Below are 55378 nucleotides of genomic sequence, written 5' to 3'. Positions count from 1 at the left end.
CCGCCGAGATCGGCCTCGGCGAAGCCGTTCACCTTGGGTGAGTACAGATTGAGCGCACCCGCCGTGTGGGAGCGGGCGGCGACCGGCAGCGAGAACGACGACCGGGTCCCGGCGGCGACCGCGAAGGCCGGGTAGCCGTTCCAGCGGCTCTCCACCGCCATGTCACCGACACTGACCTCGTGCCCCTCCCGCAGGGCCTCCAGACACGGGCCGTCGTCCTGCCCGTACTGCGCCTCGTCCAGCGCCGGCGCGCTCACCCCGGCGCTGACCACGGTCAGCGGCCGGTTCTCCCGCTCCAGGGTGATTCCGCAGCCGTCGGCGGTCGGCGCCTTGAGGAGGGCACTTTCGGCGAGGACCTGGAGGAAGTCGTCCAGCGTGTCGCTGTCGAGGAGGAGAGAGATCAGGTCGGGTGCCTTGGGGGTGAGGCCGTCGGTCATCGTCGCTCCCTTCCGGGCCGGAGCCCTCGCAGTCAGCATGGCACGTTACTGCGGCCGGCGTCGCAGCCCTCTTTCGTGCTGGTCCCCCCGTCCGGTCCGCCGAGGAGAACCGCGGCGCACGTGGTGTGGAAGGCGCGAGGGAGGGAACACGCGCAGCGAGGTCAGGAAGCGGCCTTCTCTTCAGCCTGCTTCCAGGGAGTACGTGATGGTCCTGCTCAGCTACCACCTCGACGACGCCCATCTCGTCGTCGAGCTGTCCGACGCCGTCGACCTCGACAACGAGGCGGCGATCGAGCGGGAGCTGCTGAGGCTGATGCCGTGCTGCGGACCCAGCACCCTCATCGTCGACGTCGCCACCCCCCTGCTCACCGCCCGAGCCCTGGGAGTCCTGCTGCGGGTGCGCGCCGACGCCGAGCAGCGCGGTGTGTCGATGGCGGTGGTGGCCAGATTCGCGACGGCGCGGGAGGTCCTCAGCGCTGCCGCGCTCAACCGGATCCTGCGCGTCGCCCACACCCTCGCGGGCGCCGAACTCCGCAGCAGGGGTTGCCTGCCGGGCGCGGAGGCGACCGACGAGGTTTCCCGGACGAGCGGTCCGCGGCGGCGGTTGTGGCGTGGCACCCGGACGGTGGATGGACTCGCGGTCCCCGCGGCCCGGGCGGTCGGACCGTACGCCGCCACGTCCCTGCCCCGCCTCCCCGGGCGCCGCCGCCCCCGGGAGCGCTGACGGCACGGGCGGATCGGCGGCACGGCGACGAGGGGCGTTTTCCGGCCGTCTCGCGGCGCTGTCTTCCGCCCACCGGGCGGACCGGCCCGAGCGAGAGGGCATAATGGCGGGCTGAAGGTCAGGAAGCGGCCCATGAGATTCCTTCCTGCCCCCGTGGAGTTCCCGTGAACCGCTCTCCCCGCCGCCGTCCTGTCGCCGCGGCCCCCGCCGCCGTCGCCCCTCGTGCCGTGTGTACGAGCGCCCCGACGGCCCCCGCCCGAGGCCGCCCGCCCGCGACCGGGCGCCGCAGAACCCGCAGCAGTCCCCTGGGCACGGCCGACGGGACGCCCGCTCCCGTACGGCGTCCGCGCATTCACCTCTGACCTCCCCGCCGCCCGCACCGGAGCCCGTCCCAGGCGCCCGTGCGTCGGTGGAACTTGCCCTGTCCCAGCGGCCCCGGACTGCGCCGCGCCAGCTCTGCCCCGCCCTTTCGGGAGGCGGGTCACCGCCCAGAACGAGATGAACATGACTGACAGGCCCGTGGCCGAGGCGCCGGACACGACCGCTCTGCTCCTGGAGACGGAGTCCCTGGACGACTTCCTCCAGGCGCTCGCCCGCAGCGCCCTGGCCCTGGTGGCGGAGGCCGACGGGTGCGGCATCACGGTGCAGAGGCAGGGCCGCCCCGTCACCGTGTCCAGCGCGGGCGCCATCGCCACGAAGCTGGACGAGGCACAGTACGGCCAGGACGACGGTCCGTGTCTCCAGGCGATGCGCACCGGCCTGGAGGTCAGCGTGCCCGACACGCTCCGGGAGAGCCGCTGGGCCGACTACCCGGCCTACGCGGCGGTCTGCGGCGCCCGGTCCTCGCTCTCGCTGCCCATCGCCCCGCACAGTCACACCGCCGGCGCCCTCAACCTGTACGCCCCGGTCCCCGGCGCGTTCGAGAACGCCGATCTGACGGCCCTTCGGCTGCTCACCGCCCAGGCCACCGGAGCCATCGCCCTGGCCCAGCGCATCGCCGACACCGAGGAGTTCGCCGCCGACCTGGAGGCCGCCCTGCGGTCCCGTACGGTCATCGACCAGGCGATCGGCGTGGTCATCGGCCAGCAGCGCTGCACCCCGGAGAAGGCCTTCGAGGTGTTGCGCACGGCTTCCCAGCACCGCAACGTGAAACTCAGGGATCTCTGCGCCGAACTGATCGCCAGCATCACGGGAGAGGCACCCCCCGAGGCGCGGTTCCAGCCCCGGAGCTGACACCGTGTCGGGTGGGCGTGCAGCCGGGCCGGCGCTGCAGCAGGTCAGGAAGAAGAGTACGGAGCGTCGGTGAGCAGCCGGGCCAGATGGACGGCGTTGGCGGCGAGCGCCCGGGTAGTCGAGGCGACGGCCTCGGGCGTCTCGTCCAGATCCTGGTAGTCGGTGCCCTGCATGGCCTCGCCCACCCAGTACGTGACCGCCTGGGGGGCCAGCGAGAAGCCGACATCGTTCAGCCCCTGGAAGACGTCGGCGCTCACCTTGTGCGCTCCGTCCTCGTTGCCGACGACGGCCACGGCGCCGACCTTGCCGTAGATCAGCGGGCGCCCCTCGTCGTCGGTCTCGGACGACTCGGCGTTCAGCCGCTCCAGGACCCGCTGGCAGACGCTGGAGGGGTGGCCGAGCCAGATGGGCGTGGCGATCAGCAGGATGTCGGCCGCCAGGACCTTCTCCCGGATCGAGGGCCAGGCGTCACCGTTCCCCAGATCCACGCCGATCCCCGACCGGACGTCGTGGTCGGCCACCCGCACGATCTCGCCCCGCACCCCGTGGCCCCCGAACTCGGTCATGACCTGCTGGGCGAGGTGGTGGCTGCTGGAGGGGGCGGGCGAGGCGTTCAACGTACAGACGAGGGCGAGTGCGCGCATGACGGGGTGTCTCCTCGGTGGTGACGTGGGTGGGGGAAGAGGGTGCCGGTCGGGGGCACGGCTGCACTGGTGCCCCGTCGGCTTCCCTCGTACGCACCGGCACCACGGAATTCCCCGAAAGGAAGTGGTCCGGCATTCACGGTGGCCTACGGGGATTCCTCATGAAACCCGGCCCCGGGCACACGGGCCCAGATCCTCTTGTGCCGCTTCGGGAGGAATACCCATGCCCGAAGATTCATCGACGCGATCGTCGGCTAAGGGCACTTCCCGGTCAGCGGTTTCGGGCCGACGGCGTTCATGCCCGCCGCGCCGCCCGACCGCAGACAGGCGCGCAGCGGATCGGTGATGCGCTCGCCGGGCAGCACGGCCGGGTGGGGAGAACCTCAGCTCGCCCCGGTCCTGGTAGGCGGCGAGGGGATCGGGAGCGGGTGCTCCATGGCGATTCATGGGCATTCCCGACGTGCTCCCGACAGTGTCCTCGGCCAATCAGGGTCACGGCAGCGGTGTGCCGCCCGTGGCGTTCATGATCTCGCCCGTGATGAACGAGGCGTTGGCGGAGGCGAGGAAGACATAGGCGGGGGCCATCTCGGCCGGCTGCGCCGGGCGCCCCAGCGGGCTCTGCTTCCCGAACTCCGTGGTGTCCGGCAGGGTCGCGGGGATGAGCGGCGTCCAGACGGGCCCCGGGGCCACCGCGTTGACGCGGATCCCGTCGGAGGCCAGCATCTGGGCGAGCCCCTGGGTGAACGTGACGATCGCGCCCTTGGTCATGGCGTAGTCCAGCAGGTGGGGACTGGGCTTGTACGCCTGCACCGACGTGGTGTTGGTGATCGAGCCGCCCGACGGGATGTGCGGCAGGGCGAACTTGCTCAGCCAGAACATCCCGTACAGATTGGTCCGCACCACCCGGTCGAACTGCTCGGTCGAGATGGCGGAGATCCCGTCCGGCTGGGACATCTGGTACGCCGCGTTGTTGACCAGGACGTCGATTCGGCCGAAGTCGGAGACGGCCCGCTCCACGAGGGCGCGGCACTGCTTCTCGTCCCGGATGTCACAGGGGACGATCACGGCGCTCCGGCCCGCCTCCTCCACCAGACGCGCGGTCTCCCGCGCCTCCTGCTCCTCCTCGGGGAGATGGGTCAGCAGGACGTCCGCGCCCTCCCGGGCGAAGGCCAGCGCCACGGCCCGGCCGATGCCGGAGTCGCCCCCCGTGATCACGGCTTTCCGGTCGGTGAGGAGCCCCGAGCCCCGGTAGGACTCCTCACCGTGGTCGGGCGGCGGGTCCATGGGGCCGGTCCGGCCGGGGGGCTCCTGGTCCTGCTGGGGGAAGTCGGGGCGGGGGTGGAGCCGGTTCGGGTCGTCGGGCTGCTCGCTCCGCGTCATGGCGGCCTCTCTCCTCGGTGGTGACGTGACGTGGCATGGCGTCCGGACCGGGTGGGGCGGAGGGGGTGCCCGCTCACCCGGCCCAGTCGGTCCGGCCGGCCGGGACGGCCCCGGCCGCCGGGCCGTTACGGGGGGTCACGCCGGACGAGTCCCCTTGTGGACGGGGCCGAAACACTCCATTTCGCCGGTGCCGTGGTCCCGTCTCCTCAGGCGGCCCAGTGCCCCGGCCGCCGCAGACCGGCCGGGATCCGGGTCGCCGCGTCGCCCCGGGCCGCGTTCAGCTGGGGCTGGGTGAGGAAGAGGGCGCCGGTCAGATCGGCGCCGCACAGGTCGGTGTCGCGCAGGTCCGCGCCGATCAGGTCGGCCTGGCGCAGATCGGCGCCCGAGAGGTCGGCGGCTATGAGGCAGGCGCCGCGCAGGATGGCCCCGCGCAGCTTCGCGCCGCGCAGCCGGGCACCCAGGAGGTCGGCGCCCCGGTGGTTCTTCTTGCGGCCCGGCACCGCGGCGCGGGCCAGCTCCCCGGCGCGCAGCAGATGGACGTTGACCTCCGCCCGCAGGGCCGGTACGTCGAGGGCGAGCAGGGTGGCGGCGCTCTCCTGGGTCAGGGCGTCGATCCGGGCGTAGGCCTCGCGCAGCTCGCGGTGGACCGCCTTCGCCGCCGGCAGGTCCAGGGCCTCGGCGGCGTACCGCAGCAGTTCGTGCAGCTGCCGCACCACGGGGAAGACCTCGTACATCGTGCGGGCCGAGCCCGGCTCCGTACGCCAGCCGCGGCCCCCGAAGGTGACCTGGGAGACCTTCTGGCCCGCCCCGAAGCAGTCGAACACCGTGCAGCCCGCATAGCCGTGTTCGCGCAGCCGGTCGTGGATCCCGCAGCCGAAGTCCTCCCGCAGGTTGCCGCACGGGGTCCCCGCCGCCTTGTCCGCGGCGAAGTCCGCCGAGCGGGCGAAGGGCAGCGCCACGCAGCACAGGCCGAAGCAGCTCCCGCAGTCGGCCTGGAGGTCGGGGCGGGCCGCGTGCGGGGTCCGCTGGGGCGAGGGCGACACGGTGGTGGTGCTCCTGACGGGCGAGCGGGCGGACGAGCGAGTGCGCCGGTGGGCGGGCCGGCCAGTACGCGGGGGCGGTCACCCGGCGGGTGTGCGCCGTTCATTGTCGCCTGCGGGGTGGCGCACCTTGATCACGGGGTCGGAGCCCCGGGACCCGGGTGAGCCGTGTCTCACCGGGCCTCCCCGACTTGTCTATGCAACGAGTTGCATAGAAGGATCGGAGGCATGGCGCTCGAACACGCGATCCTCGTCTCCCTGCTGGAGCAGCCCGGCTCCGGCTATGAGCTGGCCCGGCGGTTCGAGCGGTCCATCGGCTACTTCTGGACCGCCAGCCACCAGCAGATCTACCGCGTCCTCGCCCGGATGGAGGCCGACGGCCGGCTCGTCGTCCGCGAGGTCGAGCAGCAGGGCCGGCCGGACAAGAAGGAGTACTCCGTCGCCGGGCCCGGCCGCGCCGCCCTCGCCGAGTGGCTGCACAGGCCGATCGAGCCCGAGAGCCTGCGCCACGACCTCGCCGTCAAGATCCGGGGCGCTGCCTTCGACGACCCGGCCGCCCTGGTCCGCGAGGTCGAACGCCACCGCCAGGCCCACCGCGAGCGCCTCGCCCACTATCTGGCGGGGGAGGCGCGCGACTTCACCGGGCCCGAGGCGCCCGCGCCCCTCGACCCGGGACAGGAACTCCAGCACGCGGTGCTGCGCGGCGGCATCGCGTTCGAGCGCATGACGATCGCCTGGCTCGACGACGTGCTCGACACCCTGCACCGACTGGCCGGTCCACCACCGGGTCCCGCCGCCTGACGGCACCGGCCGCCCCCTCCACGTACCTCTCCAGCCCCTCCCCACCACCGAAGAACCCACCGATCCACCGATCCACCACCCTCAACCTCCCTCCTCGGAAGGCGATCTCCATGGCCGAGTCCGCGTCCCTCCTCTTCAACCCGCGCACCTACGACCCCCAGCACTTCGACCCGGAGACCCGCAGGCTGCTGCGCGCCACCGTCGACTGGTTCGAGGAGCGGGGCAAGCGCCGGCTGATCGAGGACTACCGCTCCCGCGCCTGGCTCGGTGACTTCCTCGCCTTCGCCGCGAAGGAGGGCCTGTTCGCCACCTTCCTCACCCCGGCCGCCGCCGCGAAGGAGCAGGACCAGCGCTGGGACACCGCCCGGATCGCCGCCCTCAACGAGATCTTCGGCTTCTACGGCCTCGACTACTGGTACGCCTGGCAGGTGACCATCCTCGGCCTCGGCCCGGTCTGGCAGAGCGACAACGCCGACGCCCGCGCGCGGGCCGCCGAACTCCTCGCCCAGGGTGAGGTGTTCGCCTTCGGCCTCTCCGAGAGGACGCACGGCGCCGACATCTACTCCACCGACATGCTGCTGACCCCCGACGGCGACGGCGGCTTCCTGGCCTCCGGCTCCAAGTACTACATCGGCAACGGCAACGCCGCCGGTCTGGTCTCCGTCTTCGGCCGCCGCACCGACGTCGAGGGCCCCGACGGCTACGTGTTCTTCGCCGCCGACAGCCGCCACGACGCCTACCACCTGGTGAAGAACGTCGTCGACTCCTCCAAGTACGTCAGCGAGTTCCGCCTCGCCGACTACCCGGTCGCGCCCGCCGACATCCTGCACACCGGCCGCGCCGCCTTCGACGCCGCGCTGAACACCGTGAACGTCGGCAAGTTCAACCTCTGCACCGCCTCGATCGGCATCTGCGAGCACGCGATGTACGAGGCCGTCACCCACGCGAGCAACCGCATCCTCTACGGCCGCCCGGTCACCGCCTTCCCGCACGTGCGCCGCGAGCTGACCGACGCCTACGTCCGGCTCGTCGGGATGAAGCTCTTCAGCGACCGCGCCGTGGACTACTTCCGCTCCGCCGGCCCCGACGACCGCCGCTACCTCCTCTTCAACCCGATGACGAAGATGAAGGTGACCACGGAGGGCGAGAAGGTCATCGACCTGATGTGGGACGTCATCGCCGCCAAGGGATTCGAGAAGGACAACTACTTCGCCCAGGCCGCCATCGAGATCCGGGGCCTGCCGAAGCTTGAGGGCACGGTCCACGTCAACCTCGCGCTGATCCTCAAGTTCATGCGCAACCACCTGCTGAACCCCGTCGACCACCCGCCCGTCCCCTCCCGCCTGGACGCGGCCGACGACGACTTCCTGTTCCGGCAGGGACCGGCCCGGGGGCTGGGCTCCGTACGCTTCCACGACTGGCGCCCCGCCTTCGACGCGTACGCGGAGGTCCCCAACGTCGCCCGGTTCCGCGAGCAGGCCGACGCCCTGTGCGCCTTCGTCGAGACCGCCGCCCCCGACGAGGAGCAGAGCCGCGACCTGGACCTCCTCCTCGCCGTGGGCCAGCTCTTCGCCCTCGTCGTCCACGGCCAGCTCATCCTGGAGCAGGCCCGGCTCACCGGCCTGGACGAGGACCTGCTGGACGAGCTGTTCGCCGTCCTCGTCCGCGACTTCTCCGCGCACGCCGTCGAACTCCACGGCAAGGACTCCGCCACCGGGGCGCAGCAGGAATGGGCGCTCGCCGCCGTACGGCGGCCCGTCGTCGACGCCGGGCGTTCGGCCCGGATCTGGGAGCGTGTGGAGGCGCTGTCGGGGGCGTACGAGATGGCCGAATAGGCCCCCGGACGAGCCCCGGCTCACTCCGGGATCGTCAGCCGGCGGGTGACGCGCAGCGCCGAGGACAGGAGCTGGTCCCTGACCTCGCTGGTCCGGTACATCCGGTCCGAGCGGAAGGAGATGCCGAGCGAGCCGACCTGGTCGCCGCGGTACACGCGTACGGCGACACAGGTCGTGCCGCGGCGGTACTCCTCCCGGTCCCGGGCCAGCGGGGCCATCGGCGGGGAGTCCAGCTCCCGGATCAGCTCCTCGCGGCGGGTGATGGTGTGGGACGTGAGATCGGCCAGGGGGTGGCGGGAGAGGTAGCCGGCGCGTGCCTCCTCGTCCAGGCCGCCCAGCACGCTCTTGCCCAGGGCCGTGGCGTGCCCGGCGTCCTCGAAGCGGACCCAGAGGTCGACCCGGGGCGCCCGGGGGCTGTCCACGATCTGGAGGACCCGGATCTCCCCCTCGTCGTACAGCGTCAGATACGCGGCGGCGGAGAGGCGGTCGCGCAGGGAGGACAGCAGGGGGCGCAGCCGCTCGGCCCAGGTGGAGTCGCCGGGCGGGGTGAGCGGGGGCGGGCCCTGGTCGGGGAGGGCGTACGCCCCGTCGTCCAGCTCCCGCAGATAGCCGTCCTCGACGAGCGCCCGCAGGTGCTCCTCGGCCACGGGCCGCGACAGCTCGGCCTCCCGGGCCAGCCGCTCCGCCGGCGCGCCCGTGGGGTGCGCCCCCGCGGACTCCAGCAACCGGAGGTCCCGCCGGACGGACACGGAAGGCTCGGGGCCGGCCTGGTCGCCCATGCCACCAGCATGGACCCGGCACCGGGGTGCGGCATCTCGGATACGGAATCCCGTGGTGGGCGGGCGCCCCGGTGGCCCGGGGCGCCCGCCCGTCGCCTCACCCGGTCACGGGGCCGCGCCGCCGGGACCGTGCCTCACCCGGTCACGGGCCCCGTTCCCGGGACGGCTCCTCATCCGGTCACGGTGAACGCGGGGGACGTGCCCGTGAACGGGGTGATCTTCCCCAGCAGGTTCTTCGTGTCCCCGTGGTGCACGATCCGGTAGGTGCCGGGCGCGGTGTCCGCCCCGATCCTCCAGGTGACCGTGGCCTTCGACGTGCCCGTCAGCCCGTTGAGCCGGGTCCAGCGGTACGTGGTCTCCCAGTCGCCGTCGTCCAGCACCCGGGTCCACCGTCCGTCGGCCTCCTGACGCTGGACCTCCAGGAACGTGCCGCCCCGGCGCAGGTTGTTCTTCGGGTGGCCGGTGGCGAACTCGACGGTGGCTGTGGAACCGCGGGCGTACGAGGAGGCCGGGCCGGTCAGCACCGAGCCGAACGACTTGCCCAGCGGCGCGCTGTCGTAGACCACGCCCGTCTGGAACGTGAACTGCCGGGCCGACTCGTCCGGCGGCAGCGTGCCCCGCTCCACCGGGGTGCCCTGGCGCAGGGCGGCCGCGACCCGCGCGTACTCCTGCTGGTAGGCGGGGAGCGTGTGGCGGCCGTAGAGGGTGGAGCCGCCCTCGTAGTTCTGGGTCTCGTACTCCTCCGGCGTCGTCACGTACTGGCTGTAGGCGTTGGCGTACCCCTGGAGCAGCACCCGCTCCAGCGGGACCCCCAGCTCCTGCGCCACGGTCCGGCGGACCCGCAGCCCGGCGGTGATGGTGAACTCACCCGGCCCCGCGACCAGGTACAGCTCCCCGATCCGCATGATCTGGAGCGGCAGGATCTTCGGGGTCACCGGGTGGACGTTGCTCAGCAGCCCCGTCGGTATCAGGCTCGCCTTGGGGTACTGGCAGGTGGCCAGCCAGGACGGGGTGTCGATGCGCAGGGCGTCGATGATGCCGGCGACCGGGGTGCGCGTGCCCTCCTCGAAGCCGGGGATCGCCGGGCCGTCCTCCACACTGCCCGCGAGCGTGGAGGCGCCCACGACGGCGGGACACGTGCGGGCCTCCTTGCCGTCGCTCGTGTACTGCCCGCGTACGGTGACGTTCTCCATGTCCACGTAGGTGAGGCGGGCGTCCACCCCGCCCGAGACCGGCTTCGCGTCCCGGTAGACCTCGCGGGCCTTGTCGAGCTGGCGCTCACCGATGATGCGGGCGTTCTCGAACTCGTCCTCCGTGGGCCCCGATCCGGGCTTGAGGTTGAGGTTGGGGGACATGTCACCGGCGTTGGTGTTGGGGAACGCGGCGACGAATCCCGGGGTGTTGTCGAGATAGCGCACGCCTTCGTGGTCGTGCTCCCAGGCATAGGAGGCGTAGCCCTTGTTGTCCGGGCTGATCAGCGTGTTCTTGTTGGTGATGGAGGTGTTGTGGGTGGCGAACCAGCTGATCGCGCCCGCGTCCGTGGAGCCCTGCCGGAACCGCAGCACGGTCATCGCCGGGTCGATCCCGCCGGGGAAGGCCGCCCGGTCGGCCGCCGGGTTGCGGTCGAAGGCCTCCCGGGAGCGGTTGACGCTGGCGTTGGTGAGGGTGCCGGTGCCCAGGCTGATGGAGCCGGGCTTCAGGTCGTCGTGGGCCTTGGCCACGGACTCCGCTATGCCATCGACGATCGCCCGGTAGGTGCCGTTCTGGAAGCCGAGCACAGAGAGGTTGTACGCCACGTGGTGGGAGTAGCCGCCGGGGCCCGAGTGGGTGTGGGTGGCGGAGAGGAGGACGTTCTCCTCCCCGTACAGGCTGCCGTACCGCTCCTGGAGGCGGGCGAGGACGCCCTGCCGTACCGACTGGAAGATCATCGCCAGGTCGGCGTTGACATAGACCACGCGCTTGCCGCTCGCCCGGTCCACCACCACGTACGCGCGCGACCGCTGTCGCTGGTGGATGCCGGACGTCTTCTGGTCGAAGCTGGAGTACCCCATCATCCCGGTCTCGGCGGCCTCCCCGGTGACATCGGCGATGCCGCGTCCGACGAGGTACTCGGCTTCCGCGGCAGCGGCCTGCGAGTCCGGGGTGCTCCGCGAGGCGGCCGCGGGGGAGGGGGCGCCGAGCGTGACGGCTCCCAGGGCCGCGGCGAGCGCGAGGGCGGCGAGCCTGCGACGCGAGCGCGGGGAGGGGGTGGGGGACGGTGGCATCTGACCTCCTGGGGCGGGAGAGGTGCGGGCCGCCGGGGCCCGGTCGGTGGCTCACCGACAGGGGCGGGACCCGGAGCGCTGCCCCGACGGTAGAGGGGCACGACCTGCGCCGCATAGGTCTCTACCGACGGGTAAATGAACAAACCTCAGGAAAATCTGCTCCCGTGAACCCGGTCGGACCGGCGTGACGCCGTTGATCCGCAGGAGGAATGACGAGCTGTCAGTACTTTTCCGGGTTCCGCTCCGCCCGACAGGTGGCGCCGGAACCGGCCCGCTCCAGCTCCACCAGGTAGGCGTCGACCTTCGCGGTGACGCAGGCGTCGCCACGGCCGTACGCGGTGTGGCCCAGCCCTTCGTAGGTGAGCAGCATCCCGGCCGGGAACTGCCCCGCGCGGCTCACCGCCTCCGCGTACGGCGTGGACGGGTCGCCCGTCGTTCCCACGACCAGGACCGGTGGCACACCCTCCGCCGCCACCCGGTGCGGCCGCCGCACGCCGGAGGGCCAGTCGCGGCAGGTGAGTTCGGCGGTCACGCCGGCGGTGCCGTAGACCCCGGCGCCTGGCGGTGTCGTCCTCCACCAGCAGCACTCTCACCGCGCCACCCCGGGTGACCTGCGGCGCACCGGCGTTCAGCGGCCGAGCTCCCCGCCCGGCACCCTCCCGTCGGGAAGGAACAGCACCGAGTTGATGTAGCGGGTGCGCCGCGGCACCAACGCCCGGCGCAGCAGACCCTGATGGACCAGGTGCTCCGTCCTCGCCTGGTGGGCGGGCAGGTCGAAGCCGGTCAGCGGGGTCCAGCGGCGGCCCGTCAGGACCCACCCCGCGTACCCGAGGCCGGTGAGCAGGGCGACCGCCGGGCCGATCGGTCCGAGCCGGCTCTCCAGCTCGACGAGCAGCGCCGGACGGTCCCTGCGCAGCAGCTCCGCCGCGCCCCGCAGCGCCGCCACCTCCGCCCCGTCGACGTCCATCTTCACGAAGCCGACCCCGCGCAGGCCGAGGCCGTCGACGGTGAGGGACTCCACCTCGACGCTGTGCGCGTGGATGTCGCGCCGCTCCAGCGAGGAGACCCCGCGGTCGCCCTCGTCCCCTTCCGGGAACCAGAGCCGGACCCGGTCGCCCGCCCGGTCCGTCGCCGCGCCCTGCACCACCCGGGCGTTGGGCGGCAGCGTACGGCGCAGATGGTCGGCCAGATGCGGTACGGGTTCGACGGTGACGACCTCCGCGCAGCGCCGGGCGAGCCGCCGCGACCAGGGCCCGTACCAGCCGCCGATGTCCACGGCGGTGGACCCGGCCGGGCAGAAGTCGGCCAGCCGGCGCAGCTCCGGCTCGAAGCGCGGGTAGAGGGCGACGGCGGCGGAGGCGACCAGGCCGGTGGGCAGCCGGGACGCCACCGCCGCCGCGAACGTGGTCACGTGGCCGGGGCCTTCCGGAGTGCCAGGAACCTCTCGTGCTCATCGGCACCGGTCTTCCGGCCCGAGGAGGGCAGCAGCTGCGGTATGCCCTCCAGGATGGGGTAACTCAGGCGCAGCCGGGGGTTGTAGAGCGCCTCCTCGTCGGTGAGCAGGGTGAGCGGACCCTTGTCGAGCGGGCAGGCCAGGATCGTGAGCAGCGGATCGTCGGGGTTCATCGGGGCTCCCTCGGGGACGGGGTCGGTCGGAGTGCGGTGGTCTCGGTGCGGTCAGGACGGGGCCGCCGCCGGGGGCGGGTCGTGGCGGGGCATGGCCAGCAGGACGGTCAGGGCGAGCAGGGTGCCGGCCACCCGCAGGGCCAGCAGCAGCGGATCGTCGGGGAGGGACTCGCCGAAGGCGAGCGTCCCGAGGACGGCGGTGAACAGGCAGGTCACCGTGGTGCAGACGGGCACGATCAGGGAGGCCCGGCAGCGTTGCAGGGCCGTCTGGGACATGACGAGACCGGCCACGGCGGTGAAGAGCAGCAGATAGGGATAGGGCGAGCCGAACAGCGAACGGGCCGCCTCCCCGAGGTCGGTGGTGGTCAGCCGGCTGGAGGTGCCCTTGACGGCCAGCGAGCTGACGCCGTACAGCAGCCCCACCGCCACCCCGTAACCGATACCGCTGGTCGGCACCCGGTGGCGGTTGTGCGCCCGGCTCTCCACCCGTACGTAGAGCCAGACGCCCGCCGCCAGCGCCGGTACGCAGACCAGGAGCACCAGCATCCAGGGGGCGCCGCTGCCCACGGTGTCCTCGCCCTCGCGCACCGAGGCGACGACCATGAGCAGGGCCACCAGGACCCCGCCCAGCGCGTACCGTTCGCGCCCGGTCGACTCCTCGCCGAGGACGGTGGAGGAGAGCAGGAGCAGCAGCACCAGGCCGGAGACGAAGATGCCCTGGGCCGCCGCGATCGGCAGCGCCCGGTAGACCACCAGCTGGGCCGCGAATCCGGCCGCGAGCGCCAGCGCGCCCACGATCCACAGCGGGCTGGTGAGCAGCACGAGGATGACGCGCAGCGGCCGGCCCGCGGAGAGCGCGGGCAGCTTGCCGAGCGCCCGCTTCTCCACCACGAACCCCACGCTGTACAGCAGGTTGGCCACCAGCGCGGCCCCCACACCCCACCACATCGCGCTATCGCCGCCGAGCGTGGGCCAGCAGGATGGACGCCGCTCCGGGCACCGCGCACGCCGCCCGGTCCACCAGCCGCAGCGGGCGCGGCACCCCGTGGAAGGGGGCGCCGGTGATCTTCACGTCCTCGAAGCCGGAGGCGGTGAGGAAGGAGCGGAGCGCGCGGGCGGTGTAGAGCCGGAGATGGCCCACCACCTCCGAGCCGGGGCGGCCGTGGATGCCGCGCAGACTCACCTCGGAGAAGACCGGCTGCACCCCGGCGAGCAGCAGCGCCCGGTTGTACCAGGCGGCCAGGTTCGGGGTGGACAGCATCAGATGGCCGCCCGGCTTCAGGATCCGCCGCAGCTCGTCCAGCGCCTGGTCCGGGTCGACCAGGTGCTCCAGGATCTCGCTGAACAGCACCGCGTCCGCGCACCCGTCGGCGAGCGGGAGCCCCCCGTGCTCCAGCTCGCCCCGGACCACCGCGCCCATCCGGGGGCGGGCCCGGCGCAGCGCGTCCTGCGACCAGTCGACGCCGATCAGGCGGTGCCCGGCCAGCAGCGGGGCGGCGGTGGCGGCGGCCGTCCCGTCGCCGCAGCCGACGTCCACCACGGTCCCGCCGGGCCGCCCGGCGAGGGCGGCGGCCAGCAGCCGGGCCTGGCGCAGGCTGCGCCCGTCGCCGGAGGCCACGGGGACGGCCGGGTTCTCGTAGAAGTCCCGCAGGCCGGGCGGAGGGGCGGCGGGGGTGCCGGTCCCCTGCGAGGCGGCAGCCGGTGCGACGGCCGGGGCCTCCGCCCCGGGCGAGGCGGTGGCGGCCATGGCGGGCGGGGTCTCCGTCCCCTGCGCGGCGGCGGGTTCGGCGGCGGCCCGCGGGAGCGGTGCGGTGTCGGTCATACGGTCTCCGGGGAAGTCGCCGCCAGATGGCGGGTAAACAGGCCGAGCAGCTCCCGGCCGTCCTCGTCGCCCAGCAGGGCCCGCGACCAGCGCAGGGCCAGATGGAGCCGGCCGCCGGTGGACGCGGTGGTGAACGTGAGCCCTCTCGGCAGCCGGGCCGGGGCGGAGATCCACAGGGCACCGGACCTCCCCGCGTCACCGAAGTCCAGCGCGTACGGGATCCGGCCGATGTTGCTGAGCAGCGTCGTGGAGGTCCACGGCCCCGCCAGCACCCGCAGTCCCCGGGTGTACGCCGCACGCGCGGCCACGGGGAGCAGCGGGGTGGTCAACAGCGATACGGAACGCCCCAGTTGGGGGCGGTGCAGCGCCTTGAGGGCCCGGGTGCGCTCGGCGGTCAGCCGCAGGAGTACGGGGATGTCCGCGCCGGGCGCCACCTCGGCGGGGCCGAAGCCGACCTCGACCAGCCGGGTGCCGTTGCCGATGGGCATCCCGGGCCCCCGGTCGCGGTCGTCGACGGGCATGGTGATGCGCAGCGGCCGCTCGGGCGCTCCCTGCCGCCGGTTCCAGTCGGCCACCGTCAGCGCGGTGGCGACCATCAGCTGGTCGTTCACCGTGTACGGGGCGCCCGACTCCCGTCGCGGCACCGGCAGTTCGACCAGCAGCTGGGAGTTGCCCGGCACCCTGCCCGGGGTGCCCGCCGCCACCCGGGCGGGCCGGGAGAGGGCCGGGGCCCCGGAGCGCGGGGGCGCCGGGGCCGTGGCCGGACGGGCCGGGGCGGCCGGCGCCGGCGCCGTCCGCCCGCTGTAGATCTCGGCGGCGGTGGCCGCCAGCCGCAGACAGGCGGGCCCGTCCATGGCGGTGTGGTGCACGGTGAGCACCAGCACGCACCCCTCCCTCCCCGGCTCCTCCACCACGGTGACCCGCAGCGGAGGGGAGAGGGTGAGCGGCGGCGCGGCGGCGAGCGAGTCCGCCCGCGCCCGGTCCAGCGCCCCGGGCGCGGCGGGCGGGAAGCCGACCGGGTCCCGGTCCGGGGCGTCGGTCAGCTCCCACTCGTACCGCCGGGCGAACGGGCCGCGCGGCCGCTCCCGCATCAGCGCCCGCGGATGGCGGGCCAGCGACGCGGCGAACGCGGCCCGCAGCCGGTCCTCCTCCAGCCGCCCGGGCAGATGGACCTCGATGTGGATGGTGCTCGGCTCCGCGTCCTGCGCGCAGTGCCGGTCCACCTCGTCCACGACGGGGAACGGAACCCGGGGCAGCCGCCCGGCCGCGAGCGGCCGGGCGGGGTGCGTGGCGGTCATCCGTTGGGTCCTCCGCCGTCGGACGGGGAGGCCGGGGATCCCGGACCGCGCGTGGGCGGTTCCGTGCGCTCCTTCCCGAGGTGCGGCTTCCCGGTGCCCGAACCGGTGCCGGTGCCGTCCGGCTTCCTGGCGTCGGCCGAGAGGGTCCGGCCGGACGACGGCACCGCCTGCTGCGGGATCGTCGCCTCGGTGTCCCCGCCACCGGCCGCCACGGCCGTGGGCTCCGGGGAGCGGCCCGCGGCGCGTCGGCCCCGGCCCGGGGCGCCGACCGTGACCAGTGCGGCGAACAGGGCGATCAGCGCCAGGAGTTGGGCGGTGGCCCCGAAGGCGCCCTCGCCCCTGGCCGTGTACTCCCCGGTGCCGATGGCCACGACCACCCCGGCCGCCGCCATCGAGGCGAAGGCGACCGGTGCGAGCCACGACGGACGGAAGTGGGCGAGCACCGCGAGGACGGGCACCACCAGGGCGACCGGACCCGCGATCACGATGCCCACCAGGGTGAGCGCCACCGTGCCCAGGATCAGCCCCGGACCCGGCGGAACCGGCTGATCCGCACCCTCGTACGCACCCTCCGCACCACCGGAGTCCCGGCGGCGGCCGAACGCGAGCCCGACCAGCACCAGGAAGAGCACCGCGGCTCCGATCAGCCCCGCCTGGTAGATCCGCGCGGGACCGTACTCCAGGGTGACCGTGCCGCCCTCGCCCTCGGGGACCAGCCACGCCTGCTGCCAGCCGTCGATCCGCAGCGGCGTCAGCTCCTTGCCGTTCAGCGTGGCCTTCCAGCCCTTGTTGTGGTTCTCGTGGAGCTGGAGGTACGAGGCCTCGCCCGCGCCGATGGTCAGCGTGCGGCGGTCGCCCTCGCTCTCCTTGACGTCGACCGTCCGGGCCGTGGCCGCGGGAGCCTTCGTCCCACCCGAGGAGAGGGTGACATCGGTGATCGCGAGCGGACCGGCGTCACCGGCCTCCACCGTGTGGGTCGAGGCGCCCAGCTCCACCTTGCTCTGCTCGGAGCAGAGCGAGACGGCGATGGGGCGACGCTGGGTCAGATCCCCGATCCGGCCCTCCGCCTTGGTCTCCATCAGCGTGCCGCCGACGGCGAGCACCGGACCCTTGCCGCAGGGCAGGCTGAACTCCTTCTCCGGGTCCGGCTGTGGCGAGCGGAACTTGTCCAGCGCCGGGATGTAGACCTCGCTCAGCCCGACCGGCAGCTGCAGCTTGTCTCCGGCGAACGGGTTGTGGACGGTGAGCGGTGCCGTACGGGAGATGGTGATGTCCATCCGGTCGGTCTTGATGGGGGAGAAGCGGGCCATGCCGTTCTCGTCCACCGCCGCCACCGCCGTGCCGTCCGGCGAGCTGATCTGCACCTGCTCGGGCCGGGCGGAGATCCCGCCGGCCGCCGCGAAGACGATCTCCCCGACCTCGGTCGCCTCCGGCCACGACAGGCGCAGTACGGGGCGGTCGCCCGCGATCCACGCCGTGGTGAGGTCACCGTCGGTGAGGTTGCGCGCGGTGAGGTTGGTGCCGAGGCGGGCGGTGGAGTCGGCGGTCACCAGGATCTGGTTGCGCTTGCCCGTCAGCTCGAACAGCAGCTTGTCCAGCGCGTCGCCCGGCACGGGCACCGCACTCGCGGCGACCGTGTACTCCCCGGCCTGCCCGGTGGTGAACTGCCGGTGCAGTCCGGTCTCCGCGGCCACGGCGGAGAGCCCGCCCGGGTCGCTGCCGCGCTTCAGCGCGTAGACCGTCGCGTCGGCACCCTCACGCGGGGCGTCGGCGGGCAGCTCCAGCATCCGGGTCACCTGCACCCCGGGGATGGCGATGTCGCTGAACCCGGCGCCGGTCAGACCCGGGCGCCCCTGCTGGGACTTGAGGATCGTCACCTTCAGCCACTGGGCCGGGCCCTCGGGCGCGGCCACCTCCTGGAGGGAGCCGTCGGGCCGGATCGGACTGTCCTTGTGGCCTTGGTCCGTCTCGACGCGCACCTCGGTCGCCGCCGCCCGCACACCGTTGCCGGGGAGCGGGGTGAGCTGGAGCGAGGCCGGGATCTCCTGCGTACCGGAGAAGTCGATCCGGACCCACTCGCCCTTCGGGGAGGCCGCGGAGCCCTCGGCCCAGGCCGTGTCCGGGTTGCCGTCGAAGGCGTTGACCGGGTCGTACTGCGGCAGATGGAAGAGCCAGTTGCCGACGGACGACGCGGTCACCGACTCGGCACCCCGCAGCACCGCCGTGGTCTGGTGCTCCTCGCCCTCGGTCGGCAGGATCTGGCGCGGCTGCGCACCCGGGTCCTGCTCGGCCTCCGGCGCGTTGCGCTCGTCCGCCGTATAGGTGTGGGACGTGTTGGTGTTGACCAGGCCGAAGCGGGTGTCCGCGCGGCGCAGCCCGTCACCCGCCGCGTAGAGCGACGGCTTCCCCACGCCCGGGTGGGCGTCACCGGCCAGCACGGTGGGCCGGCCCTCCAGGACCCCGGCCGCCGCGAGCGGCAGCAGGGACTCCGGGCCGCCGCTGACCACGGCGGTCGAGGAGACGGGGACGGCGGTCGCCCGGCCGGGACGCTCGGTGCCGGTGGGCGGCTCGTAGATCTCCACCGCCTCCTGGCGCGGGTAGAGCCCCTCGATCTGCACCGGGGTGCCGGCGGCGATCCGGCCGCCGGTCATCACCGGGCCCTCGCTCATGACCCGCTTGTAGCCGGAGGCCTCCAGGGTGCGCTTGACCGTGGTGGTCGGCACGTACCCCAGCTGGTCCGGGTCCAGGTCGTTGCGGACCACGACGTAGTGCAGCCCCGCCCGGTTCAGGAACTCGCTCAGTCCGGGCACCTGCCCGCCGGAGGTCAGCGCCTGCTCGACCGCGTCCATCGCCCGCCGGTTGCCCGGGGTGCCGAAGGGGACGTAGTCGCGCTGGGCGTACGGCGTGTCGGCCAGCACGTCCAGCGGCTGGTCGATCGTGGAGCCCCAGGCGTAGATGCCGTGCGCGGTGGCGGGCACCACGAGGGCCCGGTCGTCCGGCGAGTTCTTCCTGAGCCAGTCCGCGGCCTTCGACCAGTGGTCCGGGATCTCCTTGAACGAACCCGGCTGCAGGATCGACCCGTTGACGTACGGCCAGGCGAGCCCCGGCAGCACGAGCACGGCGGCGACCACCGGGGCCAGCCGGCGCGCCCGCGCCGGCACCCGCCCGTCCTGCCCGCTCCGCCCGAGCCGCAGGGCGAGCACGGCGGTGATGTGGGCCAGTCCGAGCGCCAGGGCGAGGGCCAGACCCGTCTGGAACTTGTAGATGTTGCGGAACGGCACCAGCCAGGTGTCCAGCCACGCCTGCACGGTCCCGTGGAAGAGACCGCCCAGCGCACCGCCGTACCCGGCGAGCGTGACCAGCGCGACGGAGAGCACGGTCAGCACCAGCCAGCGGCGCTCGGGCAGGTCCCGCCGGGCCAGACCGGCCAGACCCAGCGCGGCGGCCAGCGCCGAGCCCAGGATCGTGACGGTCCCGGTGACGACGGTCCACCCGGCGGGCAGCCAGGCCTCGCCGAAGTTCAGATAGCCGACCCAGTTGCCCGCGCCGCGCAGCACCTCGGCCGCCGACATGGTCGTCGTCGTGGTGAACGACGACTCCACGTACGGCATGAAGTTCTCACCGAAGACGCCGAGCAGCAGCAGCGGAACGATCCACCACGCGGTCGCGAGGATCACACCGGGTATCCACCACAGCAGCAGCGCCCGCTTGCGCGGACCCCCCGGCCGGGAGAGCAGATAGAGCCCCACCGGCAGCAGCGAGGCCAGCGTGGACGCCGCGTTCACCCCGCCCATCAGCGGGATCAGCAGCGCGGAACGGGCGGCGGCGATCCGCGGCGCGAGGCGCGCGTCCGTCAGCGGCAGCAGCACCCACGGCAGCATCGCGCCCGGCAGGGCGGCCGCCGAGGTCGAGCCGATCACGATCGTGTACGTCGGCCAGAGCGCGTACACCAGGGCACCGAGCAGCCGGGTGGCCGAGGAGCCGACCCGCAGCCGCTCCGCCAGCCGCAGCGCGCCCCAGAAGGCGGTCGCCACGATCAGCGAGAGCCACAGCCGCTCCGCGAGCCAGGTCGGCACCTGCGCCAGATCCGCCAGCCCGTAGTACGGCAGCATCGGCACCAGGTAGCCGATGTACTGGTCGGCGATCCCGCCGAACCCGTTCCGGCTGTGCCACAGCTCGCCCAGGTCACCGAGGAACCGCCCGGGATCCACGACGACCCCGAGCTTGGTGTCGAACGTCATGCGTCCCGGCGACACCGCCAGGAACGCCGCGAACACCACGGCCCAGACCCCCAGCAGCCAGCGCCGCGAACGGGGCGCCGTACCGTCGGCCGGTCTGCCGGAGGGCGGGTCGCCGCCGTCCGGTGCCTGGTGGGGTGGGAGGTGGACTGCGCTGGTCATGAGCACCGCCGGAGAATGAGAAGGAGGTTCCAGGTGGCGAATTCCCGCACTCCGGGCACCCGGGTGACAAGTTCGGGCAGGACCGGCCAGTACCGCGACCGCGCGGACACGACGTCCACGTCGGTGCGGCCCCGCACATGCCGCAGCGTCGGGCCGACGCCGATCCTGAAGAGGTTCTCGCCGAGGCGGTGCTTGGCCGGCCGGCCGGTGCGCCGCTCGTACCGTGCGCGGGCGCGCTCGGCGCCCAGGTAGTGCCAGGGGGCCCACTCGTGGCCGCCCCACGGCGAGTACCAGTTGGTGAACGAGACGTAGATCAGCCCGCCGGGGCGGGTGATCCGCGCCATCTCGCTGAGAAAGGTGTGGGGGTCCTCGACGTGCTCCAGCACGTTGGAGGAGAAGGTGACATCGGCCACCCCGTCCGCAAGGGGCAGCAGATAGCCGTCCGCGACGACCGCGTCCCGCGGACCCCGCGCCGACCGGTCGCCCAGCACCCCGGCGTCCGGCTCGAAGAGATAGCCCTGCGCACCGCGCCGCCGGAACTCCCGGGTGAAGTAGCCGGGGCCGCCGCCGACGTCGACGACGACCTTCCCCTCCAGGGGGACATGCCGCTCGACCTGGTCCGCCGCGTCCCTGGCCAGCAGGGTGTAGACGGTCTCGGGGTCCTCGGGCTCGCGCAGGAAGGCGCGGAACAGCGAGAGGGAACGGCGGAAGGACGGGTCTTTCACGATCGGGCACCCGCCGGCCAGGACCGCGCACCGCTGATCGCCTCGGCGGCCACGGCCTCCAACTGGGTCACGCTGCTGCTCCACCGGTAGGCGGCGGCCCGCTCGCGCGCGGCCCTGCCCATCGCCTCGCGGCGCTCCTCGTCCAGCGCCAGCGCGCACCAGGCCGCGGCGAAGGACGACTCGCCCCGGGCGAGGATGCCCGTGACCCCGTCCTCGACGGAGTCGCGCAGCCCGGGGACGTCGAAGCCGAGGGTCGGCGTCGACCGGGAACCGGCCTCCGTGACCACCAGCCCCCACCCCTCGACGGCCGCCGGGTGCAGCAGCATCCAGGAGGCGCAGAGCAGCCGGTGCTTCTCCTCCTCGGAGACATGCCCGGCGAACTCCACATCGGGACCGGCGAGCCGCTCCAGCCGCTCGCGCTCGGGACCGTCACCGACGATCACGAGCCGGCCGCCGGTGACGGGCCGGACCCGCTCCCAGAGCTGGAGCAGCAGGTCGATGCGCTTGTAGTCGACCAGCCGGCCGAGCGCCAGGAAGAGCGGGGTCGCGGAGCGTCCGGTCTGCGGGCGCGGCTCCTGGACACCGTTGTTCACCAGCCGTATCCGCTCGTCCGGAACGCCCAGCTCCCGCAGGGCGCTCGCGGTGGACGGGGAGACGGCGATCATCAGATGGTCCCGGTAGGCCCGGGAGAGCGCCCAGTGTTCGAGCTGTCGCCCGGCGCGGGCCACCGGCGCCGGGAACCGCATCTCCCACAGATCGGTGTGGACATGGTTGACCAGGCACACCGTCGGACCCCGGTGCCACAGGGGCGCCAGGTACGGCATGCCGTTGCAGACCTCCACCAGCAGGTCGCAACTGCCGACCTGCCGGGCGAACGCGGAGCGGGCGCCGAGGTAGTGCCCCAGCTGGGAGCCTGCGGAGACGACCCGGTAGGGCCGCCGCGCGGCCTGCCCGCCGCAGAGCAGGGTGACGTCGTGGCCGCGTTCGGTGAGGCCGAGGGCGAGCTGGTCGATGAGCAGCTCGGAGCCGCCCGCGGCCGGGTTGCCCAGGTCGCGGTGGGCGAGGAAGACGATGCGTCTCGGGGAGGCGGGAATCCTGGGGGAGACCGGGCCCTGACCCTGTGGCGCGGCTGCGTGGAGCAGCGGGGGAGGTACGTGCTGGGGCATGGGTGCTCCAACTCGGCTCGGGGAGCGGGGGACTCGGGTGGGGCTGGGACGAGCGGTGAGGGTTCCGGTGCCGGAGGGGCGAGGCGTACGGAAACGGGGTCGGGAGGACGGAAGAGGGAACGGGTGTGAAAGTGGTGCGGTGGGGCGCGGGATCAAGGTGTGACGAGACCGGGGGCCGTGCTTTGGTGGGGATAGACAGTTTTCGTCACGGGTAAGCACCCGGCTACTCACCGATGCGACAACTTGCCGGTAACTCAGGTGGGCGAGTTCGTCATCATGTGAGTATTCGGGGCCTCCGGCTCGCTCCGGCGCCCCCGGACGACGAGCACGGTGCCCACCAGGGTGAGGACGAGGCCGAGCGCGACCGCCCCGGCCGGCAGCGTTCCGCCGAGCAGCGCCAGCCGCCTGCTGTCCGCCGAGGCCAGCTCGACCTGCGTCTTCTGGGTCTCCTCGGTGAACTCGACCCGCTTGCTCTCCAGCAGCGTGACGGCGTCCTTCGAGGAGCCCGGCGCCCGCAGCGTCTTCTTCGGGCCGATCGCCGCGTTGATGATCCGCCCGGTGCGCTGGTCCACCACCAGCTCGATGCCGCTGTTGGAGTACCACTCCTCGGCCAGGATCTGGGGCGTCTTCGGCCGGTCCACGAGCACGCCGGGCACCTGGCGCACCCCGGTCCTGGTCGGCTCGACCGTGCCCTTGAACAGGTAGCCCCCGTACCCCTGGACCTTCCGCTCGCCCGCGTACTCCAGGCGCACGACGCCGCCGAGGGTGCCGTCCCACCAGCGGTAGGCGCGCTTTTCGACATCGAAGGGGAACTTCAGATACGCCTCGCCGTCGAAGGTCGGGGACTCCTCGCAGCAGTGGACCGGCTCATTGGTGTACCGGTCGGTCACCCAGCGCTCCATGGTCCACTGCAGGGCGTCCCGCGGATCGGAGGCGGGGAGGGTCTCGGCGTGGTCGACCGACGTGGACACGTCCCATACGGCGTTGCCGCTCTCGAGGCTGTCCGCCACGTCCCCGCGCACCTGGCGGGTGATCGTGATCTCCTTGCCCGTGAGCGTCTCCACCTTGCCGGTGTCGAAGTAGCTGCCGGTCCCGGTGAAGACCGTGGTCGTGTCGGTGTCGATCGGGGTGCGCTTGGCCTGCGGCTGGACGTACCAGACGAGCAGGGGCGCGAGGACGAGCAGAAAGACCCCTGCACCCAGTAGGAAAAGTGACAGAGGTGAAGCAGTGCGGCGCATCCGGGCACTCCTGGGTCGAATCTCTTCGCGGGAGGTGCACGGGCCCCGGGCCGGTCAGCCCTTGATTGGCGTGAACAGTAAGCAAGGCCTTGACGGCATGTCAATGGACTGTCGACACTGTGTCCCAGCCGGAGGGGCCCGGCTGTACGGAGCGGGGATCGACTCCGAGCAAGGAGCTGACCCGATCATGCGCAGACTCATCACCGCCGCCGCCACCGCTCTGGTGGGCGCGGCGCTCGCCGTCGGTGCCGCCATGGGCATCGTGGCACTGCTCGACGCCGCGCCCGAGCAGCCGAACACCCCCCTGATCAGCTACGAGACCGCGCCGGCGGGCTCGTGAAGTCTCACGCCTGGCAGGAGGTGCCCCGGTCGAAGGTGGAGCGGTTCGCCTCCATCGCCCTGGCCGAGGCCCCGGAGATCGCCCAGAAGATCCTCACCGAGATCCGGCAGGACTACCCCTACCTCCAGCTCGTCGAGGACGAGTCCGGCGAGCCCATGGCGCTCGTCGGCATCCGCCGGGCCATCGAGGGCTTCGTACGCCACCTCGCCTCCGGCGCCGCCGACCCCCGGGTGCCCCCGGAGGTCTTCCAGGAGTTCGGCCGGGGCGAGGGGCTGCACGGCCGCAGCCTCGACTCCCTCCAGGCCGTCTACCGGCTCGGTGTCCGGCTCACCTGGCGCAGGTTCGCCGAGATCGGCCAGCAGGTCGACATCGCGGCCCCGGCCATGTACGAACTGGCCGAATCCGGTTTCGAGTATCTGGACGGCCTCGTGGAACAGTCGGTCCTGGGCTACGCCGAGGCGGCGGCCCGCCGTGCCAGCGAGCGGCTGCGCCTCCAGCGCCAGCTGATCGACCTGCTCCTGGTGGAGCACCGCGGAGACTCCGCCCGTACGCTCGCCGAGCGGGCGGCCCGCGTCGGCTGGGAGCTGCCGGAGACCATCGCCGTGGGCGTCCTGATGCGCCCCGCCCGGGAGGCCGTGGCCCCCGCGGTCGGGCAGGGGATCCTGCTGGAGATGGAGAGCGAGCAGCCCCGCATCGTCATCCCCGACCCGGAGACGGCCGGCCGGGCGGAGACCCTGCGCCGGGCCACCGCCGGCTGGTCCGGCGCGATCGGTCCGTCGGTCCCGCTGGCCGCCGCCGCCACCTCGCTCCGCTGGGCCGAGACCGCCGTCCAGCTGATCAAGAAGAACCTGCTGCCCCAGGGCGAGGTGCTGCACTGCACCGAGCGCACCGAGGAGCTGGTGCTCCTGCCCTCCCGGGAGCTGATCGACGCCGCCGCCCGCCGCTGCCTCGCCCCGCTGGACGGCCTCGGCCCCACCGCCGCGCGGCGGCTGGCCGAGACCCTCCTCGCCTGGATCGAGACGCCCGGCGGCGCCCCCGAGGTCGCCCAGCGGCTCGGCATCCACCCGCAGACGGCCCGCTACCGGCTCCGCCAGATCCGCGAGCTGTGGGGCGACGCGATCGACGACCCCGACCAGCGCTTCGAAATGCTGCTGGTGCTCCGCTCGCAGCGGCTGAGGGGAGCACCGGCGGCGGGCACCCCCTAGGACCGGCGGCGAAGACTCACGGGCAGGTGTCCGGGAGGGCTTCCGTCACGAAACCCATGTGCAGCCGTCGGGTGTGGTCGACCGTGCGCACCGGTCCGGTGAGGGTGACGCGGGCCGTGAGGCGCGGGTCGGTGCTCGACGCGCTCAACCGGAGTTCGAGGTCGCCCGGCTCGACGACGCGGTGGCCCCCGCGGCCCGTGAAGGCGGCGAGATCCGCCGGAACCGTCATGCGGACCCGCGCCGCCCGTCCGGGATCCAGGTCGAGCCGCACGTACCCGATGAGCCGCCGCACCGGCTGGACCACCGAGGCCACCGGGTCGTGGAGGTACACCTGCAGCACCTCGGTGCCCTTGCGGCCACCGGTGTTGCGGACCGTGCACGAGAGCGCGAACGCGCCGTCCGTGGGGGCCCGTCCGTTCTCCACGTCGAGGTCGCCCCACGCGAACTCGGTATACGTGAGGCCGTGGCCGAATCCGAACGCCGGGGTCGGATCGACGCTCGACACCTCGCCTGCGAGGCCCAGCCTCGCCGCGAGATAGGTGGAGGGCTGGGAGCCCGGGGCGGCCGGGACACTGACGGGCAGCCGGCCCGACGGTTCGGTGCGTCCGCTGAGCAGCGAGGCGATGGCCCGTGTCCCCTCCTCGCCGGGGAAGAACGCCTGCACGATCGCGGCCGCCTCCCGCACCGCGCGCCCCAGGGCGTAGGGCCGTCCGGCGAGCAGCGCGACGACGACGGGGGTGCCCGTGTCGAGGAGGGCGTCGAGCAGCTGCCGCTGCACACCGGGGAGCACCAGGTCCGGCGCGTCGCACCCTTCGCCGCTGGTCCCCCGGCCGAAGAGCCCGGCGCGGTCGCCGAGCGCCAGGATCACGAGATCCACGTCCCCGGCCAGTTCGACGGCCTCCTCGATCCCGGAGGTGTCCGCCCCGTCGACGTCCGTGCCCGGCACGCTGACGATCTCACTGTGCGGGAACTCCTCCACGCACGCCTCGCGCAGGGTGGGCAGTTCGATACCCACCGGGACGTCCGGGTGCCTGCTTCCGACGTGTACGGGGAAGGAGTAGCAGCCGAGAACGGCCGTCGGGGCGTCGGCGTTGGGCCCGATCACGGCGATGCGGGCCGGTGCCTCGACGCTCGATCCCGCGGTCAGGGGGAGCGTCCCGTCATTGCTCAGCAGGACGACGGCCTCCTCGGCCACCCGGCGGGCCAGCTCCCGGTTCGCACCCGTGTCGAGGCGGATGGCGCCGCGCAGCTCGTGGGGGCCCGCGGGGACGCCGTCCTTCCCCGTGACCGTGTCGAGCGCGGGCGGCAGGGGCCTGAAGTCCGCGTCCAGCAGCCCCAGCCGGGCCTTCTGGGTGAGCACACGGCGTACCGCGCGGTCCACCAGTTCCTCGGGGACGCGTCCTGCGGCGATCTCGTCGGCCAGCGGCGATCCGAACGTCTTGACGGTGGGCAGTTCGACGTCCACGCCCGCGCCGAGTGCGGCGCCCGCGGCCTCGCCGTAGCTCCCCACGACACCGTGCAGGGTCTTCAGGAACGCGATACCGAAGTAGTCCGCGACCACGGTTCCGTCGAAACCCCAGGTGTCGCGGAGCAGCCCGGTCAGCAACTCGGCGTCGGCCGCCGAGGGGACGCCGTCGGTGTCGGTGTAGGCGTGCATGACCGAGCCGACGCCGCTCTCGCGTACGGCCATCTCGAAGGGCGGCAGGATGACGTCGGCCCGCTCCCTCGTGCCCATCGAGACGGGAGCGAGGTTGCGGCCCGACCGCGAGGCCGAGTAGCCGGCGAAGTGCTTGAGCGTGGCGACGATCCCGGCCGACTCCAGTCCCCGTACGTAGGCGGTGGTGACGGTGCCCACCAGGTACGGGTCCTCGCCGACCGTCTCCTCCACCCGTCCCCAGCGTGCGTCGCGTACGACGTCCAGGACCGGGGCGAGCCCCTGGTGCACACCGACGGAGAGCATGTCGCGGCCGATCGCGGCGGCCATCTCCCGGACCAGTTCCGGATGGAAGGTCGCTCCCCAGGAGAGGGGAACCGGATAGGCCGTCGCCCCCCAGGCGGCGAACCCCGCCAGGCACTCCTCGTGGGCCAGCGCCGGGATGCCGAACCGGTTCGCCCGGACGATCCGCTCCTGGGTGCGGGCGAGCGAGAGGGCACCGACGGCCGGATCGACCGGCGCCGTCCCGAACGGACGGGTCAGCTGGCCGAGACCGTACGGGAGGAGGTCGTCCAGGGCGACGGAGTCCTCCATGTCGTGCTGGAACGGGGCGACTTCACCCCCCTCGTCGGACGCCCCGACCCAGACGCCGAAGAGCTGGTGGATCTTCTCCGGGAGGGTCATGACGGCGATCAGGGCGTCGGCCCTGGCCTCGGGGGAGAGGCCCGGGTCGTGCCAGGGGCCGGTACGGGGGCGCTCGGCCCCGGTGTCCGGCGTACGGGGGCCGGTCGGCCCGGCGGCCGTCGGCGCTCCGGTGCTGTCCATGTTGGTGGTCACTTTCCTCCGACCCCCATCAGCCCCTGTACCAGGGCGCGACGGGCGAACAGGTAGACGATCAGGATGGGAAGCATGGACAGGACCACGGCGGCGAGCAGGCCGGGCGTGTCCACTCCGTGCTCGGTCTGGAATTCGTAGAGGCCCAGGGTGATCACTTTGGTCTCCGCGGACTGTGTGAGGACCAGGGGGAAGAGGAACCCGTTCCACGCCTGGAGCGCGGAGAAGACGATGATCGTCGCGAGTCCGCTCCTGGACAGCGGCAGCACCAGCCGGAAGAAGATCCGGCGGGTGGAGGCCCCGTCCATCGTCATCGCCTCGTAGAGGTCCGGGGTGATGTCCCGCATCACCCCGGTGAGGATCAGTGCGCACACCGGCATGGCGAAGGCCGCCGTCGGCAGGATGACGCCGATGAGGTGGTCGTAGAGGCCCGCCTCGCTGATGAGGAAGAACATCGGCACGATCACCGCCTGCGAGGGGATCGCCAGGCCCAGGAGGAACAGCCGGAAGACCCGGGTGGCGGCCCGGCCGCGACTCCTGACGATGGTGTACGCCAGCGGCGGGACGAGGAGGAGGACGATGCCCACCACGCACACGGTCACGACGACCGTGTTGAGGAAGTACTGCGCGAAGCCGCTGTTGAGGTCCTTGACGTAGTTGTCGAGCGTGAAGTGCTCGGGCGGGGCCAGGGGGCCGTTCGCCGCGTAGTCGGGGCGCGACTGGAAGGTGGCGATCAGCATCACGTACAGCGGCAGCCCCACCACGAGCAGCCAGACCACCGAGCCGAAGCCGGCGAGGTAGTTGGGACGGCTGTTCCTCACAGGCCCTCCATGGTGCTGCGCATCTTGTCGTAGCCCGAGAGCCGGACCACGACCAGCGAGATGAGCGTCGAGACGAGGACCAGCAGGAGGGCGATGGCGGAGGCCGCTCCGTAGTCGAAGCTCTTGAAAGCCTTCTGGTACATGTAGAAGGCGCTGATGGTGGTGTCGCTCCCCGGTCCGCCCTGGGTCAGGATGAGCACGGTGTCGAAGGTCGTGAGGCCACCGACCACCATGAGGATCATCGACGTGATGACCGCGTTGCGCAGTTGCGGCAGCGTGATGTGGAAGAACTGCCGCACCCGGCCCGCGCCGTCGATCTCCGCCGCCTGATAGAGGACCCGTGGCACCGCGCGGGCCGCGCCCTGGTAGATCAGGGTGTGGAGGGGGGTGAACTGCCAGGTGCTGACGAACACCAGGACGCCGATCGCGGTGGTCTGCGTCCCGAACAGGTTCCCGTCGCCGAACAGCCAGGTCGCCTGCGCGGGGACGCCGAGGTTGGGGTCGAGCAGAGCGCGCCACAGCACGGAGACGGCGGCGATGGAGAGCAGCAGCGGGACGAAGTAGACGGCGGACAGGACGGCCCGGTTGCGCTGGTGCCCCGCCGCCCAGACTCCGAGCAGGATGCTCAGCGGAGTCTGGACGACGACGCCGAGCCCGGTGAGCAGGACGCTCAGCCAGAGGCTCTTGACCATGACGGGGTCGTCGAGGAGCTTCCGCCAGTTGGCGAGGCCGGCGAACTCCGGGTCGCTCAGGCCGTCCCAGGCCGCGAACGAGAGCACGGCGACCATGATGAGCGGGACGACGGCGAAGAGGGCGAAGAAGGCGGCGGCGGGTGCCGCCCAGAGGACTCCCGGGCGGCTCGCTCCGGTGCCGGACGCGGCGGCCTTCGGGGCCGCCCCCCTCTTCCTGGGGGAGGTGGCGGGTCGGGTCATCTCGTGTGTTCCGGGTCCGGATGCGGAGGTGCTCACGAGGTCGGCAGGGCCTGCATGGCCTTGATGAACGCGTCCTCGTCCATCGAACCGTTGAAGAACTGCTGGAGGGCCTGGTACATCGCGGTGGCCGCGGACTGGGGATAGGCCTGGTCCCAGGAGAGCTGGAACGCCGGGGCCTTCTTGACCATGTCGTACTGGAACTTCGCGAACTCGGGGCTGGCGGCGGTGTCCAGGAGCCCTTCGGTGTTCGTCGTGGTGGGCAGGTTGCCGATGCCGAGCTGAGCCGTGACGAACCGGTCCGAGTACATGAGCTTCAGGAACTCGGCGACGGCCTCCGGGTGCTCGGTCTTCTTGAGGACGGAGTAGAAGTTGTTCGTGTTGCCGACGAGGTTCGCCCGGTCGCCCTTGCCGCCCCCGACGGCGGGGAAGGCGCTGTATCCGAGGTCGTTCTTCGCGAACTCGGGGTGCGCGTCCTGCTGCGTCGAGTACTCCCACGAGCCCATCAGCTCGAAGCCGGCCCTGCCGGTCGCCAGCAGGGTGGGAGAGCCCTGGTCGGTGAACTTCACCGAGTCGTAGTTGGTGCCGAAGGCCCCGGCGTCCACCAACTCCCTGATCATGCCCAGGGCCTTGCGGCTGTCCGGGCTCGCCCAGACCTCCTTGTCGCCGTCGAGGGCCCGCTGGAAGAGCTCGGGGCCGGCGATGCGGTCGTAGAGGTACTCGAACCACATCAGCGTCGGCCAGCGGTCGCCGCCGCCGAGCGCGATCGGCGTGACGCCTTCGTCCTTCAGCGCTTCGACCGCCTGGAGCAGGTCGTCCCAGGTCTCCGGGGGCTCGACGCCCGCCTTCTTCAGCACCTTGCCGTTGTTGAACAGAAGGACGGGCTGGGTGCCGCGCATGGGGATCCCGTACGAGGTGCCGTCGACCACTGCGCTGTTGAACACCGACGGCAGGAACTTCGACTTGAGGTCGGGGTCCTTGGCGATCAGCGGGTCCAGCGGAAGCAGCAGACCGGCGTCGACGAACGGCTTGATGCTCCCGCCGCCCCAGTTGAAGAAGACGTCCGGCGCCTGCTTGCTCCTGATGATGGTCTGCAGCTTCGCCTGGTAGTCCGCGCCCGGAATCGTGTCCAGGACCACCTTCACGTCCGACGTCCTGTTGAAGGTGGCGACGACCTCCTTCTCCACCTTGTTCGCCGCGTCCCCGTAGACCAGGACGTGGATGGTGTCCTCGCCCCCGGTGTCCGCACCCCCTCCGCATCCGGACAGGAACACGGTCAGGGCCAGTGCCGCACCACCGGCGACGACGGTCCGGTAGTACCCCGCGCGTTGATTCATCGACTCGCCTTTCGAAACTGTTTCGAACCAGCAATCGAAACTTCTTTGAGTCGGGACGCTAGAACCGGGCACCTGAGGGGTCAATCCTCGGTCGTCGCGTTATTCAAGCGTTACCTGCCGGACGTGCCCCGGACGTGGCCTATGCTCCTGTCCATGAGCGATGAAGAGGGGATCGGCCGCATCACCCTGGCTCAGGTGGCCGAGCAGGCGGGTGTCTCCATCTCGACAGTTTCGAAAGTGCTCAACGGCCGACAGGACGTGGCGGCCCCCACCCGCGTCAAGGTCGAGCGCTTGCTGGACGCCCACGCGTACCGGCGCACCACGCGGTCCGCCCGCGAGGCGCCCCTCATCGAGATCGTGTTCCACGAACTGGAGAGCATCTGGGCGATGGAGCTGATCCGCGGCGTGGAGAACGTCGCCAAGGCCCACGACGCCGGGGTGGTCCTCACCGAGAGCGGAACCCGCCACGCCCCCGGACCCGAGTGGATGGAGGCGATGCTCCAACGGCGGCCGCTCGGTGTCGTACTGGTCTTCTCCGCCCTCCCCGACGAGGTGAAGAAGCAGCTCAGGGCGCGCTCCATCCCCTTCGTCATCGTCGACCCGGCGGGCGACCCCGACCCCGACGTGCCCTCGGTCGGCTCCGCCAACTGGAGTGGCGGTCTGGCCGCCACGCGCCACCTCATCGAGTGCGGCCACCGGCGCATCGGGATCGTCACCGGCCCCGAGGACATGCTCTGCTCGCTCGCGCGCCTGGACGGCTTCCGGTCGGCGATGGCCATGGCGGGGATCGAGGTCGACCCCGAACTCGTCCTGTTCGGCGACTTCCACGTGGAGGGCGGGTACGACCGTGCCGCCCGGATGCTGGACCTGCCCGAGCGTCCCACCGCGATCTTCGCGGGCAGCGACCTCCAGGCACTCGGCGTGCTGGAGGCCGCCCGGGTACGAGGAATCCACGTTCCGCACGACCTGTCGGTGGTCGGCTACGACGACGTGCCCATCGCCCGCTGGGCCAGCCCGGCACTGACCACGGTCCACCAGCCGCTGCGTCAGATGGCGGAGGAGGCAGCACAGATGCTCATGCGGCTGAGAGCCCAGGAGCCGGTGTCCACACGGCTTGAGCTGGCCACGAGCCTGGTCGTGCGCAAGAGTACGGCCCCGCCCCCGCCCGGGCCCTCCGGCCACCGGCCCCAGAAGGAGTACGGCGCCGGGGGCTCCTGAGGCGGCCGCGGCGGCGCGCCTGGGCCCCGGTGGCGCCGGGCGCGGTCCCCGAGGCCGGCCGTCGCCCCGGGTCGCTGCACGGGGTGAGTGCCTTCCGGATCGAGTGCGGGCGGCGACCTGGCCACCGGGGCCGGAGCGACCTCGCCGCGCACCGCAGCGTCCCGCCGACCGGGACCGGGAGGCCTCGCCCGGCCCGGCCCGCCACATCGTCGAGGACGGCATGCCCGGGCGGCGAGCGGCCGGGCACCTCCAGGCCTGCCGCCCGCCGCCCGGGCATGCCGCCAGGGCCTGCGCCTACAGCGGGAACACCCTGCCGCGACCCGGTCGTCCAGCCCTGCCGGACACGGCCCCCGGCGCCCGCGTACGGGCGCCTAGGGTGATCATTCGCACCGCGTCCCGCAGGCCGAGCGGGATCAGACCGGGGTGACGTACGCCCCGGCGATCCCGCCGTCCACCAGGAAGTCCGTCGCGTTGACGAACGAGGAGTCGTCGCTCGCCAGGAAGGCGACGGCGGCGGCGATCTCCGTCGGCTCGGCGAACCGGCCGACCGGGATGTGCACCAGCCGACGCGCGGCCCGCTCCGGGTCCTTCGCGAACAGCTCCTGGAGCAGCGGCGTGTTCACCGGCCCCGGGCAGAGCGCGTTGACCCGGATGCCGTCCCGGGCGAACTGCACCCCCAGCTCACGCGACATCGCCAGCACCCCGCCCTTGGACGCGGTGTACGAGATCTGCGAGGTCGCCGCACCCATCCGGGCCACGAACGAGGCCGTGTTGATGATCGAGCCCCGGCCCTGCGCGCGCATGTAGGGGATGGCCGCCTTGCAGCAGAGGTAGACGGAGGTCAGGTTGACCTCCTGCACCCGCCGCCAGGCATCGAGGCCGGTCTCCAGGATCGAGTCGTCGTCGGGCGGCGAGATGCCCGCGTTGTTGAACGCGATGTCGACCGAACCGTAGGTGTCGAACGCCGCCTTGAAGAGCGCCTCGACCTGCTCGGCGTCGGTGACGTCGGTACGGACGAAGAGCCCGCCCGCCTCCTCGGCGGCGGCCTTGCCGCTCACCTCGTCCACATCGGCGCAGACCACCTGGGCGCCCTCGGCGGCCAGCCGCCGCACGGTGGCCAGGCCGATGCCGCTGCCGGCTCCGGTGACGACGGCGGTGCGGCCGACCAGGCGGCGGCAGACAGGGGAAGTGTCGGTCATGGTGCTCAGGCCTCCGTGCTGATGAAGACGTTCTTGGTTTCGGTGAAGGCGGCCAGGGCGTCGGGACCGAGTTCACGGCCCAGACCCGACTGCTTGAAGCCGCCGAAGGGGGTCGAATAGCGCACGCTGGAGTGCGAGTTGACGGAGAGGTTGCCCGCCCGCAGGCCCTGGCCGACGCGGAGCGCGCGCCCGATGTCCCGGGACCAGACCGACCCGGCCAGTCCGTAGTCGGTGGCGTTCGCCAGGCGCAGGGCCTCCTCCTCGCCGTCGAACGGCAGGACCACGGCGACCGGCCCGAAGACCTCCTCCACGGCCACCGGGGCGTCCGCCGCCACGCCGGTCAGCACGGTCGGCGGATACCAGAACCCGGGCCCCTCAGGGGCCTCGCCCAGGAGCGCGGTCACGCCGTCGGCGCCCCGGTCGCCGTCGACGAAGCCGCGCACCCGCTCCAGCTGGGCGGCCGAGATCAGCGGGCCCATCTGCGTCTTCTCGTCGGCCGGGTCACCCACCACCACGGCCGCCAGGGCCGGGGCGAACAGCTCCATGAACCGGTCGTACACCGGCCGTTCGACCAGGATCCGGGTGCGGGCGCAGCAGTCCTGGCCCGCGTTGTCCAGGAAGGACATCGGGGCGGCCGCCGCGGCGGCCGCCACATCGGCGTCCGCGAAGACGATGTTCGGGCTCTTGCCGCCGAGTTCGAGGGTCAGCCGCTTCACGCGCTCGGCGCACCGGGTCATGATGTGCTTCCCGGTCCGGGTGGAGCCGGTGAACACGATCTTCGCCACGCCCGGGTGGTCCACCAGGGCGCTCCCGGCCACCGGCCCCTCACCGGGCAGCACCTGGAGGAGTCCCTCGGGAAGCCCTGCCTCCAGGGCCAGTTCGGCCAGCCGCAGCGCGGTGAGCGGGGTGGTCTCGGCGGGCTTGAGGAGGACGGCGTTGCCCGCCGCGAGCGCCGGGGCGAGCCCCCAGGCGGCGATGGGCATCGGGAAGTTCCAGGGGGCGATGATCCCGATGACGCCCAGCGGCTCCAGGACCGTGAAGTCGATGCCGCCCGCGACCGGGATCTGCCGGCCGAGCAGCCGCTCGGCCCCGCCCGCGCTGTAGTCGAGGAGATCGCGGACGTTGCCCGCCTCCCAGCGCGCGTTGCCGATCGTGTGACCGGCCTCCCGCACATCCAGCCGGGCCAGTTCCTCGATGTGTTCGTCGACCACGGCGGCGAAGCGGCGCAGCAGCCGGGCCCGGTCGGCGGGCGCGGCGGCGGCCCACGGGCGCTGGGCGGCGGTGGCGCGGGCGACGGCCGCGTCCACATCGGCGGGTGAGGCGGCGGGGACGGTGGCGATGACCTCGGCCGTGGCCGGGTTGAGGACGTCCAGGGCGGACGCCGCGGTGTGCTGTGACACGTACGGTCCTCGATCGGGGAGAGGGAGCGGTCAGAGGCGTTCGAAGGAGCGGCGCAGCTCCCAGTCGGTCACCGCCGAGTCGTAGGCGGCGAGTTCGACCTTCGCCATGTTCAGGTAGTGCGCGACGACCTCCTCGCCGAACGCCTCCTTCGCGATGGGACTGGCCTCCCACAGCTCGGCCGCCTCCCGCAGGGTCGTCGGCACCTGGTCGTACGCGGAGGTGTAGGCGTTGCCCGTACACGCCTCCGGCAACGGCAGCCGGTGCTCGACCCCGTACAGCCCGGCGGCGACGAGCCCGGCCACGGCCAGGTACGGATTGACGTCACCGCCCGGCAGCCGGTTCTCGAAGCGCATCGACCGGCCGTGGCCGACGACCCGCAGGGCGCAGGTGCGGTTGTCGACGCCCCAGGCGACGGCGGTGGGCGCGAAGGAGCCGGGCTGGAAGCGTTTGTAGGAGTTGATGTTGGGCGCGTAGAGGAGGGAGAAGTCCCGCAGGGCGGCGAGCTGTCCGGCCAGGAAGTGGCGCATCAGCCCGGACATCCCGTCCGGTCCGTCGCCCGCCATCACGTTCTCGCCGTTCTCGTCGGTGAGGGAGAGATGGATGTGGCAGGAGTTGCCCTCGCGCTCGTCGTACTTGGCCATGAAGGTCAGCGAGACGCCCTCCTGGGCCGCGATCTCCTTGGCGCCGGTCTTGTAGACGGCGTGCTGGTCGCAGGTGGTCAGCGCCTCGTCGTAACGGAAGACGATCTCGTGCTGGCCGGGATTGCACTCGCCCTTGGCCGACTCGACGGTCAGCCCCGCCTGCTGCATCTCGTTGCGGATGCGGCGCAGCAGCGGCTCGACGCGGCCGGTGCCGAGGATGGAGTAGTCGACGTTGTACTGGTTGGCCGGGGTCAGCCCGCGGTAGTCGCGGTCCCAGGCCTCCTCGTAACTGTCCCGGAAGACGATGAACTCCAGCTCCGTGCCGACCTGCGCGGTGTACCCGAGCGCGGAGAGCCGGTCGAGCTGGTGGCGCAGGATCTGGCGCGGCGCGGCCACGACCGGGCCGCCGTCGTGCCAGGCCAGGTCCGCGACCACCAGGGCGGTGCCCTCGTGCCAGGGGACCGGGCGGAGCGTGGCGGCGTCGGGCACCATGCCGAAGTCGCCGTAGCCGTGCTCCCACGAGGACATCGCGTAGCCGTCGACCGTACGCATCTCGGTGTCCACGGCCAGCAGGTAGTTGCAGCCCTCGGTACCGTGCTCCAGCACCTCGTCGAGGAAGAACCCGGCGGCGAACCGCTTCCCCTGGAGCCGGCCCTGCATATCGGGGAAGGCCAGCACCACCGTGTCTATCGAGCCCTCCGCGACCCGTGCACGGAGTTCGTCGACGGTGAGCGGGGATGTGCGGTCTGCCACGGGATTCCTCCTTGGGTGAACCGGGAGGCTTAAGGTATGACAGGAAACCATTGCTTGGGAAGGGGAGGCGCGGATGGCTGCCAGGAGGAGAACCGACGACACCCGTCCGGCGGCAGCGGAGGACGTCCCGGGGGCCGTTGAGGGCGTGGGCGGCGGGGCGGCCGGCACCGGGCCCGGGGCGCTCGCCTCCGTGCTGCGGCCCGTCCGCGCGGGCAACGGCTTCGAGGAGACCCTGGAACAGGTCCTGCAACTCCTCCGCCTCGGCCTCGTCCCGCCCGGCGACCGGCTCCCCGCCGAACGCGAACTCGCCCAGCACCTGGGCGTCAGCCGGGTCACCCTGCGCGAGGTGCTCAAGGTCCTCCAGGACCAGGGCATGGTCGAGAGCAGGCGCGGCCGCTACGGCGGGACGTTCGTGCTGCCCCGCGCCACCGCCCCCGGCAGCGGCGACGAGCTGCGCCGCCGGGTCGCGGCCGTCGACGTGGAGGACACCCTGCGCTTCCGCGAGGTCCTGGAGGCCGGGGCCGCCGGGCTCTGCGCCGAGGGGCTCGCGGCCGACGGCGCCGACCGGCTGCGTACGGCCCTGGAGGCCACCCAGGGCGCCCGGCTGGAGGACTACCGCCGCCGGGACACCCTGCTCCACCTCACCCTCGCCGAACTCTCCGGCTCCCGCTCGCTGGCCGCCCAGTACGCCTCCGTACGCGCCACCCTCAACGAACTCCTGGACTGCATCCCCCTGCTGGTCCGCAACCTGGAGCACTCCCAGCAGCAGCACGCGGCCGTCGTCGAGGCGGTGCTCGACCGGGACGCGGAGGCGGCGCGCGAGATGATGCGCGAACACTGCGCCGGCACGGCGGCCCTGCTGCGCGGCTTCCTCTCCTGACCCGCCGCCCCGCCGGCCCCCGCGCGGTGGATCCGTAACCACTCTTTAACGCGCGCCCCTTGCCATCCGCCCCGACGGTCCACAAAGGTGTGCCGACGAACCTTTGAGCGACGGAATTCCGTCGACGGAGTCGACACACGTCTGGAGCACCTCATGGCCCAGGGAACCGAATCACCCGCCGGACCGCCGGGCGGCACGAGCGCCGGTACGGGGAAGGGCGCGGCCGACACCTCCGGCACCGCCGCGTATCTCGACCGCCGCACCCTGCGCCGGGGCAGCGCCGGCTGGCTGCTGCTCACCGGGCTCGGCGTCGCCTATGTCGTCTCCGGCGACTTCTCCGGCTGGAACATCGGCCTCTCCAAGGGCGGCTTCGGCGGACTCGCCGTGGCCATGCTCCTGATGGGCGTCATGTACGCCTGTCTCGTCTTCGCCCTGGCCGAACTCTCCGCCATCCTCCCCACGGCGGGCGGGGGTTACGGCTTCGCCCGGCGCGCGCTCGGCACCTGGGGCGGCTTCCTCACCGGCACGGCCATCCTCATCGAGTACATCCTCGCCCCCGCCGCGATCTCCCTCTTCATCGGTGACTACGTCGAATCGCTCGGGCTCTTCGGACTGACCTCCAGCTGGCCGGTCTACCTCGCCTGTTTCGCGATCTTCATCTCCATCCACCTCTGGGGCGTGGGCGAGGCGCTCCGCTTCAGCCTGGTCGTGACCGCCATCGCGGTCGCCGCCCTGCTCATCTTCGCGGTCGGCGCCTTCACCGAGTTCGACGCGGGCCGCCTCAACGACATCCCGGCCGACACCACCGCCTTCGGCTCCAACTCCTGGCTGCCGTACGGACTCCTCGGCATCTGGGCCGCGTTCCCCTTCGGCATGTGGTTCTTCCTCGGGGTCGAGGGCGTGCCGCTCGCCGCCGAGGAGGCCAAGGACCCGGTCCGCTCGATGCCCAAGGCCCTCGCCATCTCGCTGGCCGTCCTGGTCTTCCTCGCCCTCATCACCTTCGTCTCCGCCACCGGCGCCCGGGGTGCCGACGCCATCAAGGAGGCCGGAAACCCGCTCGTGGTGGCCCTCCAGGGCGGCGGCGAGCCCACCGTCCTCAGCCGGTTCGTCAACTACGCGGGCCTCGCCGGGCTGGTGGCCTCCTTCTTCTCCCTGGTCTTCGCCGGCTCCCGCCAGCTCTTCGCCCTCTCCCGGGCGGGCTATCTGCCCCGCTTCCTCTCCCTCACCAACCGCCGCAAGTCCCCCTACCTCGGCCTCCTCATCCCCGGGATCATCGGCTTCACCCTGGCCGCCTGGAGCGGCAACGGCGGCCGGATGCTCAACGTCGCCGTCTTCGGAGCCACCATCAGCTACGCGCTCATGGCCCTCTCCCACATCGTGCTGCGCCGCCGCGAACCCGAGCTGCCCCGGCCCTACCGCACCCCCGGCGGCGCGGGCACCTCGTCCGTCGCCTTCGTTCTGGCATGCTCGGCGCTGGTGGCGACCTTCCTGGTGGACCGGGACGCGGCGTTCATCGCGCTCGGCGTGTACGCGGTGGCGCTCGCCTACTTCGCCTTCTACAGCCGCCACCGCCTGGTCGCGGGCGCCCCGGAGGAGGAGTTCGCCGCACTCGCGGCGGCGGAGGCCGAACTCCGGCGCGGCTGACCGCCCCGCGCTCCGGCGGCGTGACGGGAACCGACCGCCCGTGCCCCTGATCCGCAACGAGACAACCGAAGGAGCCGTCCCATGCCCCGGCCCGTCATCGGCATCAGCACCTACCAGGACCCCGCCCGCTGGGGCGTCTGGGAGATGCCCGCGGTGCTCCTGCCCGCCGCCTACCCCCGCCTGGTCCGGGCGGCGGGCGGACTCGCGGTGCTCCTGCCGCCGGACGGGGCGGAGGACGCGGCCCGGGAGGCCGTCGCCGCCGTGGACGGGGTGGTGATCGCCGGGGGAGCGGACGTCGAACCCGTACGGTACGGAGCCGACCCCGACCCCCGTACGGGGCCTCCGGCCCGGGAGCGCGACGCCTGGGAACTCGCCCTGATCCGGGCGGCGATCGGACAGGGCGTCCCGCTGCTGGGCATCTGCCGGGGCATGCAGCTGCTGAACGTCGCCCTCGGCGGCACCCTGCACCAGCACCTGGACGGCCACACCGGCGGCCACGCCGTCTTCGGCGGCCACCCCGTGGACCCCGTCCCCGGCACGGCGTACGCGGCGGCCGTCCCCGAGCAGACCACGGTCCCCGCCTATCACCACCAGGCCGTCGACCGCCTGGGCACCGGCCTGATCGCCTCGGCCCACGCCCCCGACGGCACGGTGGAGGCGCTGGAACTCCCGGACCGCGAGAGCCTGGTGCTCGGGGTCCAGTGGCACCCGGAGATGGGCGAGGACCTGCGGGTCATGGCGGCCCTGGTGGACGCGGCCGGCCGCCGACGGCGGGAGCGTACGCCCGTGTAGGCGGACCTGGGACGGGACCGCCCCTCGTGTGCCCCGGGGGCGGTACGGGAGCGGCGAGCCGGCGACCGGGGCCCGTACCGCCGGCCGGGGCCGCGTCGGTGCCGGGCCGTCGGGGAGGTGCGGTGCGGCGGGCTGCGGTGCCCTTCTCAGGCGCCCGGTGACCCGGGGCCCGAGAATCCCGGGCCGGTGAAGTCGGGGCGGCTGTAGGCGGGGCGGGCGTGGGCGCCGGGTCCGGAGAAGTCGGGGGCGGTGAAGTCCGGCGCGGAGAAGTCCGGGCCCGTGAACGCGGGCGGGGCCGGGCGCGATCGGCCCTCGGTGACCTCGGCCGTGCCGTCCGCCGCCTCCGCCAGCTCCTGGAGCAGGAAAGGCCGGATCGCCTTCTCCCGCAGGGCGGTGCGCCAGGCGTCCCGGGCACGGTCCAGACCGGGCGAGCGGTCCCCGCCGCGCGACGGGCCGGCCGGGGAGCCGGGGGCCGACTGGAGTGCGGCCGTGCGGTAGAGGGCGACCAGGCTGATCAGGGAGGTGGCCGCCGCGATGGCCAGGCTGACCCAGCCGACCCGGACGAGGGTGTCGGCCAGCTCCGTCAGGCTGTCGGCCAGCCGGAGCCCGTACCCCAGCAGCAGGAACGTCGTCGCGGCGACCGCGGCGAGGATCGGCGTCAGCACCCCGAGGACCGCCAGCGCCCCGGCGCCCGGACGCTCCTGGGAACCGGGACCCGACAGGGAGGGGCGCCCGCCGCCCGGGGCCCGGTCGTGGTGGGCGCGCCGCAGGGCCGCGTACGCCCGGTACTCGGCGTCGGCCGCCGGGGCGGTCCGCCCCGCAGCGGCCAGGGCCCGGGTGCGCAGCCTTCCGGCGCTCACACCGGACCGCTCCAGCAGCCGGCGGATCTCCGCCGAGGCGAGCACCTCGTCGAGCACGTCCGCGTAGTCGGATCTGTCCTCGTCCCCGAGCCGGGAAGGCCTGCCCATACTCTCCCTCGATCGATGTGTGGCCGTGGGGGCCCACGGGATGTCCCGCGAGCCCCCACGGCGCTACGGCGTTCCTACAGGTGCTGTGCGACGGCGGGCATCAGGTCCTGGAAGGTGCGCCCGTCGGCCGCCGCGCCGATGGCCGTCATCTGCCAGCCCGCGCCGGTCCGCTGGACCTTGGCCATGATCTGCGCGGTGTGCCGCCCGCCGCCGGTCAGCGTGTACCGCGCCAGCTCCTGGCCGTTGCTCTCGTCGACCAGACGGCAGAAGGCGGCCTCGACCTCCTCGAAGGTCTGGCCGGTGAACGAGTTCACCGTGAAGACGATCTGGTCGACATGGGCGGGCACCCGGCGCAGGTCGACGACGATGGACTCGTCGTCCCCGCCCTCGCCCGCCCCGCCGACGCGGTTGTCCCCGGTGTGCTGGACCGAGCCGTCGTCGCTGGTCAGATGCTGGAAGAAGACGACGTCCTGGGGCTCCTGGCCGGCGAAGAGCACGGCCGACGCGTCCAGGTCGATGTCACGGGCCGTCAGCCGGGCCAGGAAGCCCTTGCGCGCCGACTTCCAGCCCAGCCCCATCCGGACGACGCCGAGTTCACCGCCGCCGGACTTGCTGAGGCTGACCTGCTGGCCCTTGGAGAGGTTGATCGTCATGTTTCCGCCTTCGGTGGCTTCGCTGCGATGGATACGTCCGGACCGGTCCGGAGTGTTCAGAGACCGACGCCGAAGTCGGCGACGATGCCGCTCAGCCCGGAGGCGTAACCCTGCCCGACCGCGCGGAACTTCCACTCCGCGCCGTGCCGGTACAGCTCGCCGAAGACCATCGCCGTCTCGGTCGAGGCGTCCTCGCTGAGGTCGTAACGGGCGATCTCCGCGCCGCCCGACTGGTTCACCACGCGGATGTAGGCGTTGCGGACCTGGCCGAAGCTCTGGCCGCGGCCCTCGGCCTCGTGGATCGAGACGGGGAACACGATCTTGGCGACGGTCCCGGGCACGGCGGACAGGTCGACCTTGACGATCTCGTCGTCGCCCTCGCCCTCACCGGTGAGGTTGTCCCCGGTGTGCTCGACCGAACCGTCCGGGCTCTTCAGATTGTTGTAGAAGACGAAGTGCTCGTTGGAGAGGACCTTGCCCGACTCGTCGCAGAGCAGCGCGCTCGCGTCCAGGTCGTAGTCGGTGCCGGTGGTCGTGCGGACGTCCCAGCCGAGGCCGACGAGGATCGCGGTCAGCCCCGGGGCCTCCTTGGTCAGCGAGACATTTCCGCCCTTGGCCAGGCTCACGCCCATGGTGTTCTCCCTTGTGTGGTCACGGGTGCGTGCGCGGACCGCACCGCAAAGGGGGTGACGGCGCGGACACGCTGCGGCAACACCCTAAAATCTACAGCACTGTAGATTTCCCCGGCTGCCACCCGGGGACCCGCGGCTGGATACGATTCCCCGGTGCCCGGCAGGTGAACGACCGTGACCGGGCCGCCGAGCGAGAGGGGGGCCGGACGGTGGACGCCGAAGGAACCGGTGGTGAACGGGAAACGCCTGCCCGCAGGCGCGGCCAGGGCGAGCTGGAGTCCCAGGTGCTGTCCGTGCTGGGCGAGGCGACCGAACCGGTCACCGCCGCCTGGGTGCTGCAACGGCTCGGCGGCGGCCTGTCGTACAGCACCGTCATCACCATCCTGACCCGCCTCCACGCCAAGCAGGCCGTCAGCCGGACCGGGCCCAAGCGCCCCGTGCTCTGGCAGCCCGTGGCCAACGAGGCCGGGCTCGCCGCGCTGCGCATGCGCCGCCTCCTCGACAAGCAGAGCGACCGGGACGCGGTGCTCTCCAGCTTCGTCTCCGTGCTGTCGGCGGACGACGAGGAGTTGCTGCGCTCGCTGCTGGCGGAGAGCGGGGCGGGCGCGGGTGCGCCGGGAGAGCCGGGCTCCGGTGGGTCCGGTCCCGATCGGCTCGGCTCCGGTGGATCCGGATCGGGGCGGTCCGGATCCGGTGCGCCGGGTTCCACCGGCTCGGGCTCCGGTCCGTCCGGTTCGGGCCCGTCCGGTTCCGACAGGCCCGGTCCCGGGCGCCCCGGTTCCGGCGCGGCGACGGACCGGCCGGAGGGCTGACGATGGGCGTCTTCGTGTATCTGCCCCTGGTCCTGCCACTGACCGCGCTGCCGATCGCGCGCCTGGCCGAGCAGCACCTGCACCCACGGAGAGCCGCACGCCTGCTGACCACCGTCGCCGTGATCCTCGCCTCCTGCAGCCTCGTCTGCCTCGGGCTGCTGGTGGTGGTCGGCACCGCGCAGCTGCCCGGCAACCCGCTGCCCGACGGCTGGTCCGACGACGAGGTCCGCGAGGCCGTCCCGCACGACGCCTTCGCCGGGAAGGCGTCCATCCTGGCGCTCGTCGCCGTCACCATGGCCTGCGGCTTCACCCTCCACCGCCACTACCGCTTCCGCTCCCGCGCCCACCGCGCCCTCGCCGGGCTGCCGGGCGGCGGCGACCTCGCCGTCCTCCCGGACGACGTGCCCTACGCCTACGCGCTGCCCGGCTCGCCCGGCCGGATCATGGTCTCCACCGCCATGCTCGCCGCCCTGGACCCGGCCGAGCGCCGGGCGCTGCTCGCCCACGAGCGGGCCCACCTCGCGGGCCACCACCACCGGCTGCTGCTCGCCACCCGGCTCGCCGGGTGCGTCAACCCGCTGCTGCGGCCCCTCCAGGCGGCCCTCGTCTACTCCACCGAGCGGTGGGCGGACGAGGAGGCGGCCCGGGCCACCGGCGACCGCAGGCTGACGGCCCGGGCGGTCGGCAAGGCGGCACTCATCTCCCGCCCCGGCCCCCGGGCCGCCGGCGTGGCGGGCTTCGCCGCCGCGGGGCCGGTGCCCCGGCGGGTGGCCGCACTGCTGGGCCCGGTCCCGCCGGACCGCGGCTGGCCGCCCGCGCTGACACCGGCCGGCGCCGCCGCGTTCGTCGCCGCCGCGGGGACGACCGTCTCCGCGCTCTCGGCGCTCAACGCGGCGGTCGCCCTCTATCTCGTACTGGAGGCGGCGACGACGCCGCTGTGACCTCCTCGCACGGGCGCCCCCCGGCGCCGGTACGAGGCCCCCGGCCTTGCCGGTCCACCGCCTCCACCACGCTCCGACCGCCTCGGGCGGCCCGCCGGATCGCTCCGGTGGGCCGAGGCCGTCGGATCAGGCCCTCTAGACGTCCAGCGCGGCGAGGGCCTGGGCCCAGCGGGCGTACTTCAAGTTGGCCAGATCTGCCACCGTCTTGACGTTGAACGCCTCCTGGAGGAGCTCGCCGTCGCGGTCCGAGACGCCCTTCAGCGCCGAGACCGGCGCCGCGAGAATCGTGGCCAGGTCCTTGTCCGCGTAAGCCTTGTCGAGCACCTTGTCCAGGTCGATCTGGGCCACTGCTGCCTCCTGAGAACTCGTTCCTCCGCCGTCACGGCGGCCGGTCCCGGACGGGACCGCCTGCAGAACTGCGCGGAGCGGCGGGGGAGTTCCCGGGGGCCGCGGGGGTCGCCGGAATCGAGCCATGTGGGGTGTGCGGCCTTGACATCTACGGGCCTGTAAAGTTCATGAGCCCGGCTATGAGGAGTGACACGTTGTCTGCCAGTCCGGGCCCTTCGGGGCCTTCGGAGTATGCGTATCAGGGACCTCGAAGGTCCCTCGACCCCCGGAGCCCGCAGGGCTCCCCAGGCCCTCAGGGCCGTGACGACCTGGCGGGTGAGCGGTGATCGCCGCCCTGCTCGGCCTCCTGGCGGTGATCGTCCTGACCGCCGGGACGGGCTACTTCGTGGCCCAGGAGTTCGCCTATGTGTCCGCCGACCGGCTCACCCTCTCCCGGGAGGCCGCCGCCGGTGACAAGCGGGCCGCCCGCGCGGTGAAGGTCCTGGAGCGGCTCTCGTTCATGCTCTCGGGCGCCCAGCTCGGCATCACCGTCACCGGTCTGATCGTCGGCTTCCTCGCGGAGCCGTCCGTCTCCACCCTGCTGCGCCCGGCGCTCGACGGCACCGGCCTGCCCGACGGAGCGGTCTCGGCCGTCTCCGTGACCCTCTCCTTCGTCCTCGCGACCGTCATCCAGATGGTCCTCGGCGAACTCGCGCCCAAGAACCTCGCCCTCGCCGTCCCCGAGCGGCTGGCGAAGTCCCTGGCCACCTCCACGCTGATCTATCTGCGGATCGTCGGCCCGGTCATCCACATCTTCGACAGCGCGGCCAACCGGCTGCTGCGCCGCATCGGCATCGAACCCGTGGAGGAACTGCACCACGGCGCCACCCTGGAGGAGCTGGGCCATCTGATCGGCGAGTCCCACGAGCAGGGCGAGCTGCCCGCCGCGACGGCGGAACTCGTCGACCACGCCCTGGACTTCTCCGAACGCAACCTGGGCGAGGTCATGGTGGTGCGCGCCGACGTCACCTTCGTCCGCCGGGACGCCATGGCCCTGGAGGCCGTCGAGCTGATCGCCCGGCACGGCCACTCGAACTACCCGGTGCTCGGCGACCACCCCGACGACCCCGCGGGCGTACTGGGCGTACGGGAGCTGATGGGGCTGCCCGCCGCCGAGCTCGGCCGCACCACCGCCGGCGAGCTGGCCCGCCGCCCGCTGCTGCTGCCCGAGATCATGAAGCTCCCGGCAGCGGTCGCCCAGATGCGGGAGCGGGACGACGAGTTCGCCGTCGTCCTGGACGAGCACGGCGGCCTCGCGGGCATCGTCACGTACGAGGACATCGCGGAGGAACTGGTCGGAGAGATCGCCGACGAGTCCGACACGGTCGCCGAACTCGCGGTCGCGGACGGCTCCGGCTGGATCGTGGACGCGGGCCGCCGCCTCGACGAGATCGAGGAGGCCACCGGCATCGCGCTGCCCGAGGAGGGCGACTACGACACCCTCGCCGGGCTGATCATCGACCGGCTCGGCCGCTTCCCCACCGTCGGGGACCGCCTCACCGTCGCGGACGTACGGATCGAAGTCCGCACGCTCGACCGGCATGTGGCCGAATACGTCCGCATCGAGCGCATGGAACCCGCCCAGCAGGAACACCAGGCGGACCAGGCGGAGCCCACGGAACAGGCGCAGCGTGCGGAACAGCCGCAGCGCACGGAACACGGCGAACAGGAGCCGCAGGCATGAGCTTCCCCATGGCGCTCTTCGTCACCGTCCTGCTGCTCATCGGCAGCGGCTTCTTCGTCGCCGCGGAATTCGCCCTGGTCGCCTCCAAGCGCCACCGCATGGAGCAGGCCGCCCTGGCCGGTCGGCGCGGTGCCAAGGCTGCCCTCGCCGGGATGCGCGAGCTGTCCCTCATGCTCGCCGGCGCCCAGCTCGGCATCACCGTCTGCACCCTGGGCCTCGGTTCCCTCTCCAAGCCCGCCATCTCGCACGAACTGGACCCGCTCCTGCAGCGGCTCGGACTGCCGACCGCGCTCAGCTACGGCATCGCCTTCGCACTCGCCATGATCATCGTGGTGTTCCTGCACATGGTGGTCGGTGAGATGGCGCCCAAGTCCTGGGCCATCGCCCACCCGGAGCGCTCCGCGATGCTCCTGAGCCCGGCGTTCCGCGCCGTGGTCAAGGTCGTACGCCCGCTGATCCGGGTCCTGAACACGGTCAGCAACGCCCTGGTACGGCTCTGCCGGGTGACCCCGCGCGACGAGCTGACCTCGGTCCACAACCGCGACCAGCTCACCCACCTGATCGAGGAGTCCGAACGCCTCGGGCTGATCAGCAAGGGGGACTCGGGGCTGGTGACCCGGTCGCTGACCGAGCCACAGACCCCGGTGGCGGAGTTCCAGATCCCCGCCGAGCGGATCGTGACCGTGCCGGCGGACGCGGATCTCGACCGGATCCTGGCCGTCGCCACGTCCGCCGACCGCACCCGGCTGCTCGTACGGGACGGCGAGCGCGTCCTCGGAACGGTGCACGCCCGCGACGCCCTGGTGGCGCGCGCCGGCGGCCGGAGCGTCACCGCCCGCGCCCTGGCCCGGCCCGTGCCGGAACTGACACGGGACGAGACGGCCGCCCAGGCCGTGGAGCGGCTCCGTGAGCGGCGTGCGACGCTCGCCGTCGTACGGGACGGGGAGGGCCGGCTCTCCGGGCTGGTCAGCCTGGACGATCTCCTTGCCCGGCTGCTCCACCCCCCGACGGCCGCCTAGGCAGGCGTCGGGTCAGGCAGGAGTGTCCCGCTCGGTCGTCTCCCCGCGGATCACGCGGGGGGACGGCCGGGCGGGGCCGCCGTCCTCCTCCTTGAGCGCCTGCTTCTCGCTCTTGAGGATGCGCGCGGCCTTTCCGGCCGACCGCACGAGGTCGGGCAGCCGCTTCACGGCCAGCACCGCCACGATCACCAGGAGAAGGATGGTGAGTTCGCCGATCCCGAACATGATTGCCGCTTTCTCTGGGGAGGAACCGGCCCGGAGGCCGTCCGGCCCCTGACGGACCGGCAGAGTCGAACTGAACCTAGCCGAATCTACAGGCCTGTAGAGTATCCGCTCACGGGTTCTGTGATCAGGCTCCCCGTACAACCGCCTTTCAGGCCAGCCGTGTTCGGCGGGCCTCGGACGACCCGGGGAAGCAGGATGACGGACCGTACGGCGCGGACGCCGCGCCGCCGGCAGGCGTTGGCCGGACGCTGCCGGGAGATCACCGAGGCCCGCTGGTTCGCCGTCCTCGTCTTCGCCCTCATCCTCGCCAACGCGGCGGTCCTGGGCGTCGAGACCTACAGCGGCCTCGGCGACCGCTGGCGACTGGGCTTACGCACCACGGAATACGCCTTCCTCGCCGCGTTCACCGTGGAGATCCTGCTGCGCGCCGGAGCCCACGCCGACCGCCCCAAGGGCTTCTTCCGCGACCCGTGGAACGTCTTCGACCTCGTCGTGGTCCTCGCCGCGTTCCTGCCGGTCATCCGCGAGAACGCCACCGTGCTCCGGCTGCTGCGCCTCGCCCGCGTCCTGCGCGCCGCCCGCTTCCTGCCGCAACTGCGGATCATCCTGGTCGCCGTCGGCCGGAGCCTGCCGGGCACCGCCGGCTTCCTGCTCGTCGGGGGTCTGCTGCTCTACCTCTACGCCATGGTCGGCTGGATCTGCTTCTCGGCCGAGGACCCGGAACACTTCGGCTCGCTCGGCCGCGCGGTCCTGACCCTCTTCCTGCTGATGACCCTGGACGGTCTCGGTGACGCCGTGCGCGCGGGCCTGGAGATCTCCCGGTGGAGCATCCTCTACTACGCCTCGTACGTCCTGCTCGCCTCGTTCGTGCTGGTGAACGTGTTGATCGGGGTGGTGATCACCTCCCTGGACGAGGCCCGCTCCATGGAGGCGGACGAGGAGGCGGCCCGGCCCGCGGAGTTCCCGGCCGACGGGGCGCAGCCCTCGTACACCGGCGATCCCGTCCTGCTCCGCGCCCGCGTCGAGGTGGCCCGCCGCGCCCTGGACGACCTCGAACGGGCCCTGGCCGACGCCGCACCCGGGACCGGGCCCCCGGACCGGCCCACGGGCGCCGCCCGTACGGTGGCGTCCGGAGGCTGACCCGCTCCGGTACGGATCGCCTACCGGCGGCACGTCACCGAACCGTTCTCCCCCGCCCGAGCCGGCGGCCGGGCGCGCGTTGGGGCCTCGGGGCGGGGACGACGCGGAACGCGGTGTTGAGGACGTGGTCGATCACATCGCGCGAGGGCTTGTCCGTGAGGTCGGTGAGAAGACGGGCCAGGGTGTTCAGGAGGAACGGGGAGTTCATGACGTACCGGTTGAGCACCGGCTGGAACCCCGAGCGGCTGAAGACCATGTCGGCGGCCGCGTTGCCCAGGCGGTAGTGGCGGCCCCAGCGGTGGTGCATCTCCACCGGGTAGCCGCGCAGCACCTGTTCGCGGCGTGGGCCCTCCGGGTGGGCCAGGGCGAGCGCGGCGGCCTCGGCGGCGACCTCACCGGCCTCCAGCGCCTGGGCGATGCCCTCGCCGTTCCACGGGCTGACCATGCCGCCGGAGTCCCCGACCAGCAACAGCCCGCGCGCGTAGAGCGGATGGCGGTTGAAGCCGAGGGGCAGGGCGGCGCTGCGGACCGGGCCCTGCGCGTTCTCCTCGCGCAGCCCCCACTCCTCGGGCGTCCGGGCCAGCCACTGGTCGAGGGTGGCCCGCAGGTCCGCCTTGCCGTGCCGGCGGTGGGGGAGCGCGCCGAGCCCGACGTTGACCCGTCCGTCGCCCATCGGGAAGATCCAGCCGTAACCGGGGAGGTAGGGGCCGTGGTCGGGGAAGCGCAGATCGGCCCAGAGTTCCAGGTACTCCTCCTGGGAGCGTTCCGGGCTGTGGTAGTAGCGGCGGGCCGCGGTGGCGATCTGCCGCCGGGGGTCCCGTTCGAGCCCCAGCGCCAGGGCGAGCCGGGCGGAGGCCCCGTCGGCGGCGATGACGACCGGGGCGCGGAAGTCGACGGGCGTACGGGAGGAGGCTGTGGCGCCGGTGCCCGCCTGCGTGCGGGGACCGGACGGGCCGGGGGCGTCCGGTGAGCCCGGGGCATGCGGCGAGCCCGGCGTGTCCGGTGAGCCCGAGCGTGCGGCGACCCCCGTGACCCGGCCCGCCCGGTCCGTCAGCGGCGCCTCCGCCTTCCAGCCGCTGAAGAGCCGGGCCCCGGCCGCCACCGCGTGGCGCGCCAGGATGTCGTCGAAGTCGTGGCGGCTGCGCGAGAGCCCGAAGTCCGGGTAACGGCCGAGCGCGGGCCAGTCGATGTGCACCCGGTGCTCCCCGGCCACCCAGCGCATCCCGCGCGAACGGACCCAGCCGGGCGCCGAGATGTCGACGCCCATCCGGATGAGCTGGTGCACCGCGCGCGGGGTGAGGCCGTCGCCGCACACCTTCTCGCGGGGGAAGCGGGCCTTCTCCAGCAGGATCACGTCCACGCCCGCGCGCGCCAGGTGGTACGCGGCCGACGATCCGGCCGGTCCCGCCCCCACCACGATGACCTGGGCGTCCTCCCCCGCTCTCCCGGCCGTCCCGCCCGCCGCTGCCGGTTCCGGTGACAACTCCCGCATCACAACCCCTCCCACGGACGGCCGGTGCCTGCCGGGGGTGCCTGCCCCGGGCAACATCATCATCGGCCAGGAGGGGCCGCGACGGAACCAGGCCTCGCCCCCGTCGTGTACCCCCTCAGCCGCCGTCGCCCCGTGCCGCCGCCAGTGCGACCTGGTGCAGGGTGCGTCCCGTACGGGCGGAGCGGGCGTGGTACGGGTCCGGTGAGCCGGGCCTGTCCCGCACGGCGAGCCGGTCGGCGGCCTTGATCAGCAGCCACGCCTCCCGGCCGCCGCTCTCCGGCTCGTCGCCCACCCGGAAGCGGGTGAGCGCGAACTCGCCGTGCAGCTTGGAGCCGTGGAGCCGGAACGTGGCATGGCCGAGGGCCAGCGACTCCGCGAAGGGGAGCGCCCCGCCCCGCTGGTCGTGGCCGAGCGGCTCGTAGGTGCCCTGGTCCCAGACGATCACCGTGCCGCTGCCCGACTCGCCCTGCGGGATGACCCCCTCGAACTCGCGGTACTCCAGCGGGTGGTCCTCCGTCGCCACGGCAAGCCGCCGGTCGCTCGGGTTCTCCGACGGGCCGCGGGGGACCGCCCAGGACTTGAGTACGCCGTCGACCTCCAGGCGGAAGTCGAAGTGCAGGCGCCGCGCGTCGTGGATCTGCACGACGAAACAGGGGTGCGGTGCGCCGTCGGGCCGGGGCCCGGGTACGCCGTCGTTCCGCATGCCGTGCTCCCTCCGCCCGCACCGGCGGTCCCGCCGGGCTGTCCGGTGCAGCTCAGCCGTGCGGCCGGGCCGGTATCTCCACTCTGCCGCCGCCCCGAGGGAAGCGCACGGCGGGCCCGCCCGCCTTCAGGTGCATATGCCCATGACACGGTCCGTTCGCATTCCGGTCCGGACCAGGTTATTGACGGTTCCTGCGGCACTCCCTTAAATCAAGAAGTGAAATATGCGCCCGAGGCGTTCGCCCCAATCGTTCACCTCTCGGCGTCAACCTGTCATGCGCATGACTTCCTGCTCGTCTCCCCACGCCCCACCCACACGTCCCCCCACTCCCCCCACGGAGCGATGTGATGACCATGCACCGTTCGCACCTCCCTGCCCGCACGCACTCCCGGCGCCGCCGCACCGCCCTCTACGCGGCCTCCCTGCTCTGCTGCTCCGCCCTCCTCGCCACCCTGCCCGGCGGCGCCTCCGCCGCCCCCGCCCCGGCTCCCGCGCCGGCGGCCGTGGTCTTCGCCGACGAGTTCGACGGCCCGGCCGGCTCGGCGGTCGACGGGTCCAAGTGGCAGCTGGAGACCGGCGACAACGTCAACAACCACGAGCGGCAGTACTACACCGGGGGCAACAGCAACGCCGCCCTCGACGGCCAGGGCAACCTGGTGATCACCGCCCGCAAGGAGAACCCCGGCAACTACCAGTGCTGGTACGGCACCTGCGAGTACACCTCGGCCCGGCTCAACACGGCGGGCAAGTTCTCCGCGGCCTACGGACACGTCGAGGCCCGCATCAAGGTCCCGCGCGGCCAGGGCATGTGGCCCGCGTTCTGGATGCTGGGCGACGACTTCGGCAACGTCGGCTGGCCGCAGAGCGGCGAGATCGACATCATGGAGAACGTCGGCTTCGAACCCGGCACCGTCCATGGCACCCTGCACGGCCCCGGCTACTCGGGCGCCGAGGGAATCGGCGCCGGGTACACCCTGCCCGGCGGCGCCGCGTTCGCCGACGACTTCCACACCTTCGCCGTCGACTGGGCGCCCGACTCCATCACCTGGTCCGTCGACGGCAACGTATTCCAGCGGCGCACCCCCGCCGACCTGGGCGGCAAGGAGTGGGTGTTCAACAAGCCCTTCTTCCTCATCCTCAACCTCGCGGTCGGCGGCTTCTGGCCCGGCGACCCCGACGGCTCCACCCCCTTCCCGTCGCAACTCGTCATCGACTACGTCCGCGTGACGACGAACGACTGACGCGCGCCCGCCCGGCCGGCACCCGTCCCGGGCGGCCCCGAACGGTGGACGGCGGCAGAGGTGCTCCTGCCGCCGCCCACCCACCCCGGACGGAGGCCCCCGGCAGAAGCCCCCGACGGAAGAAGCGGAATAGCATGATCCCCATGGAACAGCGCACACTCGGCAGGACCGGCCGTGACGTCTCGGTCGTCGGACAGGGCACCTGGCAGCTCGGCGGTGACTGGGGAGAGGTCGAGGAGAGCGACGCCTTCGACGTCCTCGACGCGGCCGTCGACTCCGGCGTCACCTTCTTCGACACCGCGGACGTCTACGGAGACGGCCGCAGCGAACAGCTCATCGGCCGCTACCTCAAGAACCGCCCCGACGCGGACGTCTTCGTCGCCACCAAGATGGGCCGCCGCGCCGACCAGGTGCCGGAGAACTACGTCCTGGACAACTTCCGTACCTGGAACGACCGTTCCCGCGCCAACCTCGGCACCGACACCCTCGACCTCGTACAGCTGCACTGCCCGCCCAGCAGCGTCTACTCCACCGACGCCGTCTACGACGCCCTGGACACCCTGGTCGAGGAGCGGCGGATCGCCGCCTACGCCGTGAGCGTCGAGACCTGCGCCGAGGCGCTGACCGCCATCGCCCGCCCCGGCGTCGCGAGCGTGCAGATCATCCTCAACCCGTTCCGCCTCAAGCCCCTGGACGAAGTCCTTCCGGCGGCCGTCGCGGCGGGCGTCGGCATCATCGCCCGCGTCCCGCTCGCCTCCGGGCTGCTCTCCGGGAAGTACACGAAGGACACGGTCTTCGGCCCCGACGACCACCGTACGTACAACCGCCACGGCGAGGCGTTCGACCAGGGCGAGACGTTCTCCGGCATCGACTACGCGACCGGTGTCGCCGCCGCGGCCGAGTTCGCCGCACTGGCCCCCGAGGGCGCCACCCCCGCGCAGACCGCGCTGCGCTGGATCATCCAGCAGCCCGGCGTCACCAGCGTGATCCCCGGCGCGCGCTCGGTGGAACAGGCCCGTGCCAACGCGGCCGCCGCCGCTCTGCCGCCGCTGCCGCAGTCCACGCTGGACGCCGTACGGGAGCTGTACGACCGGTCGATCCGCCCGGAGGTCCACGACCGCTGGTGACCCGGGCCGACGGCGGAGGGGCGGGCGGGGCTCAGTCGTCCCGCTCGTCGTCCTCCCGCTCGTGCGAGTCCGGCCGCCCGTGGTCCTGCTCCCCCTGCCCACCGCTCCGGTCGTCCCCGCCGTCCTGTCCGCCCTGTCCGTCCTGGACGCCCTGTGAGGCCGGACCGGACGGCGCGGGGGAGGGGGTGTCGGCGGAGCTGGAGTCCGGAGAGAACAGGACCATCCCCAGATAGACCGCCGCCAGGAACGTCGCCGTACCGGCGATGGCGCTGGCCACCCTCGGCCGCCGCCGGATCGCCTCCCGCGTGGAGCGCCGGCGGGCCGGGGCCGACCGGGACGCGGTGCTGCGCCTGCGCCCCGTGGGCTGCGGCAGCCGGTAGGTCGAGGGGCCCGCGGGGGCGGGTGGCGCGGCCGCCGGAGACACGCGGGCCGGGGCGGTGGAACGGGTGGGGGAGGGGGCCCGGCGTGAGGCGGGCTTCGGCGCCGGGAGGGGCTCGGCGCGGCCGCGCCACGCGTCGGTGCGGAACCAGTCGGAGACCTGCTGCGCAGTGGGCCGCTCCTCGGGCTTCTTGGCCAGCAGACCGAGCAGATACGTGTCGAAGGCGGCCGATATGTCCACCCCGCGCTGCCGCAGCGGGACCGGCGGGGTGTCGACATGCTGATACAGCGTGGCGGTCGCGGTGTCGGACGTGAACGGCGGCTTCCCGAGCAGCAGTTGGTAGATGACACAGCCCAGGGAGTACATGTCGGACGCGGAGTCCGCCGTACGCCCCAGGGCCCGCTCGGGCGCCAGGTAGAGGCTGGTGCCCACGATGTGACCGGCCGTCGTCAGCGCGGTCGAGGGGTCGTCGACGAACTGGGCGATGCCGAAGTCGCCGATCTTCACCGAACCGTCCGCGTCCAGCATCAGGTTGCCCGGCTTGATGTCCCGGTGGACGATGCCCTGCCGGTGCGCGGCGGCGAGCCCGGCCGCCGCCTCGCCCGCGATCCGCGCGACCTGCTCGGGGTGGACCCGCTCCTGGGCGGCCAGCAGATCACCGAGGCTCTGCCCCTCCACCAGCTCCATCACCAGGAAGAACCGGTCCTCCCAGGCCCCGAAGTCGAAGACGGCCACCAGATGAGGGTGGCTGAGCCGGGCGGCGGTCTGGGCCTCCAACCGGAACCGGGCGGTCGCCGACGCGTCGGCCTGGTCCCCCAGCAGCAGCTTCACGGCCACGGCACGGCCCAGCACCTCGTCCGCCGCGCGCCAGACCTCGCCCATGCCGCCCCGGCCGATGGGGGATACCAACCGGTACCGACCAGCTACCAGCACCTGTTCACCTAACTCGAATCGTGGCCCGCTCCGACTGCCTGCCCACCGCGCGGCGACCTGCCCCGAGGGGCCCTGCACGGCGGAGTGAACGACATGATCAGGATATCGGTCCGCGGAGCCGTCGATGTCCCGACGGCCCAGCCTCGGACGACAGCTGACGCCCCGGCACGTTCAGGTCCCCGCGCCCGGTCCGCTCGGCCGGACGGGTTCCCCCGCGCCGCCCAGCAGCCAGCCGAACGCGGCCTCTGCCGTGAACGCCGACTGCCCCTGGGCGAACAGCAGATCCGCGGTCGCGAACGCCGGGTCGGAGGCGGTCGCGGGCACGTACGGGACGGCGATGCACCGCATCCCCGCCGCACGCGCGGCGGCGGCCCCCGGCGGCGCGTCCTCCAGCACCACGCAGTCGGCCGGCTCCGCCCCCATCCGCCGGGCCGCCTCCAGGAACACGTCGGGCTCCGGCTTCCCGTGCGCGACCTCCTCGGCGGAGACGTACAGCGGGATGTACGCGTCGAGCCCGGTGACCGAGAGCACCGCCCCGATCGCGGCCCGGGAGGAGCCGGAGGCGACCGCCATCGGCACCCCGGCGGCGTGCAGCCGCTCCACGAAGACCCGCATCTGCCCGAACACCTCGGTGGAGGCCCCGGCCAGCTCCAGATAGAGCGCGTTCTTCCCGGCGAGCAGTTCGTCCACCGAGGCGTCGATCCCGTACTCGGAACGCAGGGTCTCCAAGGTCTCCCGGGTGCCGATGCCGATGAACCGGGTGTGGTCCTCCCAGCCGAAGCCGGTCACCCCGTACCGGGCGAGCAGCCGCCGACCGGCCTCGTAGTAGTTCGGCTCGCTGTCCACCAGCGTTCCGTCGAGGTCGAAGATCACCTGGGGGCCGGGGTGTGAGGTCATGGCCCCAGCATGCCGCAGGGGGTGTCTCGGGCCGGGCGGGGGCGACGCGGCCCCGCCCGGAGCCTCACCCCTGCCCGCCCGCCGCCCGGCCGACGGACTCGACCAGCGGCAGCACCCGGTGCGCCACCCGCTCGCGCAGGGCCACGTCCGTACGGGTCCGGACGACGCCCGGGAGCTGGATCAGCCGCTGGATGACGTCCTCCAGGTGCCCGTTGTCCCGGGCCACGACCCGCGTGAGCAGATCCCCGCCGCCCGTGGTCGAGAAGGCCTCGATGATCTCGGGGACGGCCGCCAGCGCGTCCCCGACCTCCACCAGGTGCCCCTGGGTGACCTCCAGGTGGACGAAGGCGAGGACGGGGTGGCCGAGGGCGGCGGGGGAGACGGTGGGCCCGGTACCGGTGATGACCCCGTCCCGCTCCAGCCGGTCCAGCCGGGCCTGCAGCGTGCCCCGGGCCACCCCGAGGATGCGGGCGTACTCCCGCACGCTGGTGCGCGGCTGCTCGATCAGCAGCCGCAGGATCCGGGTGTCGAGCGCGTCCACGGCCATGGTCCGTCGGCCTCCTTCCGGTCCGGACGATACGGCTCCGACTGTACCGATGGCCCACTCGAAGGCCGGTCGACGTGACCGTCCGGCCGTTCGGCCGTCGAACGCGTACGGCTATGCTGCCGAGCCGGTGGAGCCGTGCGCCGGGGAAGACCCGGGGCGCGGCCGGTGAGAAGTGAGGGTCCGGCCCAGATGCCCACGTTCGTCCCCGTACTTCTGCCCGCCCTGAGCGCGGTCCTGATGGCCGTCGCCGGGATCCGAGACCAGACGGCACGGAAGCGCGGCGCGCCGGCGGCCGGAGAGCGTGGCCTTCTCCCGCTGGGATGGGCGGCCACGGGGGTGACGGCCCTCGCCGCGCTGGCCGGCTCGGTCGCCGGCGGCCTGGCCCAGGGGAACCTGCGCCCGGTCCTCCTGCTCATCAACGCGGTGTGGGGAATGCTCGCCCTGGTGGCGCTGGTGCGGCTGCTGCGCCGGACGCTCCGGACGGCCGAGGCCCTGGCGCTCGCCGTTCCCGTCGCCGTCTCCGCCTTCCTCGTCATGG

General features: G+C 72.9%; 49 protein-coding genes and 2 pseudogenes (2 of these 51 running past the window's edge). 18 read left to right on the top strand and 33 right to left on the bottom strand.

The window, feature by feature from the left end:
* A protein-coding gene (locus tag ACQ9ZG_RS02335; RefSeq protein ID WP_109916882.1) for a GAF and ANTAR domain-containing protein crosses the window boundary here: on the bottom strand, positions 1-437 show its 5' portion. Its footprint begins 295 nt before the window's first position; 437 of the gene's 732 nt are visible here — the first part of the coding sequence; its start codon is at positions 435-437; its stop codon lies off the left edge, out of view.
* A 205-nt stretch (positions 438-642) separates the two neighbouring features.
* On the opposite strand from ACQ9ZG_RS02335, the gene ACQ9ZG_RS02330 reads away from it, so the two are divergent.
* The gene (locus ACQ9ZG_RS02330; RefSeq protein WP_028418842.1) at positions 643-1161 is read left to right on the top strand and encodes an STAS domain-containing protein; all 519 of its coding nucleotides are present in this window, start codon (positions 643-645) and stop codon (positions 1159-1161) included.
* A gap of 504 nt (positions 1162-1665) precedes the next feature.
* Complete coding sequence (locus tag ACQ9ZG_RS02325) at positions 1666-2394, top strand: GAF and ANTAR domain-containing protein (RefSeq protein ID WP_026238313.1); 729 nt, start codon at positions 1666-1668, stop codon at positions 2392-2394.
* Positions 2395-2438: 44 nt separating this feature from the next.
* Here ACQ9ZG_RS02325 and ACQ9ZG_RS02320 read toward each other — a convergent pair whose 3' ends face one another.
* The 3 genes from ACQ9ZG_RS02320 to ACQ9ZG_RS02310 form a co-directional block, all read right to left on the bottom strand.
* The gene (locus tag ACQ9ZG_RS02320; RefSeq protein WP_109914713.1) at positions 2439-3038 is read right to left on the bottom strand and encodes a flavodoxin family protein; all 600 of its coding nucleotides are present in this window, start codon (positions 3036-3038) and stop codon (positions 2439-2441) included.
* Between the two features lie 492 nt (positions 3039-3530).
* Positions 3531-4418, bottom strand: a complete 888-nt coding sequence (locus ACQ9ZG_RS02315; RefSeq protein ID WP_109914712.1) for an SDR family oxidoreductase — start codon at positions 4416-4418, stop codon at positions 3531-3533.
* Positions 4419-4624: 206 nt separating this feature from the next.
* Positions 4625-5461, bottom strand: coding sequence for a pentapeptide repeat-containing protein (locus tag ACQ9ZG_RS02310; RefSeq protein WP_109914711.1), 837 nt, complete (start codon positions 5459-5461; stop codon positions 4625-4627).
* Between the two features lie 225 nt (positions 5462-5686).
* On the opposite strand from ACQ9ZG_RS02310, the gene ACQ9ZG_RS02305 reads away from it, so the two are divergent.
* Positions 5687-6259, top strand: a complete 573-nt coding sequence (locus ACQ9ZG_RS02305) for a PadR family transcriptional regulator (protein ID WP_109914710.1) — start codon at positions 5687-5689, stop codon at positions 6257-6259.
* 110 nt (positions 6260-6369) lie between these two features.
* Positions 6370-8094: an acyl-CoA dehydrogenase family protein gene (locus ACQ9ZG_RS02300; protein ID WP_028418836.1), complete on the top strand. Its 1725-nt coding sequence runs from the start codon at positions 6370-6372 to the stop codon at positions 8092-8094.
* 20 nt (positions 8095-8114) lie between these two features.
* Here ACQ9ZG_RS02300 and ACQ9ZG_RS02295 read toward each other — a convergent pair whose 3' ends face one another.
* The 12 genes and pseudogenes from ACQ9ZG_RS02295 to pgfA form a co-directional block, all read right to left on the bottom strand.
* The gene (locus ACQ9ZG_RS02295; RefSeq protein WP_109914709.1) at positions 8115-8873 is read right to left on the bottom strand and encodes an IclR family transcriptional regulator; all 759 of its coding nucleotides are present in this window, start codon (positions 8871-8873) and stop codon (positions 8115-8117) included.
* Between the two features lie 170 nt (positions 8874-9043).
* Positions 9044-11137, bottom strand: a complete 2094-nt coding sequence (locus ACQ9ZG_RS02290) for a neutral/alkaline ceramidase (RefSeq protein ID WP_499279759.1) — start codon at positions 11135-11137, stop codon at positions 9044-9046.
* Positions 11138-11357: 220 nt separating this feature from the next.
* A pseudogene (locus ACQ9ZG_RS02285) lies at positions 11358-11672 on the bottom strand (alpha/beta hydrolase); the annotation flags it as partial.
* Positions 11673-11765: 93 nt separating this feature from the next.
* The gene (locus ACQ9ZG_RS02280) at positions 11766-12548 is read right to left on the bottom strand and encodes an FkbM family methyltransferase (protein ID WP_109917203.1); all 783 of its coding nucleotides are present in this window, start codon (positions 12546-12548) and stop codon (positions 11766-11768) included.
* A complete protein-coding gene (locus ACQ9ZG_RS02275; protein WP_109917204.1) occupies positions 12545-12763 on the bottom strand; it encodes a Trm112 family protein in 219 nt (72 codons plus the stop codon). Before ACQ9ZG_RS02275 ends, ACQ9ZG_RS02280 begins: the two co-directional genes overlap by 4 nt.
* A gap of 51 nt (positions 12764-12814) precedes the next feature.
* Positions 12815-13711, bottom strand: a complete 897-nt coding sequence (locus ACQ9ZG_RS02270) for a hypothetical protein (protein WP_028418832.1) — start codon at positions 13709-13711, stop codon at positions 12815-12817.
* Between the two features lie 4 nt (positions 13712-13715).
* Complete coding sequence (locus ACQ9ZG_RS02265; protein WP_499279752.1) at positions 13716-14585, bottom strand: class I SAM-dependent methyltransferase; 870 nt, start codon at positions 14583-14585, stop codon at positions 13716-13718.
* Positions 14582-15883: a condensation protein gene (locus ACQ9ZG_RS02260; RefSeq protein ID WP_499279751.1), complete on the bottom strand. Its 1302-nt coding sequence runs from the start codon at positions 15881-15883 to the stop codon at positions 14582-14584. The genes ACQ9ZG_RS02265 and ACQ9ZG_RS02260 overlap by 4 nt, the downstream gene beginning before the upstream one ends.
* Complete coding sequence (locus ACQ9ZG_RS02255) at positions 15880-20283, bottom strand: alpha-(1->3)-arabinofuranosyltransferase domain-containing protein (protein WP_499279750.1); 4404 nt, start codon at positions 20281-20283, stop codon at positions 15880-15882. The genes ACQ9ZG_RS02260 and ACQ9ZG_RS02255 overlap by 4 nt, the downstream gene beginning before the upstream one ends.
* A complete protein-coding gene (locus ACQ9ZG_RS02250) occupies positions 20280-21008 on the bottom strand; it encodes a class I SAM-dependent methyltransferase (protein ID WP_109917334.1) in 729 nt (242 codons plus the stop codon). The genes ACQ9ZG_RS02255 and ACQ9ZG_RS02250 overlap by 4 nt, the downstream gene beginning before the upstream one ends.
* The gene (locus ACQ9ZG_RS02245) at positions 21005-22174 is read right to left on the bottom strand and encodes a glycosyltransferase family 4 protein (RefSeq protein WP_099218592.1); all 1170 of its coding nucleotides are present in this window, start codon (positions 22172-22174) and stop codon (positions 21005-21007) included. Before ACQ9ZG_RS02245 ends, ACQ9ZG_RS02250 begins: the two co-directional genes overlap by 4 nt.
* A 254-nt stretch (positions 22175-22428) precedes the next feature.
* A complete protein-coding gene (gene pgfA / locus ACQ9ZG_RS02240; RefSeq protein ID WP_109917333.1) occupies positions 22429-23412 on the bottom strand; it encodes a cell envelope lipid trafficking protein PgfA in 984 nt (327 codons plus the stop codon).
* Positions 23413-23599: 187 nt separating this feature from the next.
* On the opposite strand from pgfA, the gene ACQ9ZG_RS02235 reads away from it, so the two are divergent.
* Both ACQ9ZG_RS02235 and ACQ9ZG_RS02230 read left to right on the top strand, forming a co-directional pair.
* Complete coding sequence (locus ACQ9ZG_RS02235) at positions 23600-23752, top strand: hypothetical protein (protein ID WP_165272468.1); 153 nt, start codon at positions 23600-23602, stop codon at positions 23750-23752.
* Positions 23749-24957, top strand: a complete 1209-nt coding sequence (locus ACQ9ZG_RS02230; protein WP_028418826.1) for a PucR family transcriptional regulator — start codon at positions 23749-23751, stop codon at positions 24955-24957. Before ACQ9ZG_RS02235 ends, ACQ9ZG_RS02230 begins: the two co-directional genes overlap by 4 nt.
* A gap of 16 nt (positions 24958-24973) precedes the next feature.
* Here the strand turns inward: ACQ9ZG_RS02230 and ACQ9ZG_RS02225 are convergent, their stop codons facing one another.
* Genes ACQ9ZG_RS02225 through ACQ9ZG_RS02210 form a run of 4 tightly spaced genes read right to left on the bottom strand, consistent with a single transcriptional unit; the run spans position 24974 to position 30532 of the window.
* On the bottom strand, positions 24974-27448 hold the full coding sequence (locus ACQ9ZG_RS02225; RefSeq protein ID WP_109917332.1) for a beta-xylosidase/alpha-l-arabinosidase: 2475 nt from the start codon (positions 27446-27448) through the stop codon (positions 24974-24976).
* A complete protein-coding gene (locus tag ACQ9ZG_RS02220; protein ID WP_109917331.1) occupies positions 27445-28266 on the bottom strand; it encodes a carbohydrate ABC transporter permease in 822 nt (273 codons plus the stop codon). The genes ACQ9ZG_RS02225 and ACQ9ZG_RS02220 overlap by 4 nt, the downstream gene beginning before the upstream one ends.
* Positions 28263-29198 (bottom strand): carbohydrate ABC transporter permease, encoded by a 936-nt coding sequence (locus tag ACQ9ZG_RS02215; RefSeq protein ID WP_109917330.1) that lies wholly within the window; start codon positions 29196-29198, stop codon positions 28263-28265. The genes ACQ9ZG_RS02220 and ACQ9ZG_RS02215 overlap by 4 nt, the downstream gene beginning before the upstream one ends.
* 32 nt (positions 29199-29230) lie before the next feature.
* The gene (locus ACQ9ZG_RS02210) at positions 29231-30532 is read right to left on the bottom strand and encodes an ABC transporter substrate-binding protein (RefSeq protein WP_109917329.1); all 1302 of its coding nucleotides are present in this window, start codon (positions 30530-30532) and stop codon (positions 29231-29233) included.
* 141 nt (positions 30533-30673) lie between these two features.
* Here ACQ9ZG_RS02210 and ACQ9ZG_RS02205 point away from each other — a divergent pair, with 141 nt between their 5' ends.
* Positions 30674-31750, top strand: a complete 1077-nt coding sequence (locus ACQ9ZG_RS02205) for a LacI family DNA-binding transcriptional regulator (protein WP_109917328.1) — start codon at positions 30674-30676, stop codon at positions 31748-31750.
* A gap of 413 nt (positions 31751-32163) precedes the next feature.
* Here ACQ9ZG_RS02205 and ACQ9ZG_RS02200 read toward each other — a convergent pair whose 3' ends face one another.
* The 3 genes from ACQ9ZG_RS02200 to ACQ9ZG_RS02190 are packed head-to-tail and all read right to left on the bottom strand — an operon-like array spanning position 32164 to position 35744.
* A complete protein-coding gene (locus ACQ9ZG_RS02200; protein ID WP_018492443.1) occupies positions 32164-32949 on the bottom strand; it encodes a 3-oxoacyl-ACP reductase in 786 nt (261 codons plus the stop codon).
* Positions 32950-32954: 5 nt separating this feature from the next.
* The gene (locus ACQ9ZG_RS02195; RefSeq protein ID WP_499279749.1) at positions 32955-34349 is read right to left on the bottom strand and encodes an aldehyde dehydrogenase family protein; all 1395 of its coding nucleotides are present in this window, start codon (positions 34347-34349) and stop codon (positions 32955-32957) included.
* A gap of 30 nt (positions 34350-34379) precedes the next feature.
* Positions 34380-35744 carry a glutamine synthetase family protein gene (locus ACQ9ZG_RS02190; RefSeq protein WP_028418819.1) on the bottom strand — a complete coding sequence of 455 codons (1365 nt, stop codon included), beginning with the start codon at positions 35742-35744 and terminating at the stop codon, positions 34380-34382.
* A gap of 73 nt (positions 35745-35817) precedes the next feature.
* On the opposite strand from ACQ9ZG_RS02190, the gene ACQ9ZG_RS02185 reads away from it, so the two are divergent.
* The 3 genes from ACQ9ZG_RS02185 to ACQ9ZG_RS02175 all read left to right on the top strand — a co-directional run bounded on the left by ACQ9ZG_RS02185 (position 35818) and on the right by ACQ9ZG_RS02175 (position 39060).
* Complete coding sequence (locus ACQ9ZG_RS02185; RefSeq protein WP_499279747.1) at positions 35818-36624, top strand: FadR/GntR family transcriptional regulator; 807 nt, start codon at positions 35818-35820, stop codon at positions 36622-36624.
* Positions 36625-36777: 153 nt separating this feature from the next.
* Positions 36778-38268, top strand: a complete 1491-nt coding sequence (eat, locus tag ACQ9ZG_RS02180; protein WP_084996550.1) for an ethanolamine permease — start codon at positions 36778-36780, stop codon at positions 38266-38268.
* An 81-nt stretch (positions 38269-38349) separates the two neighbouring features.
* A complete protein-coding gene (locus ACQ9ZG_RS02175) occupies positions 38350-39060 on the top strand; it encodes a gamma-glutamyl-gamma-aminobutyrate hydrolase family protein (protein ID WP_084996551.1) in 711 nt (236 codons plus the stop codon).
* A 146-nt stretch (positions 39061-39206) separates the two neighbouring features.
* On the opposite strand, the gene ACQ9ZG_RS02170 is transcribed toward ACQ9ZG_RS02175, so the two are convergent.
* The 3 genes from ACQ9ZG_RS02170 to ACQ9ZG_RS02160 all read right to left on the bottom strand — a co-directional run bounded on the left by ACQ9ZG_RS02170 (position 39207) and on the right by ACQ9ZG_RS02160 (position 41313).
* Positions 39207-40028 carry a hypothetical protein gene (locus ACQ9ZG_RS02170; protein WP_499279745.1) on the bottom strand — a complete coding sequence of 274 codons (822 nt, stop codon included), beginning with the start codon at positions 40026-40028 and terminating at the stop codon, positions 39207-39209.
* Between the two features lie 74 nt (positions 40029-40102).
* A complete protein-coding gene (locus ACQ9ZG_RS02165) occupies positions 40103-40681 on the bottom strand; it encodes a TerD family protein (protein ID WP_028418815.1) in 579 nt (192 codons plus the stop codon).
* Positions 40682-40737: 56 nt separating this feature from the next.
* Positions 40738-41313 carry a TerD family protein gene (locus ACQ9ZG_RS02160; protein WP_019762110.1) on the bottom strand — a complete coding sequence of 192 codons (576 nt, stop codon included), beginning with the start codon at positions 41311-41313 and terminating at the stop codon, positions 40738-40740.
* 209 nt (positions 41314-41522) lie between these two features.
* Between ACQ9ZG_RS02160 and ACQ9ZG_RS02155 the strand changes: the two are divergent.
* A pseudogene (locus ACQ9ZG_RS02155) lies at positions 41523-41966 on the top strand (BlaI/MecI/CopY family transcriptional regulator); the annotation flags it as partial.
* A gap of 161 nt (positions 41967-42127) precedes the next feature.
* On the top strand, positions 42128-43066 hold the full coding sequence (locus ACQ9ZG_RS02150) for a M56 family metallopeptidase (protein WP_499279743.1): 939 nt from the start codon (positions 42128-42130) through the stop codon (positions 43064-43066).
* A 135-nt stretch (positions 43067-43201) separates the two neighbouring features.
* Here ACQ9ZG_RS02150 and ACQ9ZG_RS02145 read toward each other — a convergent pair whose 3' ends face one another.
* Positions 43202-43414 (bottom strand): hypothetical protein, encoded by a 213-nt coding sequence (locus ACQ9ZG_RS02145; RefSeq protein ID WP_018492432.1) that lies wholly within the window; start codon positions 43412-43414, stop codon positions 43202-43204.
* Between the two features lie 322 nt (positions 43415-43736).
* On the opposite strand from ACQ9ZG_RS02145, the gene ACQ9ZG_RS02140 reads away from it, so the two are divergent.
* Complete coding sequence (locus ACQ9ZG_RS02140; protein ID WP_109917286.1) at positions 43737-45137, top strand: hemolysin family protein; 1401 nt, start codon at positions 43737-43739, stop codon at positions 45135-45137.
* Positions 45134-46156 carry a hemolysin family protein gene (locus tag ACQ9ZG_RS02135; RefSeq protein ID WP_018492430.1) on the top strand — a complete coding sequence of 341 codons (1023 nt, stop codon included), beginning with the start codon at positions 45134-45136 and terminating at the stop codon, positions 46154-46156. The genes ACQ9ZG_RS02140 and ACQ9ZG_RS02135 overlap by 4 nt, the downstream gene beginning before the upstream one ends.
* 12 nt (positions 46157-46168) lie before the next feature.
* Here the strand turns inward: ACQ9ZG_RS02135 and ACQ9ZG_RS02130 are convergent, their stop codons facing one another.
* Positions 46169-46381, bottom strand: coding sequence for a twin-arginine translocase TatA/TatE family subunit (locus tag ACQ9ZG_RS02130; protein ID WP_084996555.1), 213 nt, complete (start codon positions 46379-46381; stop codon positions 46169-46171).
* 195 nt (positions 46382-46576) lie between these two features.
* Between ACQ9ZG_RS02130 and ACQ9ZG_RS02125 the strand changes: the two genes are divergently transcribed.
* Positions 46577-47521 (top strand): ion transporter, encoded by a 945-nt coding sequence (locus ACQ9ZG_RS02125; protein ID WP_499279741.1) that lies wholly within the window; start codon positions 46577-46579, stop codon positions 47519-47521.
* A gap of 34 nt (positions 47522-47555) precedes the next feature.
* On the opposite strand, the gene ACQ9ZG_RS02120 is transcribed toward ACQ9ZG_RS02125, so the two are convergent.
* Both ACQ9ZG_RS02120 and ACQ9ZG_RS02115 read right to left on the bottom strand, forming a co-directional pair.
* On the bottom strand, positions 47556-49013 hold the full coding sequence (locus ACQ9ZG_RS02120; RefSeq protein WP_499279740.1) for an FAD-dependent oxidoreductase: 1458 nt from the start codon (positions 49011-49013) through the stop codon (positions 47556-47558).
* 115 nt (positions 49014-49128) lie between these two features.
* Positions 49129-49716, bottom strand: a complete 588-nt coding sequence (locus ACQ9ZG_RS02115; RefSeq protein WP_109916877.1) for a DNA polymerase ligase N-terminal domain-containing protein — start codon at positions 49714-49716, stop codon at positions 49129-49131.
* A gap of 347 nt (positions 49717-50063) precedes the next feature.
* On the opposite strand from ACQ9ZG_RS02115, the gene ACQ9ZG_RS02110 reads away from it, so the two are divergent.
* Positions 50064-50957 (top strand): glycoside hydrolase family 16 protein, encoded by an 894-nt coding sequence (locus ACQ9ZG_RS02110; RefSeq protein ID WP_028418808.1) that lies wholly within the window; start codon positions 50064-50066, stop codon positions 50955-50957.
* A gap of 134 nt (positions 50958-51091) precedes the next feature.
* A complete protein-coding gene (locus ACQ9ZG_RS02105; protein WP_099218608.1) occupies positions 51092-52084 on the top strand; it encodes an aldo/keto reductase in 993 nt (330 codons plus the stop codon).
* 31 nt (positions 52085-52115) lie between these two features.
* On the opposite strand, the gene ACQ9ZG_RS02100 is transcribed toward ACQ9ZG_RS02105, so the two are convergent.
* The 3 genes from ACQ9ZG_RS02100 to ACQ9ZG_RS02090 form a co-directional block, all read right to left on the bottom strand.
* Positions 52116-53396 carry a serine/threonine-protein kinase gene (locus ACQ9ZG_RS02100; protein ID WP_499279739.1) on the bottom strand — a complete coding sequence of 427 codons (1281 nt, stop codon included), beginning with the start codon at positions 53394-53396 and terminating at the stop codon, positions 52116-52118.
* Positions 53397-53567: 171 nt separating this feature from the next.
* Positions 53568-54293: an HAD family hydrolase gene (locus ACQ9ZG_RS02095; protein WP_499279738.1), complete on the bottom strand. Its 726-nt coding sequence runs from the start codon at positions 54291-54293 to the stop codon at positions 53568-53570.
* A gap of 64 nt (positions 54294-54357) precedes the next feature.
* Positions 54358-54840, bottom strand: a complete 483-nt coding sequence (locus tag ACQ9ZG_RS02090) for an Lrp/AsnC family transcriptional regulator (RefSeq protein ID WP_028418804.1) — start codon at positions 54838-54840, stop codon at positions 54358-54360.
* A 189-nt stretch (positions 54841-55029) separates the two neighbouring features.
* Between ACQ9ZG_RS02090 and ACQ9ZG_RS02085 the strand changes: the two genes are divergently transcribed.
* On the top strand, positions 55030-55378 hold the 5' portion of the coding sequence (locus ACQ9ZG_RS02085) for a hypothetical protein (RefSeq protein WP_109917397.1). The gene runs 14 nt beyond the window's last position; only the first 349 of its 363 coding nucleotides appear in the window; the start codon lies at positions 55030-55032; the stop codon falls past the right edge of the window.

Origin of the sequence: Streptomyces araujoniae, assembly GCF_050871195.1 — a bacterium.
GTDB lineage: Bacteria > Actinomycetota > Actinomycetes > Streptomycetales > Streptomycetaceae > Streptomyces > Streptomyces bacillaris.
This window is presented reverse-complemented; position numbering and strand designations above follow the sequence as displayed.

What these genes read in the sequence shown, in the direction of transcription:
- ACQ9ZG_RS02110 (WP_028418808.1), top strand. Translation starts at nt 50,064, where the DNA reads ATGACCATGCACCGTTCGCACCTCCCTGCCCGCACGCACTCCCGGCGC.
- ACQ9ZG_RS02260 (WP_499279751.1), bottom strand. Translation starts at nt 15,883, where the DNA reads ATGACCGCCACGCACCCCGCCCGGCCGCTCGCGGCCGGGCGGCTGCCC.
- ACQ9ZG_RS02170 (WP_499279745.1), bottom strand. Translation starts at nt 40,028, where the DNA reads ATGGGCAGGCCTTCCCGGCTCGGGGACGAGGACAGATCCGACTACGCG.
- ACQ9ZG_RS02205 (WP_109917328.1), top strand. Translation starts at nt 30,674, where the DNA reads ATGCTCCTGTCCATGAGCGATGAAGAGGGGATCGGCCGCATCACCCTG.
- ACQ9ZG_RS02095 (WP_499279738.1), bottom strand. Translation starts at nt 54,293, where the DNA reads ATGACCTCACACCCCGGCCCCCAGGTGATCTTCGACCTCGACGGAACG.
- ACQ9ZG_RS02160 (WP_019762110.1), bottom strand. Translation starts at nt 41,313, where the DNA reads ATGGGCGTGAGCCTGGCCAAGGGCGGAAATGTCTCGCTGACCAAGGAG.
- ACQ9ZG_RS02165 (WP_028418815.1), bottom strand. Translation starts at nt 40,681, where the DNA reads ATGACGATCAACCTCTCCAAGGGCCAGCAGGTCAGCCTCAGCAAGTCC.
- ACQ9ZG_RS02105 (WP_099218608.1), top strand. Translation starts at nt 51,092, where the DNA reads ATGATCCCCATGGAACAGCGCACACTCGGCAGGACCGGCCGTGACGTC.
- ACQ9ZG_RS02270 (WP_028418832.1), bottom strand. Translation starts at nt 13,711, where the DNA reads ATGTGGTGGGGTGTGGGGGCCGCGCTGGTGGCCAACCTGCTGTACAGC.
- ACQ9ZG_RS02265 (WP_499279752.1), bottom strand. Translation starts at nt 14,585, where the DNA reads ATGACCGACACCGCACCGCTCCCGCGGGCCGCCGCCGAACCCGCCGCC.
- ACQ9ZG_RS02245 (WP_099218592.1), bottom strand. Translation starts at nt 22,174, where the DNA reads ATGCCCCAGCACGTACCTCCCCCGCTGCTCCACGCAGCCGCGCCACAG.
- ACQ9ZG_RS02120 (WP_499279740.1), bottom strand. Translation starts at nt 49,013, where the DNA reads ATGCGGGAGTTGTCACCGGAACCGGCAGCGGCGGGCGGGACGGCCGGG.
- ACQ9ZG_RS02315 (WP_109914712.1), bottom strand. Translation starts at nt 4,418, where the DNA reads ATGACGCGGAGCGAGCAGCCCGACGACCCGAACCGGCTCCACCCCCGC.
- ACQ9ZG_RS02185 (WP_499279747.1), top strand. Translation starts at nt 35,818, where the DNA reads ATGGCTGCCAGGAGGAGAACCGACGACACCCGTCCGGCGGCAGCGGAG.
- ACQ9ZG_RS02295 (WP_109914709.1), bottom strand. Translation starts at nt 8,873, where the DNA reads ATGGGCGACCAGGCCGGCCCCGAGCCTTCCGTGTCCGTCCGGCGGGAC.
- ACQ9ZG_RS02210 (WP_109917329.1), bottom strand. Translation starts at nt 30,532, where the DNA reads ATGAATCAACGCGCGGGGTACTACCGGACCGTCGTCGCCGGTGGTGCG.
- pgfA (WP_109917333.1), bottom strand. Translation starts at nt 23,412, where the DNA reads ATGCGCCGCACTGCTTCACCTCTGTCACTTTTCCTACTGGGTGCAGGG.
- ACQ9ZG_RS02235 (WP_165272468.1), top strand. Translation starts at nt 23,600, where the DNA reads ATGCGCAGACTCATCACCGCCGCCGCCACCGCTCTGGTGGGCGCGGCG.
- ACQ9ZG_RS02125 (WP_499279741.1), top strand. Translation starts at nt 46,577, where the DNA reads ATGACGGACCGTACGGCGCGGACGCCGCGCCGCCGGCAGGCGTTGGCC.
- ACQ9ZG_RS02215 (WP_109917330.1), bottom strand. Translation starts at nt 29,198, where the DNA reads ATGACCCGACCCGCCACCTCCCCCAGGAAGAGGGGGGCGGCCCCGAAG.
- ACQ9ZG_RS02150 (WP_499279743.1), top strand. Translation starts at nt 42,128, where the DNA reads ATGGGCGTCTTCGTGTATCTGCCCCTGGTCCTGCCACTGACCGCGCTG.
- ACQ9ZG_RS02300 (WP_028418836.1), top strand. Translation starts at nt 6,370, where the DNA reads ATGGCCGAGTCCGCGTCCCTCCTCTTCAACCCGCGCACCTACGACCCC.
- ACQ9ZG_RS02305 (WP_109914710.1), top strand. Translation starts at nt 5,687, where the DNA reads ATGGCGCTCGAACACGCGATCCTCGTCTCCCTGCTGGAGCAGCCCGGC.
- ACQ9ZG_RS02255 (WP_499279750.1), bottom strand. Translation starts at nt 20,283, where the DNA reads ATGACCAGCGCAGTCCACCTCCCACCCCACCAGGCACCGGACGGCGGC.
- ACQ9ZG_RS02090 (WP_028418804.1), bottom strand. Translation starts at nt 54,840, where the DNA reads ATGGCCGTGGACGCGCTCGACACCCGGATCCTGCGGCTGCTGATCGAG.
- ACQ9ZG_RS02130 (WP_084996555.1), bottom strand. Translation starts at nt 46,381, where the DNA reads ATGTTCGGGATCGGCGAACTCACCATCCTTCTCCTGGTGATCGTGGCG.
- ACQ9ZG_RS02175 (WP_084996551.1), top strand. Translation starts at nt 38,350, where the DNA reads ATGCCCCGGCCCGTCATCGGCATCAGCACCTACCAGGACCCCGCCCGC.
- ACQ9ZG_RS02290 (WP_499279759.1), bottom strand. Translation starts at nt 11,137, where the DNA reads ATGCCACCGTCCCCCACCCCCTCCCCGCGCTCGCGTCGCAGGCTCGCC.
- ACQ9ZG_RS02320 (WP_109914713.1), bottom strand. Translation starts at nt 3,038, where the DNA reads ATGCGCGCACTCGCCCTCGTCTGTACGTTGAACGCCTCGCCCGCCCCC.
- ACQ9ZG_RS02200 (WP_018492443.1), bottom strand. Translation starts at nt 32,949, where the DNA reads ATGACCGACACTTCCCCTGTCTGCCGCCGCCTGGTCGGCCGCACCGCC.
- ACQ9ZG_RS02275 (WP_109917204.1), bottom strand. Translation starts at nt 12,763, where the DNA reads ATGAACCCCGACGATCCGCTGCTCACGATCCTGGCCTGCCCGCTCGAC.
- ACQ9ZG_RS02330 (WP_028418842.1), top strand. Translation starts at nt 643, where the DNA reads ATGGTCCTGCTCAGCTACCACCTCGACGACGCCCATCTCGTCGTCGAG.
- ACQ9ZG_RS02135 (WP_018492430.1), top strand. Translation starts at nt 45,134, where the DNA reads ATGAGCTTCCCCATGGCGCTCTTCGTCACCGTCCTGCTGCTCATCGGC.
- eat (WP_084996550.1), top strand. Translation starts at nt 36,778, where the DNA reads ATGGCCCAGGGAACCGAATCACCCGCCGGACCGCCGGGCGGCACGAGC.
- ACQ9ZG_RS02325 (WP_026238313.1), top strand. Translation starts at nt 1,666, where the DNA reads ATGACTGACAGGCCCGTGGCCGAGGCGCCGGACACGACCGCTCTGCTC.
- ACQ9ZG_RS02115 (WP_109916877.1), bottom strand. Translation starts at nt 49,716, where the DNA reads ATGCGGAACGACGGCGTACCCGGGCCCCGGCCCGACGGCGCACCGCAC.